Source organism: Verrucomicrobiales bacterium (genome assembly GCA_016793885.1).
Classification (GTDB): domain Bacteria; phylum Verrucomicrobiota; class Verrucomicrobiia; order Limisphaerales; family UBA11320; genus UBA11320.
Genome location: JAEUHE010000177.1, coordinates 1 through 57,671 on the forward strand (window position 1 = coordinate 1; position 57,671 = coordinate 57,671).

The following is a 57,671-nucleotide window of genomic DNA, read 5'->3' on the forward strand; positions in this document are numbered from 1 at the left end:
GCACCGCGGCCATCGCCGCGCTCTTCATTCCGTCCGCAGTCAGAAAGTTCTTCAGGCTTTTCATAATAGTCAGCGTCGCTTCGCGTTGGGTGGAACTTCCATCGCGTTGCTAGGGGGTCTACGCGCCGCCTTTTCCGGTTCTTTCACTTTTTTTGGGGGGAAGGGAACGATTACGAAGAAGATGGGGGACAGGTCCCGAACTCGGCAGGGTTCACAGAGATTAGCCGGCGATCGCAGCGCAGCGAAGATCCCCGGTCAACGATCCCCCCTTCCGCTGCACCCTGAAAGGCGTGCCACCCCTATGACTGCGGAGACACGTCTCCGCTTTTCTTGCACGCGACGGAGTGGCTAGGGGGGCGCGCTGAGGGGGATAGACTGGCGTTTTTCACCTTGGAGGCGTGGCCGGAACCCGCAGGGTTCGAAGAGAATAGCCGGGGGTGCAAGCACCCCCGGAACCGTAAAAAATGCGGAGCATCGCGCAGCGATGCCACCGGCTTTTCAGGCTTGTGTCACCGCTTCTCACGGAGCCTGATCCGTTCGTCGGTATATTGGCCGACGGTGGCACGCCTTTCAGGGTGCGGTAAAACAGGGGACCGGGAGACCGGGGGTGTCGTTGCACTCCAAGCCCCGGCTAATCTCTTTGAACCCTGCGGGTTCTGGACGAGACCCTACCACTGACCACCTACCACCTGGCACGGCACCTACCCCCACTCTACTGACTGGGCAGCTGAAGTTTCAGCCGCTCTCGAGCCTGCCCCCGGAGCACGGTCACCGGCATGGACTCTCCGACCTTTTTATTCTGGAGCACATAGGCCATCCATTGGCTTTCCGTCAGGCGGTCGGCCTTGCCCTCGAGCTCGACAATCACGTCGTCTTTCTGGAAACCCGCCTTCTTGCCGGCGGCGTGCTTCCCATACTGCCCTACAAAATCAACCCTCAAGGCGAGCCCCTCCGACGGAAGCCCGAGTTCCTTTCTATCTCCATCCGAAACCTCCTTCAAAAGCAGACCTCCGGTTGCCATCCCCCGCATGGACCAGGAGCCAACCCGCTGCGAGAGATCCGTCTTCGATCGCCAACTCTCCGGTAGCGAGAGTGTGACAACCTTCTGGGCGCCGTCCCGACGGATCCCAGCATCGAGTCGTCCTTGGGTGGGAGCGCGATGCAACACCCAGCTGACATCGGCGCTGGACACCAGGGCTTGTCCAGCCAAGGTCACCATTTCATCTCCCGGCAGGAGCCCAGCCATCGCTGCGACGGATCCCGGAATTACCGCTGCAATTCTCGCCGTCTGATCTTCCGCCAAAGTGAGGCCGATGGTCTCCGGCGCGGGCCAAGAGTAGATCCACTCTGTGGGAACCGGCTGGAGCTCCTTGCGGTAGACATTCCGCATAGCGTCCCCGATCTGATGGCAATGAACACAGCTGGGCACGACCTTGCCATTCCAGTCCAGTTCCAGCCGATATTTGCCGGTGAGGGTCGGAATATCGATCGGGGTCTTGAAACGCACCGGAACACCCTGTTTCCCCGTCAGTTGAGCTTTGTTGCCAGGGTAGCCTCGATGCAGATCAAGAACAGCTTCCAGAGTGCGCTTGTAACCCGAAGTGGTCTTGTCCTGGGCGTTCTTCTGGTGAGTCCAGGATCCGTAACGGCCGTAGACCGTTCCGTCACCATTGAAAAAGAGAGTCGAAAAGGAGAGGTCGTAATCGAATTGAAAGAGGGCGAGATCGAGGGCATTGGCGTTGATCAGGCGGACGCAAACAAACTGGTCCAGCAGAGGAGCCAGATCCGTCTCCTTCAGAAGGACGGCCGAATCAATCCCGGAACAAGCTATGCAGGGTACACAACGCAGCACCACCAGAACCGGCTTGCCCGTTCGCCGAGCTTCGGCAAACCCCGCCTCCACGTCGTTGTACTTCCACCGTGGATCCGCCTCCATCGCGGCGCGGTCGTTGCGTACCGCACCCTCTCGATCCTTCACCGCCTCGGCATTCAGTATCAGCGGGAGGAGACTGAGAAACACAAAAATGCTCAATTTAAAGGAGTTCACAACCCTTGGTGTGCCGAAACCGGAGGAGAAAGGCAAGACTGTTGGGCTCGCCTGAAGCTAAGAGGATCGAGCAAATCGAGGAGAGACTGGCTGCCCTATGGAGTGCGGCACCCCTGTCCCATCTTTACCTCCAAAAATGCGGACTAAACAAGTTGGAGAAGCTCCGTGCTTCGTCGGCTGAATTCCAGGATCCGCGGTTGAGAACCCGCAGGGTTCAAAGCGATAAGCCGGGGCGCGGAGCGCAGCGACACCCCCGGTCTGCCCGTTCCCAGTTTTGCAGCACCCTGAAAGGCGCGCCACCCGCCGTCGAGTGGACCGACCCACGATCAGGATCTTTGATCAGGGGGGATGCAAGCCTCCGAAAGCGGTGGCATCGCTGCGCGATGCTCCGTAACTTTTAACGTTTCCGGGGGTGCCGGCACCCCCGGCTATTCTCTTTGAACCCTGCGGGTCCAAGGCTTCGGCCTCAGGAACTCCTTGAGCCGAAGGCCCGCCTAATATCGAATCCCAAACAACCGAATCCCCTCGGCACGACCGGTATGCGGGTTCCTGGACAGGTGAGCTTCACCATTCCCCATCTCAGCCGGAGCCTTCGGGCTGATGAGGTCCTTGGGACGATCCATGCGCGACGCCCGAACGAACACCCCATCGTAGTCATAAGCCACCTTGCGCTTGGACTTGCGAGGCTTGGCCTCGGCATCCAATCGCAGGCCCGGTTTCCCCGGCACCGGGCGCAAGACCGGAGGCGTCGAGATAGAGGGCGCCGCCGCCACCGCTGAACCGGAGACCGCCGGGCTCGCACTCGAAGCAGCGCCAGCACCCGCCCCAGCAGACTGCTGGGCACTTGCCGTTGCCACCCACAAAAGAGACCCCAGACCCAGTGATAAAAGCGGCTTCATAGTGATACCAGAATTTCCCTGATCTGCGGGAAAAGTCAATCCCGCGGGGACCGGTCGAGGAGGGAAATTGAGAAGGGGAGCGAGGCGTGCCTCTGGCTCCACTCCACGGGGTAGGGCGAAACTCGGTTGAGCCCATGAATGCTCAACGTTGGGAAGGCCTAACGGAGCCACGGCGAGAAGCGCAGAAGGACAATCGACCTTGAATCAGCATCACTCCTTCCTACTCTCTCCCAATCACTTCACTTCCAACAGGGCCAGGTAAGCTTGAGCGGCCGATGGATCGTTCAACGGCAACGTCCCTCGTCGAATCCGGGGCACTGGCTCGCCTTCCAGCACCACTGGATCTGCTTCGGTCAGCCGACGGGCATAAGCCCAAAAGCTCTCGTCCCCCTCCGATCGCAGCTGCGACCGATTCACCAACCGGAATCGCCCGGTGCTCGCGTGATGAACCCGGGTCATCATTTCGAGCGTGAGGCGCCCCATGGTATAACGCGGGTTAATTTCCACCACGGGTTTCAGTCGGAGGTCTCCGGCGGAATTCCGATACAAGAACGCATCGATTCCCAAAGGTCCCCGATAGTCCGCCGCCCTCAACTCAGGCTGGAGTGCGATCCGCACTTCCTCAAAGATCGCCTGCAATCGTCGGGCCCCATCGCGCAGCGCTCGAAGCGCCATCACCACCTCGGCAGGCGGTCGCCGATCATGATGCGGCGTTGCCCAATTCGCCCGAAATTGACCTCCTGGATCATTCAGTAAACCTGTATAACCTACTAACCGCAGACCGCTGGCTTCGCTCTCCCACTGCACGGAAAAGTCGATCTCCCGTTCCAGCCAGGGTTCCACCACCAAGCGACCGCCCGACTCCAGCACGTTCCCCATCCAGCGGCGCTGACTTTCCAGGACGTCCGGCTCCCACAACCTCATCATCCCCTGCCCCGCCAGACCAAGGGCCTCTTTCACCACCACCCGGTGATGTCCGGCCGAACGAATCTCAGCGATCGCGGCCAAAGCATCGTTCAGGGTATCGACCGTTCGTCCGACTTCGAACTCCCCGCACACCCATCCCTCTCCTGACCACCGGCTCAGGTGCCGTCGCAGGAAATCGGCGCTCCAGGCTTTGGAGTATAAAGGAGCTATCCGCTCGGAGAATGAACCGGCCGCGGTGCGGGTTTCACCCGTCACTTGAGGAAAGAGCTGAGCCAGGGCCTCCACGCTGTCCGGCCCCCAAGCCCACGGACGCAGCCGCCCCAGCTTGCGCTCCAGAACCGGACTCCCCGGTCGCAACGAGCGTCCATCCCATTCGACGAATTCCGGGAGGGGGAAGCCGGCTAGCTTGATCTGACTGAGAAACGCAACCGACGGCCGTTGAGGCACCAAGACCACGTCATCCAGCCGCGCAAGAAACTGAGGCAGGTTGGCTAGGTCCGCCGCCAAACACTGCTGGGCTTTGACGGGGGTGAAGGACTTGCCGTGAGCGATGCGTCCTTCGGAAAATGGATTGAACCAAAAGACCGAGGGAGTGCGCCCCTTGGAACGGGAAAAGACATTCAGCTCATCGATGAACCGCAGATCGAACCCGGCCGCTTTTCGACCATCGACATTCAGCCGACCGCCTTTCGCACGATTGGGCGAAAGCGGAAACTTCAGCTGCCGACAGAATGCTTCCCAGTCGCTGTCGTTCGGATTCTTCCAGCGTCGGAACCATTTCAGTCCGTACGCAACATGCGCAATCTCATCACGGTAGATCCGGTCCAAAAGTCCGGCTGTTTCCGCATCGCCAACCGCCTGAAACCCCTGAGCGAAGTGGCGGCAAAAGTCCAAATTGGCCTGCTCGAACGTCAAACTGAGCCCGGCCACGTAATCCATCGGGCTCTCCATGCTGGATACCGAGCGCCAGAAGTAGCCGCTCACCGGCAGCTGGCCAAACTCAATGCCGCATGCCTTCATCCGCCGCAGATACATGCGGGTATGCTCCTGCTCATCCTTCAAAGTCTGAAACACGCCGCGACGAAAGGCAGCCGGCGCGTCCGGAAACCGGAGCAGGACCAAGGCCATCAGCTCAGTGGCCAACAGCTCGTGATTCGCAAAAAAATGAAGCAGCCGCCCACGCTCCTGCTCATGCTCCAGCCGATGCAGGCCAGGAAAATCTCCACCCCCTCCTCCCTGAGGTTTGAAGCCAAGCCCGGCAGGTCGACCAGGACTCACCGGCGCAACCATCGCGCTACCCGGATTTTCGTCCGTGACTGTCCCAGGGGTGTCCAGTTTCGCCTCCAAGGTGGTGGCGAACAGAACCTGCTCGGCAAACTCGCGCAGTTCCATGGCGGGTAGGCTCAGTCTTCCGGACGTTCCCCGTGAGGTGCCATCTTGACCAAGCGAGGGTCGAAGCGCCCGAGCACCTCGACCAAGTCCTGCTGGGCTGCCATCACGCTGTGAATGTCCTTGTAGACTCCCGGCACCTCGTCCAGTCCAGCCGAGATCAGGCGCACCCCGCGTTCCTTCAGGACTCGATTCACCTTCTCCCACTCAAAACTCTCAATCGCTTTGGTGCGGCTCATGATCCGTCCAGCCCCATGCGAAGCGGATCGCAGGCTCCGGGATTCCCCTTTTCCGCGCACCAGGAAGCCAGGTGTCGCCATCGATCCGGGGATGATCCCCAGAACTCCCTGCCCCGCCGGCGTGGCGCCCTTGCGATGCACGATGACTTCGCGGTCCACTCCTCCAATGTGGTGCCGTTCCTTCCAGGCGAAGTTATGGTGGTTCTCCACGTCCAGGAGGACACTCAGGCGCAAATGCTCTGCCAGATGACGATGGATCAACGAATGGTTCGCCGCCGCATACGCGCCCATCAACTCCATCGCAGCCCAGTATTCCTGTCCCGCCTCCGAATCCATCGAGAGCCAAGCCAGGTGCTTGTGCTCGCGAGGCAGCTCGGCGTGCTGCTCCATGGCGAGCTTGCTATAATGATCGCACACCGCGGCCCCCGTGCCACGACTCCCGCTATGGCTCAGCAAGGCCACATACTCCCCGGGCGGAAGCCCGCCCACCGCCTGCTCAACGGTGAAGACCCCGAACTCGACAAAATGATTGCCGCTGCCGCTGGTGCCCAACTGAGACCACGCCCGATCCTTGTTCTGCCGGGCGATCGGACTGACCGTCCAGTCGCGGTCCATGACCTCGTGCTGCCGTCGGTCTTTAAAGGTGGATCCCACGCCAAAACGGGTTTCGACCTCGATCGCCTTGGTCAGCTTCTCGCGGTGCTTGTCCAGATCGCGCACCGGGAGATCGAGGACTGTCATTTTCATTCGACACGCGATGTCCACCCCGACGGCGTAAGGAATCACCGCGTTCTCCGTGGCCAGCACACCACCGATCGGCAATCCGTAGCCCACATGAGCGTCCGGCATCAACGCTCCCGCCACCGAGATGGGCAGCTGACAGGCACGCGCAATCTGGTTGATCGCTTCAGGCTCAAGCCCCTCTCCCCACTGATGCCACTCCGCCTTGGATTCCTGGAGAACCCGATTCGAACGCAGGAGCGACTTGGCAAATTCACCACGCAGCGTATCCTTCACGAACTCCGCGGGATTACGAACGACCGCCTCAACCTCGCCCGCCAAAGCGGAGCGATCCAATCCCTTGAGAATGTACTTGGAGATAAACTCAATCCCCCGTCGCATCGATTCCCCAGGCGGCACCCCCAATCGGATGAGATCTTGGCTGTTCATGAATGAAACATCCCTTCGTTCATGGAGGTAGGATCACGCAACGACACAGGGAGATCAAGGATTCACGCTCACGAGTGAACTGCAATGGAGGATGTCATTACCTCTTCGAGCGAGTTTCTGAACTAGCCACCAAGAACCTGAAGGGTCCAAAGAGATTAGCCGGGGCGTGTGGCGCAGCCACACCCCCGGTCTATCGCCCCCAATTCAGCAGCACCCTGGAAGGCGTGCCACCACCCCCGCCATGGATTGACGAACCGACCAAGTTCCTTGAGCAGGGAATGACGCAGTGCCGCATTTCTGTGAACGGTCAGGGTGCCAACCGAGCGGGCAAGTCCTTCTCGGGAGTCCCGGAGGTTAGCCCACCGCGCGTCCCGATCGCTAGGGCCGGCCTCTCGACCACTTCCTGCGGGGCTGGCACAATCTCAGGAGCAGGGGCGGCGACGCGATCCCAACGAAACTGCGGCTTCAGGACCGAAAATTCCTGGCGTTGATCCGGGTGGGAGTGCGTATAGATGGAGTAATTGTAGGGAGGAGACGGCAGATAGTGGCCGGCGAACAGCCGACGCAGCCGATAGTGGGCCACAATCAAGGATCGCCCTGCCCTGGCCCAAGCCGGGGCTCGCTGCATCAGGTCGTCCTTCTCCGCTTGCAACTCTGGCCGAGTGTTCATGTTGCAGCCCGTGTCGGTGAACGCCGAGGTCAGCAGTGGTAAAACCGCCATCCGCACTTTTGCCTGGAGCAGTCGGAGCACCCACTCGGCATCACCTACGCTCTTCAAACGCGGATCGAACGCCAAACCACGGTCTGCGAAAACAGATTTTCTGAAGAAGGTAGCTGCCGTGAGTATCGAAAGATTGTTACTCACCAAGGTGTGCAAGGCTTGGGGAGTACTCGCACGTCTCTCACATAGGTAACGCCCCTGAGGATCCACCACCAGGGCATCGGCAAATACCATCTCAACCGAGGGATGTCGGGCAAAATAGTCGCCGACCTGCGCCAGCGCACCTGGGAGATACTGCTCGTCGCAGTTCAGATAGGCAAGGATCTCGCCCGAGGCACGGGCAAAACCCCGATTCACGGCGTCATACATGCCACGATCCTTCTCCACGACACCGACCAAATCTTGCCGTCCGCTCAGCCATTCGGGAGTGCCGTCGCGAGAACAGGAGTCCTGCACGATGTGCTCCAAGGAAACTCCTTGATCGCGGATGGACGCCGCGCAGAGCTTGAGCCAGTTGAGATTCTGGTAGCTCGGAGTGATGATTGAAAATGTTGGCATCGCTGCACTCTCTGGATTGCGATCGGGCCAGGCAGCCGGGACGCGTCGCTGTCCCTCCCGGCATCGGATGGCTCCGTTCCTGCATCCAACACTCTTATCGGCACCAGAAGAGCCTGCCTGAGCAGTAGTTCGTGACGCGTCTTGGAGTTGATCGGGAACCGATCCGACGACGTTTATAGTTCCATAGTCCGGTAGCCCTCCACGGCTTTTTATCACCCCACGGAGTCGGGAGTGCCCCAGCAACATGACACCCGCCCTTAGTCCTCCCGAAGGTTGGTCGTTGACAGCACTCAAGGGACATCGGTTGACTCAAGACAGCCATGTTTTCCTATTCCATCGCCGCTCCGAAATCGCGTCGGACCACCGTCACTTGGACCGCTCTCGCACTGGGCCTCGCCCTCGCAGGCCCTGATTTTTCGTCCCACGGACAACCCGCACTCAAGGCGGGACAACCGCCCGCTTCCGGGCGAGAACCCGGCACTCAACAGGAACGCGACTGGGTGGACAATCGGTGGAGTCGGACGGATGTGGGTCCTTTCCTCGCGTCCACGCTACCTCTCCCCGGCGGAAGTATTGCGAAGGGATTGTCCATCAAGGTGGGAGGTCAAAGCCAGGGAACGGTCGCTTACGACACCGCATCGTGTGCCCTGCGCGCGTTTTGGACTGGTGGTTTTCTCCAGTTTGACCCAGGTCGATTCGGACTGATCCAGGCACCGAAAGCGGCTGGAAAACCGGCCACGCTGGGTGCCAAGGGATCGGGGTGGGTGGCGCGGTCAGTTCGCTATGTCGGGTTACACCTCCATGGCACGCGAACCGTTCTGGAATATCTGGTGGACGATCTGAAGATCCAAGAATGTCCCGGACTCGAGGTCGTGGAGAACGTCCCCGTGTTTACCCGCACATTCGAGTTTCCGGCAACCCCTCGAGCACTCAAGCTACTGTTGGCCAGCGGAACGAAGGGCTCCGAGACAGGCCGGAAGCGATTCGACAATCAGGTTGCCTCACTCGAGCTGGAGACGGGTGCGCTCATGCTTGGGTTCGTCGGGTCGGGTGCTGAGTTCGAACGGACCGAGTCGGGGGACGTCTTTCTCCACTTCCCTCCCGCTTCCGAGGCCCGTCAGTTCACGGTCATCATTGTGTCGGGGATGAGTAACGAAGTGGCTGCCGCCTTGCCTCCCGTGCTTAAAGATGGACGCACGAACCTGGATCTTCAGAGTCTGATCAAGCCCGGTCCGGCCCGCTGGCTTCCCGAACTGATTACCGCCGGGCAACGCGGTGGGGAAACGGATGCCTTTGCGGTGGACACCTTGACGGTGCCCTACGAGAACCCCTGGAACGCGCTCTTCTTTAATGCCGGCGTTGACTTTACGCCCGATGGCACAGCCTACGTCTGCACGATCCATGGTGACGTCTGGCGCGTGCAAGGCATCGATGCAACGCTCAGCTCGCTGCGCTGGAAACGCTTCGCGACCGGACTCTTCCAACCTCTCGGGCTCAAGGTGAGAGACGGTCAGATTTACGTCCTCGGCCGCGACCAAATCACCCGCCTACACGACCTGAACGCCGACGGCGAGGCCGACTTCTACGAAAACTTTTCCAACCTGATCCAGACCTCGCCCGGTGGTCACGACTACGTCACGAGTCTCGAAAAGGACGATTCCGGAAACTTCTACTATGTGGATCCCAAAGGGGTGCACCGCATCAGCCCGGATGGGACGCGACAAGACACGCTGGCCACGGGATTCCGCAATCCGAATGGAATGGGCGTGAGTCCGGATGGATCCGTCATTAGCGCTGCCCCTCAGCAAGGGACTTGGACCCCTTCTTCCCAGCTCTGCGTGATCAAGCCGGGCGGTTATTATGGCTTCGGCGGACCCAAGATCACCTCGGATCGCCCCTTGGGTTACGATGCCCCCCTGTGTTGGATTCCTCACGGGGTGGACAACTCGAGCGGCAGCCAGGTCTGGGTTCCCAAGGGGAGCTGGGGATCGCTAGGCGGTCAGATGCTTCACCTACTTTGGGGCCGATGCGGCATGATGCTGGTCCTGCGTGATCAGGTCGGAGCGGCGACTCAGGGAGCCGTGGTGCCCCTTCCCGTGAAGTTCCTCTCGGGACCTAACCGCGGCTCCTTTCATCCCGTCGATGGACATCTGTACGTCGCCGGCAGCACCGGCTGGCAAACCAGCGCGGTCAAGGATGGTTCATTGCAACGCGTGCGCTTCCTCAACAAGCCGATCCGCCAGCCCGTGTCCTGGCACGCGCACCAAAACGGATTAGTGCTATCCTTCGCACTCCCGCTCGAACGTTCGGCGGCTGAAGACCCGGGAAGCTACGGTGTGAAGCAATGGAACTATCGGTACGCAGAGGCCTATGGATCGAAGGACTGGTCCGCCGCCGATCTCAGCAAAGAGGGACGCGACGACGTCACGGTCAGGGCAGCTCGATTGTTACCCGACGGGAGGAGCGTCTTTCTCGATCTCGGCGAACTCAAACCCGTGATGCAGATGGAGGTCAAATACAGCCTGAACAGCGAGCAAGGTGCCGCGCTGCGCAGCCAGCTCTGGTTGACCCTCAATCAACTCGATGCGAAGCGTTGACCGATGACCCAATCCGACCGGGGTGTGTTTATTTCCGGGTGAGGGAAGCCGAAATCCCCCTCCGGGGAGGGCGGGAAAGCGGACGGGGCCCCGCTGTTCCTTCACCCCGCCTCATCCCCACTAACGCCCCCATCCGCCAAGTACGTCCCTCAGCCACTCCGGCGCGCGCAGGAAAAGCGGAGACGTGTCTCCGCACTCCATAGAGCCTCCCCGCTACCCCACGCCATCGAAGAGTATGAGCGTCCTATGGACCGCGGTGGCACGACACCGCTGTTCCTTCACCCCGCCTCATCCCCACTAACGCACCCATCCACCAAGAACGTCCCTCCGCCACTCCGGCGCGCGCAGGAAAAGCGGAGACGTGTCTCCGCACTCCATAGAGCCTCCCCGCTACCCCACGCCATCGAAGAGTATGAGCGTCCTATGGACCGCGGTGGCACGACACCGCTGTTCCTTCACGCCGCCTCATCCCCACTAACGCACCCATCCACCAAGAACGTCCCTCAGCAACCCCTCGCAACCGCTGGACCCGGAACCAGAATGCCACCGATCGTTCGAACGTTATCGCCGACCCGATGTCGAACTGGGCGTAATGAAGTTTTCTTGGAAAGCCAGCGTCGATCGAGTGAAGGCAAGCACTCCGCTTAAGTCGATGAGCCGTCGAGGGTTCCTCGAAAGGCTGCAGCATGTCTCGCTGTTGGGCATCGGGACTGGAGCCTACACCTGGCTTTGGGAACCTCACTGGGTGGAAGTCGTCCAGCGCCCCTTGCCTATCGCATCCCTGCCGGATGACTTGATCGGGAAGCGCTTGGTTCAGCTCAGCGACCTGCATATCGGAGCCAAGGTGGACGATGGCTACTTGCGCGAAGCCTTCGACCGTGTTCGAGATCTAGCGCCCGAGATCGTGGTCTACACCGGCGACTTCACCACCTACGAGGAGGGGATTCTTGGGAGGGCCCAGGAAATGTTCCCCTTCCTGCCTCACGGTCGATCAGGAACCGCTGGCGTACTCGGCAATCATGACTACGGGCGATGGTATCGAAACAAGCAGGTGGCCAATGGCCTTGCACTGAGGGCGGAGGCAGCCGGAGTTCGCATCCTAAGAAATGAGAAACTTTCCATCAGGGGACTGCAGATCGTGGGGTTGGATGACCTGTGGTCCAAACGTTTCGACGCCCACAAAGGCCTGGGAACACTTCAGAGCGATCAGGCCGCGATCGTCCTCAGTCACAACCCGGACACGGTAGACCTGCCGGTCTGGGACGACTACTCGGGCTGGATCCTGTGCGGACATACCCACGGAGGCCAGTGTAAGGCTCCGTTCCTACCTCCGCCCATGCTGCCGGTGAAGAACCGCAACTACACCGCCGGAGAATTCAACCTGCCGGGCGGACGCAAGATGTACATCAACCGGGGCATCGGCCACCTGATGCGGGTCCGATTCAACGCCCGCCCCGAGATCACGTGCTTCACCCTAGAGCGAGCGTAAAGCCGGGCATGAACTAACCACGGATTTCTCGGATGACACGGATCGAAAACCTTCTTTAGCAGGAGATCGCAGCCGCTTCCAGATCAGTGAGGTGGTCTGTTCAAGTCTTTACCCATCCGTGGGATCCGCGAAATCCGTGGTTCATTCCCCTCTTTCGCTTTAGTTCCCCACCAGCACGAGTCGGAAGTAGCGAGCCGTCTCAGTTAACTCGATCGAGACCGTCAGGTTACCCTGAGGACCGGCTGCGACAATTTCGTTCCCGACGATCTGCCAGGGGGCAGCCCCCGAAAGTTCCGACTTGGACTCGATCCGATACGTCCTGCCCGCGGTCGCAGGCCAGGTCAGGTGCAATTGGGTCCCATCCAGGGCATAACCCAAACTGGTCCCGCCCACTACCAATAACCGCGCGGTATCACTGCGGACCGTGGCACCGGCATTGGCCACCTCAACGGCGTAAGATCCGGCATCGGCCGCCTGGATATTGGACAGGGAATAGGTGGCTAGGTTGGCGCCCAAGATCGGCGCTCCATCCCTCAGCCATTGATAGGACAGAGCCCCATCCCCCTGAGCTACCACCGAGAAGGATACGCTTCCGCCCGCATCCACCGTTTGCGATTGAGGGTGCGTCAGAATGGCCGGTCCCTTGACCACCGCCAGGGTGGAGGTCGTGCTGTTCAGCGGCACGGCAACCCCGGCGAGGTTGGTGATGGTCACGTAATAGCGGCCAGCGTCGTTGGTCCTGGCGCCCCTGATCGTAAACACGCAACTGGTGCTGTAGAGGGTGATGTTGGTGATCGAGGTGCTACTCCCCACCTTGCGCCACCGATAGGTCATGGGCAGAGAGCCGGAAACGTGGATCAGGAAAGTCGCATTGGAACCCACCGCGACCGTCTGCTGGGCAGGGTTCAAGGCCTGAGTGATCGCCGGCCGAACTTTGACCACCAGTCGAGCGGAGGCGCTGATCAGCGAGGCGACCGAGTCCTCAACCCGCACGGAATAGTCTCCCTCGTCGGCTAACTGAGCAGCCGGCACCACCAGAGAACTTCCCGTGGCACCCGGGATCTCGCTGCCCCCCATGAGCCACTGATAACGAAGGGGTGGGTTCGCGGAGACCGCGGTGACCGAGAAGGTGGCTGGTTTGCCCGGATCCACAATTTGTAGCTGCGGCGGCACCAGGATAGTGGGCGGGATCGGCACGGTCAGCCTCGCTACGGCGCTCCGAACGCAACCCGCACCATTGGAAACCAACGCCCGATAGTCTCCATTGTGCCAGGGACCGACGTCAGCCAACGTCAGCAGTGCCTGCGTCTCACCCGGCAAAGGGATTCCGTTACGAAGCCACTGATACTCCAGAACGGGACTGCCCGTCGCACTGACGCTCAGCTGAACTGTGCTACCCACTTGGGCCAACTGATCCGTGGGAGAGCTGACAATGGACGGAGCCGTCAGCAGGCTGGCATTCGATCGAGGATCGGTTTGGTCATAGAATTCCTCCTGGTTATTCCGTCCGTCTCCATCGGAATCCAGAAGCGCATCGGCCGGTACAGAGGGGCTCAAGCCGTGAGCAGTTTCCCAGGCGTCCGGCAGGCCATCGTGGTCGGCATCCAATTCACCAAAGCCAGAAACATTTCCTCGCCCCGGAGTCGGGGTCGCGATCATCCAACTCGAAGCCGCTGCACCTGAGTTCAAGGAGCGTCGCACAACGGAATCGCTCCCCGGCCACCGGCCAACGGTTCGGAACTCGTCGATGACTTCTCTAGCTGCCGGGAGGCTGTCCACCTGATCCACCACAATATCCCGTTCCAAACTGAGCGACTCGACTGCCGATCCTGCCAGTGATCCGGCATAGGGCCCAACCAAGGTAAGGCCCGAGGGAAGCCCATAGTGAGCGCGGAAACGAGACGCGACTGCTGGTTGAACGGACGGATCGAAAGGTACGAGCAGCAGGTAGCCACCCGCTGGAATTTCAAGTTCAACCGGGAACTCATAGCTCACCCCGCCTGCTAACCTCCATCTGAGGGCGGGGTTGGACGAGTTGGTAAAGGTAACGGGCTGAGCGGTCAGGTTGTGCAGCTCAATAAATTCCAAGGAGGAGTCCGACAAGCCGTCGGCTATCGGCGAGGGGCGGAACTCGTGAATGACCACTGGACCCACGCGAGCGCCCGAGTTGGCCGATCCCGGCGTCGGATCCCGCAACGCCACCAGCTCCGAACCCGCACATCCGGGGACGAATCCAAAGGCGGTGTTGGCAGAGCCGGCTCCGTACGAGACCTGCGCTTGCCGTCCCGTCAATCGCCCGGAGGCATCAGCCTCGCTCAGAACCACTCTTTCACCCCGGGCCGAGAGGCTAAACTGCCTCAGCAACCCCAAGGCACCCGCCACTCCAAAGTCCTCGTCTCGCACCACCAAATAGCCTCGGGCTGGAATGGATTTGGGAACCGCCAATCGGAGCTTCTGCGGCAGAGCCGGATCGTCGCTCAGAAACCAAGATGAGATGTCGGCAACGAGATTTCCTGGATTGTGAAGCTCGATGAAGTCCTGCTGCCCCGCGGGGGCGCTAGCCAGAATCTCATTGATTCGGACGTTCTCGATCGGCAGCCAGTTCATCGTTCCGGGGGAGGCCGAATCGGTGAAGTCCTTAATGTCAGAGGCACCCTCCGGCCACCGGCCCTGTGACACACCAGCCACCTGTGTTCCGAAGCTCAGCTCGTCAATCACGCTGACCAATAACCCCTCGGAGGAAACCTCATACAGGCGCAGATAGTCGCCATCGGAATCCAACTGAAACGCCAGGTGGTCCGCGCCTTGATGGCGTTGTCCATCTGCCACCAGCTTCAGATAGCCCGATCCCGCAATGAAGCTCAGGGGCTCAAACCGCCCGGCTGTCAGGGAAGCGGCCTGGGAGGGATCATCGAGGATTCCCACTTGGTCCAGTGCGACTGGCAAGGCCGAGCTATTGCGGAGTTCCACCCAATCATTACCCGAGGCCGGATTGGCCATCCATTCGTTGATGGACAAGCCAGCAACCGACCCGACGGTGGCCGCGCCCGAGTTGGCGGCGCCCCGCGTAGGCATGGCCATGAGCTTCCACGGCCCGCCAGGCCCGCCGACCACACCGATCGATTGGTCGGGTATTTGAGGACCGTAGCTCTGACGCAACAGACCGCCCGCGGGGCTGCGCAAGGTCAGAGCCGCCCCCTCACCAGGCAAGCTGAACCCTGCATCGATGAGACCGCTCGCCGATGTTGACGCGGGGATACCTCGATCGCACAGCACGACTAAGTAGCCATTCGCCGGGATGCTGATCCCGGAGGGGAAAACAAACGTGCCGTCGGCCCCATGATTCAGCTCCAGTCGATAGCCGTTGAGCGAAATGACGGTGGTTCCCGGATTGTGAAGTTCGACGAAATCCGCGAAGCCGCTCGCGGGGGTCAAACGTTCGAACGTAGACCGGGCCATGATCTCATTGAACCGAGGGCCTTGGTAAACCACAGGACCGGCGTTGGGGAGGCCCGGCGTGGAGTTGCCATCGAAGTTAAAGCGCGAAGGGGCACCATCCGGGTATCTTCCAAAGGAAACCCCTTCCGCCTCCTGACCATAGGCCTCGCTCTGAATCTGCTCCCCTCCGGGGGCAAACAGCCGCAGCTCCGGGCCCTCGGCGGGAAGTTTGAGTCCCAGATGCCGAGGGCCGGCCTTTCCATCGGCCACCAATTCTACAAACCCTTGGGGAGCCACGAACGCCGGAAAGCCATACGTTGCGGAAGCATTGGCCGTCCGAACCACGTAGCCTTCAAGCCGGGCTGGCAAGGAGGCATGGGCGTTGAAAAACTCGACCCAATCCTCCTGCCCCGGAGCCGGATTGGCCAGGATCTCGTTCATCTGCAACGCCGAGAGCGGAGCGAGGTCGATCGCGACATTCACAGCTCCGGGCGTGGGCTGAGTCAGGATCCACCCCGAACCATCGAGGCCGATGGATCGATCCGGAAGCTGATTGCCGAAACTAACGGTCGACACCCGATTCGATTGGGAGTCTTCAAGGAAGAGTGAGTCCCCTTCCCGATCCAAACCAAATTGCGCATGGAGCCCGGAGTTCACGGCCGAATCCATCCAAATCACGAGATAGCCTCCGGCAGCAATCTGCGTCCCCGCCGGGAAGACGAAGCGCTGTCCGGCGCCACGTCCCACCAAACTCCACCTGGCGAGGTCGACCGTTGCGGCACCGGTGTTGTGAAGTTCCACAAAGTCCGGAGCCGTCCCTTCATGAACGATTCCGCCCGCATTGTCAGCGAGCACCTCGTGGATCCGCACCTCCCGCTGCAGGGAAGGACCGGGTTGCCCCAGGGATCCGCCACTGACGGCACGCGCAGTCCAATTCGCTGGATCATTCCCATTGCGCAAGGGATCGATGATCTCCAATGAGGCGCCGGTTCCATCCGCCAGAACGGGCCACCCCGCTTCATCATCATAGTCAACCACGACCCCGAAACTGCCATCAGGAGAGGAAACACCCAGTCGCTCCCCCCCATTGGAAAGGCTCCCGTCAAACGTTCCGGCCATTCGCGCGCCCGGATAGCGAATTTTCCACGCGTTGGTATCGACGCCTGAAGCCACCACGAGATAGGCGCCGGGAGCGATGCGAGTGCCCGGCACGAACGTGAAGCTCACGCCCTCCATCGACCACCCCGTCAAGTCGAGATCCTGCGCTCCCACATTCTGGAACTCCACATACTCGTAGGCATCGCCGCCGGGAGGGTTATACATGATCTCCGTAAGACGGAGCGGCGACTCGAACGAACCCGATTCGAACTGAGCCTCATTGAGCGCGCTCCAATTGGTGCCATTCAAGGTCCGCGCCTTGACCAAGACACGACTGCTGATCAGCGGCGGGTTCAGCTCCTGATACTCGCGCGCCGAGGAGGACACTTCCCCGGACCGGAATACTCTCGGATCATTTCCATCCAGAGTGAAATACACCGTGCCCGCCCCCGGGTTGGTCATCGTAAGCGCATACCCAAACGGGACCCGACCGCCATGCTGCCGGAAGATGGGCGGAGTAGCGTTAGTGGGATAGAGTCCCCCACGGGCAAACGATCGGAAGACGTTCGAGGACCGCAGAGGGAAATAGCGAGTGGTGTTCCCAGAGGAGTTGGTCAGAAAGAGCAGCGACTGCAGTTCGCGCAGCCACTCGACGTTGCGGGTGTAGGGCTGGCCCGGACGCGCCACATCTCCCCATCGCGCCGACTCACAAACGATCGCCGGATCCACCTGGTCGATCACTTGCATGTAAAGCGCCGCCGGCCGGTTCCACTCCGGGTGCGCCGGATCCCATTCCCGATGCAGGGGATCCACGTAAAAGATTCCGTCGTTAAAGAAGTGCTTGTGCACCCGGTCCGCGAATCGGAGCCGAAACTCCGGACTGTTGCGGAGCGACGCCAAAATCCCACTACCGGCTCCCGTATTGCTGATAGCCAGGCGATCTTCCGTCACACTTTTCAGGACATGCTCCGCATCCCAGGAAATGAATCGCCATCCCGGCGCACCGGGCTTGCGACTGCGAACCGCATACCAATTGTGATGATCCCAGTCGTCGTTACCTACCCAAATGTTCACCATCATGTAGTCGATAAACCAATCGAGATCGAGATGGGAGATCGCGGCCACATAGTTGGTGATGTTCGCCATCGGTTTCCCGACCGCCGACAGCATCTGGGAGTAGGCCGCCCCGGAGCCTGAGATCACAGTTCCGCTGGTGTGCTTGATGATGTCGTAGTCCAACGGATCGCCACCAAAATGGCTGGCTGCCCATTTTTCCTCAGGACGCTCATGCAGATTCTTCATGCCCCAATAGAGGCCATTGATGTACACATGCACGAACCGCCCTCGGGGCGGTTGCGCGGTCGTGCGGATCATGAGTTCGTTGACGAACTGCTCGCGGGCATACTGTCCTCGATACCGCTGATCGTCCGCCGTCATGTGGTTCCACACCATGTTCAAGCCCGAATCAATGATGAGAGTGTCGAATTCATCAACGGGCGAACCCTCATACAAGGGAAACCTCAGCTTCTTATTGCCGTAATCACCACTGAAGATCAACCGCATGGAAAGATTCTTGTCCTTCCAGTCGGAACCCGAATCGTCGGGGCTGCTGCCCCCCTGGATCTCGAATCCCGCATCCAAGGCAAACCCAGGAGTCCCATCAGGAAAGATCATCTCCACGTGGACCGGCTGACGGTTCTTCGAATCCCGGCGGACGTAGACACCCTGGGCGGGTTCAAAGACCAGCTTTTCATCGGTGACCATGGAGAGGGTGGGAAGCTCCTTGAGGCCTTGGAGGATCAGGGGACGGTAGACCGGATTGGTGGTCACACGTGGGTCCATGGCATAGTCGCCCGAAGTGCTGTTCTTTCCGGGCGACACCCACGTGGCGGGAAAGCCCGCGGGAACAGCCGGTTGACTCAAGACCATCTCGGGAAAAATATAGGTGAGGGTGGTCACCGTCGAAGGGAGCAACCCCGGCGCAAACGCTTGAGCGCGGATGGTAACCACCCCCCGAGCCGGAGTGCCCTCCACCGGAATGGCCCCAGAATAGAGAAAGCTGTTTCGCGTGGGAACACTTCCATCAAGAGTGTAGTAGATGGTCACATGCGGCGTCTCCGTTCCCAACTGCAACACGAAGGGCCGCTCAAAGAATCCGCTCGCCACCGACGGACTGGGCGGTTGCACCACTCCACTATACGTTTTTCCGACCGAATTAGCTGCTCCCGGGGTGGCGGTCGCCAAATAGGCGAAGGTATCCGAGGCGATCCTCCCATAGGCCACATCCCCACGTTGAGAAGGATACTCCACGAGTAGGTCTGCGGGAATCGCCGGCAAGGATGGCCGATAGAGCCCGAGTTGACCTCCGCCGGCGGCTAAACGGAAATTGGCGTGCAAGCGCGCCCCCGCCGTCGTGGCCCGCCGATCCTTTCCTGAAGCGAACACGACCAAGTGCTGCCCCGGGCTTAAGTCGATAGCGGGAAAGACCCATTTAAAGGGATCAGCCAGATCGTCGGTCAACCCCCATCCCAACAGACTAACCGAGGCGTTCCCCTCATTGACGATCTCCAGCCAGTCTTCTGCCGCAGCATCTTCATCCAGCAGCCCATTCAGGTTGTCGGCCATGAACTCATTGAGTTTCACCTTCGCCTCGCTCGACTGCGGTGACACGGTGTAAGTCCAGCCGCTGCTGGCCAGGGGATTTTGGGCAGGGGAAAGATCCCTGATCCCATTTTCGGCTACCCAGGCCAAAGTCGCCGTTCCAGGTCCCAGCGGGCCAAATTGGAATCGATAGGGGCCCGCGCCCGATCCTGTGACTTCCCGGGCGGCGACGCCATTCACCAACAGATCAGCCGCATCAACCCCCTGCACTTCCTCGGTAAACCAGAGATCAAGAGAGGCCAACCCGGGCACAACGGCGCCTGGCAGCGGCAGGGAACGCAACACCCCCGGAGAGACGGCATCCGCCAGCACGTAGGACCACACGCTACCGGCAGCGGTCTCGTCGAGTCGATTCCCCGAAAGATCGGTCACCGTGTGGTTGATATCCCAACGAACACCGACCGCCCCCGCCAAGGGTTGCCCAAAGTAAAAAGTCCAAGTGTTGCTGGCGCCAGAAACACTTTGAGCCGGCGCATTGTTAATGAGAAAATCACCCGCTTGGAGTCCGGCTACCGGCTCGGTGAACACCACCTTGACCTGATCAAGCAGGGATACAGCGGAGCCTGCCGGCGGTTCGATGGAAAGAATCCGCGGCGGCTCGATGTCGGCGGCATCCAGGTGGAAGGAGGACAGCAGCAGGAGAAGACTGCGAAAGAAAAATCGTGCACTCATAACGGATAACGAGGGATGCCGATAGGTTTTTGGGTTCGCAGTCATCTTAGCCCGATCTTGGCTCCTGAAGCAATTTCATTCGCGACGGGCCAACCTTCCGATTCCAAGGGCTTCCGGTGTCTACCCCTCATCCCCATTGGATCGGCGCAACCGTGAGAGGACTATAGCCCCGCAAAGTGGTGATTCCTACCTCTTCGTGGACACGAGGTGACATTGGCAACCCTAGACAGGTAGGGAGAGACTAAGGGCTAAAGATGATAACCCTCTGCCGCTTTCCCGTTTCCCCGGAGGGGCCTCCCCCCTACGCCGGAAGGACAAAAGCGGCACCAAAGTGCACGCACTCCAAAACGCTTTGCGACGACCATGCCCTTCGTGCTACCACCGCCGTTTCGCCATCCGTTTTCTTTCTTGCCGAATCAGGAGAGGGTTCAGTAGCTTCTGTAGGTCGCTTGGGGCGAATGGGGTCGTAGCTCAGTTGGTAGAGCGTCTCGTTCGCAATGAGAAGGTCGCAGGTTCAATCCCTGTCGGCTCCACCACCCGCCTCAAAGCAGAACGAGTAGCAGGAGTTCGAGAGAAACTCAGAAGAGGCGTTCAATCCTCCTGCTACCCGAGACAGGTTCAACTTCAAGCACCCCCCTTACCATGGTAGACACCAGGTAGGACAAAAGGTTTCAAAGAAGTTGGTCGATTAACGGTCCCTGTGCGAGACAAGGTCAGGCTTCCCCAGTTTCTCACCAATCCGTAGGCACGTAATCCTTGAGGAATTTACCCCAGAGATGGGTGCCACTATTGAAACCGGCGATGATGGGATCCACGATACGGGCCGCACCATCGACGATGTCCAAGGGCGGATGGAACCGATGATCTTTCACCTTGCGGCTCGCAATTTGCACCGGATCCTCATCCGTCACCCAGCCGGTATCCACACTGTTCATATGGATCCCGTCGGCATGATAATCGGCAGCGGAGGTGCGAGTCATCATGTTCAAAGCCGCCTTCGCCATGTTGGTGTGCGGATGACGCGTGGTCTTGAACTTGCGATAAAACTGCCCCTCGACTGCCGAGACGTTCACGATGTGCTTGTCCCGTTCAGGACTCCGCATCATCAGTGGCTTCAACCGGGCATTCAGAACGAAGGGCGCCACCGCATTGACCAACTGAACTTCCAGCAGCTCCACCGAGGGCACCTCCGCCATGGTCAGCCTCCAGGAGTTCCGTTCGCGCAGATCCACTTGTTGCAGATCTTGATCCAACCGCCCTTCCGGAAACAGATCGCGCTGAGCCGCCAGTTCCTCCGGCAGCAGGGGCAGCTGCGAGAGCTCGGCTGAGTGGGTCAAACCCGTCACCTGCGTCAGCTTGGTTTGAAGCGCCGCGGAATTCCCATCGCCCTCGGGCAGCAGATGATACCCCCGTAGTCCCTCGTAAGCCCCCAACAACAAACGCGCCTTCTCAGGTAACGCCTCGAGGGAGGCGGTTTCCCGTTCCATCATGTGCTGGTAGAAATCGGGCGGGCGGCGCACCGTCTGGCAGGCATTGTTGACAATGAAGTCGAGCCGATCCCGGGTTTGGTGCAGATGCCGGCAGAAAGCCTCGACGCTCGGCGTGTGACGCAAGTCGAGGCCGAAGATCTCCAGCCGATGACCCCATTCCGCAAAATCTGGCTCCTGCGCATACCGCAGAGCGGAATCACGAGGGAAGCGAGTGGTAACGATCAGCGAAGCTCCCGCTCGAAGCAGCTTGATGCCGGTCTGGTAGCCAATCTTAACGCGACCGCCCGTCAACAACGCCACCCGTCCCCGCAGGTCCGCCAGTTCGGTCCGCTTTTTGAAGTTGAACTCGGCGCAGGTCGGACACAGCTGATCGTAAAAGTGGTGGATGACCGAGTAGTCCTTTTTGCAGATGTAACAATTCTGCGCCTGCAACACCTCCCGAAACTCCGGGTCGGACACCGTTTCGGGTTCGCCAAAATTCTCCGGCGGAAACGCATTGGGGGTAGTGAAGACCACCTCACGACGAAGCTTGCGAATGCCGGTCTCGGTCAACACCCGCTCATCTCGCTCCACCTTCTCCGCCTTATGGCGCCGCTGTTTGGCTTTGACCAAGCGACGTCGTTCCGCGATGTCAGGACTAAAGATATCTCCCGCCGCCTGAATGATACGGGATCGTTCCTCGGCCGTTAACTCCGCCAGAAGGGCACGATTCTTGGCGACGCGCTCCATCTCCTGCAACAAAGCCCGCGCCGAGAAGGCAGGCGGCTGGACAGCAGCAGGAGGAAGATCGTTCGGAACCGGATCCATAGAGTAGGGACTGGGATGATGCGGCCTCCGAGGGAACGCTTAGCCCTCCTCGTCAGGGCTTTGCTCCACGAACCGGGACAACTCATCTTCCACCGCAGCGATGAGGTCCGGGGTGCCGTAAAGGTACAACGTAGGAAACTCGACGTCATCCATCGCGTGCAGGCTCACCACCAATCGCGTTTCCTGCCCGACGTAGCGAATGGGAAAATCCAGGGTGGATTTGACACCCTTGCGCAACTTCTTCACCGCCTTGGTCACCTGATCCGCCTGCGTCTTGCCAAATCCACTCTCGATCAGGTTCGGCAAGCGCCGGACAAAACGCCCTAAATCCTCCTGATCAAAATCAAAGAGGAACTCTTCAAACATTTCATCCGGGTCGTGAGAGGGCTTAGGCATAAAAAGTCGTGTGAATCGACTCAAAGTAAGTTGGGGCAGCGAACCCGGGAGCGCAAGTAGGGAGTATGGAAGAAAAATGAGGACCTCCCCGTCGCACCCCGCCCCGCGTCATCGCGAACAGAGCCGGGAGGCAGGCCTGATTTTCCGACAAAAATCCGCCCCCCCGAAACCCGGAGCGGGCTCCTGAGGGGCGGATCAATGCAAAATGAAGCGGATCGCGGAGAGGACTTACTTGGCCGCCGACTTCTTGGAAGCGGCAGACGTGTCCTTCGCTTTTTCCTTCACCAAAGTGGCACCCTTGCCGACACGAGTTCGGAGGTAGGTCAATTTGGCGCGACGAACCTGGCCGTGGCGTTCGATTTCGATCTTGTCGATGCGGGGGGAGTTCACCGGGAACACGCGCTCCACGCCCTCACCGTAACTGATGCGGCGAACCGTGAACGTGCTGTTCAACCCGTGTCCACGACGAGCCATGACAACGCCCGCGAAAATCTGGATACGTTCCTTATCGCCTTCCACTACTTTGGTGTGAACCCGCACCGAATCGCCCACGTTGAACGGGGTGATATCCTTGCGGACCTGCTCGGCCTCAATCTTGTCTAATAACGCTTGGTTCATAAATTAATCTGGAGCCTTACGCTCCATTAGTCGTTTTGCTGCCTTCCAGCAGATCAGGGCGGTGCTTGGCTGTCCTCTGCCTAGCTTGCTCCGATCGCCACTTGGCAATCTCAGCGTGGTGTCCGGACAACAACACTTCCGGAACTTTCATCCCACGAAATTCCGCCGGCCGCGTGTAATGCGGGTACTCCAACAGCCCCTGCGCAAAGGACTCATCCTGCGCACTCGCCTCGTCGCCCAAGGCGCCAGGCAAAAGCCGCGTCACCGCATCCACCACCACCATCGCCGGCAATCCACCGTTCGTCAGCACGAAGTCGCCGATGCTCAGATCATCCTGAGCCAGGGCCTCGCGCACCCTCTCATCCACACCCTCGTAGCTCCCACAGATCAGCACCAAATGCTTTTCCGCCGAGAACTCGCGGGCAATAGCCTGCGTGAACGGCCTTCCCGCAGGCGAAAACAACACCACTCGAGCGCCCCCGCCAGGCTCCCTCAGGGCCTCAACCGCCTCAAACAGCGGCTCGGGCTTCAAGACCATCCCGGGGCCTCCCCCAAACGGACGATCATCCACCGTTTTGTGACGATCGTGCGTATAATCCCGAAGATTATGAATCCGCAGATCGAGCAAGCCCAACGTCCGAGCCCGCTGCACGATGCTCACGTCCAATGGCCCGACGAACATCGCCGGGAAGAGCGTTAACACATCGATTCGCATAGCTGGCGCCTAAGAGCGCAAGTAGTATCGCCCAACGTCGCCGATTTCAGAGGCCGAACGAAGCGACGCCCAACGCGTCAGCGACGGCGCGGATTCTCTTCCACAATGTCGAGCGAGCAACGCACACCCTTGCGAGCGCTTCCGGCAATCATCAGCGAGCGAATCGCGTTAATGGTTTTCCCACTGCGTCCCACCACTCGCCCAACATCGGTGGATTCCAAACGCAGCTCGTAAACCGTCGATCCGTTCCGTTCAACCGGAGTCACCGTCACCTGCTCCGGATGCTTCACCAGCCCCTTCACGACATATTCAATGAAGTTCTGCATAGGCGGGGCAGTGGCGCCGAATCAAGCGGCCGGCTTAGAGGCGCGCTTGATGAAGCTGGCGACAGTGGAGGACGGCTGCGCCCCCTTGCTGATCCAGTACTGGGCCCGTTCCAAGTTCACAGTGTAGTTCACCGTGGCACTCTTCTTAGGGTCATAAGTACCCAGCTCTTCGATGCACTTGCCATCGCGCGGGCTGCGATTGTCAGCCACCACAATACGATAGACGGGATCGTTGCGAGATCCGATACGCTTTAAGCGGATTCTAACTGCCATAAATTTCTAAATTGAGCCGCCTCTCATCACGTTCGACGAGTTGGGCGGTTCGTTTATCGTTTCAAAAAGAGCCGTGAAGTTACGCAGGGAACAAAGTCAAAGCAAGCCCTCTTTTGAGAGTCCTTTCCGGGATTTGCGAAATGACTCTTGAGTTGTATGTTAACACGCCGATAATTCAATTATATGGCTCTAGGATTACAACAGACACAACGGATGGGTTTGTCTCAGGTGCTGGCCCCCCAGCTCCAACAGTCCCTTGCTCTGCTCCAGGCCCCCACCTTAGAGCTGAAAGCTTTGGTAGAGCAGGAGATGCAGCAAAATATTGTTCTGGAGGAAGTCCAGGCTACTGAGGTCGAATTGAGCGAGAAACCGTCCTCCCAGGAGGATGACACACCCGCTGCAGCCGATCCCGCCGAGCCGCCTCGGGACGTCATCTACGATCCTGCCACCGAGAAGCCGACCAACGCTCCCGTGGACGATTTTGAGGCGGAATGGCAAAAATTGGTTCAGTTTGACACGGAGACTCGCGAGCACTACGCCCAAACGAATGTGCCCAACCGGGCGTCGGAGGAGGATGAAGAACGCCGCCAGTTCATGTTCGACTCCCTCGTATCGGGAGTTTCACTCCAAGAAAACCTTCTCGGTCAGGTCCGCCTCTCCGACATGACCCCCGAACAGCAGGAGATCGCCGAACTGATCGTCGGAAACATCGACGACTTCGGCTACCTCAAGTCCGCCGTCGAGGAACTAGCTCTGAACCACGGCAAACCGGTGGAGGACGTAGGCGAGGTGCTCAAAGCGATTCAAGGATTCCAACCCCCCGGCGTCGGCGCCCGCGACCTCCGCGAGTGCCTGATGCTGCAGTTGGAGCGCACCAACCAGCAAGACACCCTCCAGTATCAGATTGTCGACCGCTTCATGGATGCCCTTGGCAAACGACGCCTCCCAGAAATGGCTCGGGGGCTCGGCAAAACGGTCGATGAAATCCAGGATGCGGTCCAATCCATCGCCAAATTAGATCCGCGACCAGGCCGCGCTTTCCTGCCCGACAACGATCAATATGTCGTTCCCGAAGTCTTCGTCACCAAGGTGGGTGACGAGTTCGTGGTCAACACGAACAACGAACAGGTTCCCCAGCTCCGCATCAGCAACTACTACAAGGATCTGATGGCGAAGGCCGAAAGCTCCCCCGAAGTCCGCGAATATATTCGCGAAAAGATCCGGGCCGGCAAGTTCCTCATCAAAAGCATCCACCAAAGACAGCAGACCATCTCCAATATCGCGAAGGAGATCGTCGCCCGCCAACGCGACTTCATGGAGCAGGGAGTTTCCGCCTTACGCCCCATGACCATGGTTCAGGTGGCAGAGGTGGTCGGGGTCCACGAAACCACCGTCAGCCGGGCGGTGTCCGGCAAGTACATGCACACCCCGCAGGGTATCTTCGAGATGAAGTATTTCTTCACCTCCGGCATCGCCACTTCCGGCGGCGGGACCATGTCCAACACCAGTGTGAAGGACATCATCGCTGAGATCTTCTCCAACGAGGACCGAGCAAAACCGCTCTCCGATCAAGAGGTGGTGAAAATGCTGGCGGCACGCGAGATCGTCATCGCCCGCCGAACCGTGGCCAAGTACCGCGACGAGCTCAATATCCTCCCATCCAACCTCCGCAAGGTCTACTAGTCAGCCGTCTGCTCGGGTCCGCCCGACCCGGGACCCAAACGGTCCCGTCCGCGGAGAGCACAACAGATCAGATCTTGTGCCCGAGCTTGTCTCGCTTGGTCTTCAGGTATTTTTCGTTGTGCGGGTTGGGTTTGATTCGAATCGGCACCTGCTCCACAATCTCAAGCCCATAAGCATCCAGCCCGACCACCTTCTTGGGGTTATTGGTCAGTAAACGGATACTCTTCAATCCCAGGTCGGCCAAGATCTGCGCGCCTAGCCCGTATTCCCGCAAGTCCATCTTGAAGCCCAGTTTCAAGTTAGCCTCGACGGTGTCGTAGCCCTGCTCCTGGAGCTTGTACGCCCGGATCTTCGGAGCCAGCCCGATCCCCCGGCCCTCCTGCCGCATGTAGACAATCGCGCCGCACTCCTCCTGCGCAATCCGGCGCATCGCCTCGTGAAGCTGCGGCCCGCAATCGCAGCGACGCGACCCGAACACATCCCCGGTGAGACACTCGCTGTGGACGCGCACCAGGACTCGCTTGGCCTTGGTCACATCCCCCCGCACCAGGGCCAGGTGGTCCTGCCCATCTACTTTGGATCGGTAGAGGTGCAAGGTGAAATCGCCGTAATCGGTGGGCATCCGAATGGTCTCCACGCGCTCGATGAGCTTTTCCTGAGTCCGCCGAAACTTGATCAGGTCCTCGATGCTGCAGATGCTGAGCCGATGCTTGGTGGCGAACTTGAACAGCTCCGGCAGGCGCATCATCCCGCCCCGGTCGTTCATGATCTCACAGATCACCCCCACCGGACGGCACCCCGCCAGCCTCGCCAGATCAACCGCCGCCTCGGTATGCCCCGCGCGCTGCAGCACTCCGCCCGCCTTGGCTCTCAAGGGGAAGACATGCCCCGGCTGCACCAAGTCTTCCCGGCTGGAACGCGGGTCGGAAATGACCCGAATCGTGAGTGCGCGGTCGGCCGCGCTTGTCCCAGTGGTAATGCCTCGGGCCGCATCGACTGTGACCTGAAAATCGGTCTTAAAGGAATCCTGGTTCTGAGCCACCATTTGTTCCACACCCAGCTGGCTCAGCCGTTCCGAGGTGGTTGGAACGCAGATCAAGCCACGCCCAAAGCGCGCCATGAAATTGACCGTTTCGGGAGTCGCTTTCTCGGCGACCATCACCAAATCACCCTCGTTCTCCCGATCAGCGTCATCCACCACGATGACCAGCTTCCCGCGGGCGAGGTCTTGAATCACCGATTGAATCGAGTCCAACTTCCGTTTCATGCCCCCCCACACGCCGGTTTTTTCCCGGCGATGTCCAGTAAAATGTCGGGAATTTAAGGCGTTTTGAGAAAAAACCGCTTGCCAGAGACGGGACGGTTCTAATTCACTTTGTTCTGCTGGCGCTTTCATCAGTTCTGCCGATTCAGTTGATTCTACGGCAGGCAAGCGCTGAACCGATTTTCGAAATGAGCACCAAAAGCACATCATCCCGCAGGGGTGTCCTGGCAGGTGGAAACTGGATTATCGATCAGGTCAAAATGATCGACGTCTACCCCCAACGCGAATCTCTCGCGAATATCTCCAGCCAATCAACCGGCACTGGCGGATCCCCCTACAACGTGTTGGTGGACTTGGCGAAGCTCGGAGCGGAGTTCCCGCTCTCGGCGGCGGGTCTGGTCGGCAAGGACGCCCTGGGCGAAGCCATCCTGCAGGACTGCCAGAAGAACAAGATCGACACCCGTTTCCTCAAGATGACGTCCGAGGCTCCCACCTCGTACACCGACGTCATGACGGAAACGAAGGGTGGGAAGCGCACCTTCTTTCATCTCCGCGGAGCCAATGCTCTCTGGAAAGGCGCTGAACTCGATTTCTCCAAGACCAAGGCTCGGCTCTTCCACTTGGGATACCTCCTCCTCCTCGATGCGCTCGACGAGTCGGACGCCAAGTACGGCACGAAAGCAGCCCGCTTGCTTGCCGCCGCACAAGAAGCCGGATTGAAGACCAGCGTGGACGTCGTCAGCGAGGACAGCGACCGCTTCGCGAAGGTGGTGACTCCCGCTCTGAAGTATGTCGACTACTGCGTGCTGAACGAGATTGAAGCCGGCAAGACCGCCGGATTCAAAATTCGCCAGGCTGATGGCAAGCTCGATACTGTGTCCCTGCGGCATGCGGCCGGTGCCCTGCTGCAAAAGGGCGTGCGTGAGCTGGTCGTGATTCACTTCCCCGAGGGTGCCTTCGCCCGCACGCGCAAAGGTGAGGATGTCTGGCAACCATCCCTGAAGCTTCCTGCCAAAGCGATCGCGGGAACCGCCGGCGCCGGCGACGCCTTCTGCGCCGGAACTCTCATGGGATTCCATGAAGACTGGGAACTGAAGCGCTGTCTCGAGACCGGCGTGGCCGTCGCAGCCGCCAGCCTTTCGGATCCCACGTGCACCAACGGCGTCAAGCCGCTGGCCGCGTGTCTGGCTCTGGCCAAGAAATACGGGTATCAGACGGCGCTCAGCAAGGAAGAGTGACACCTTCGGATCCGGATGATTTCCGCCGTGATCCCAAGAAACGCACCCTTAACCTTCGGATGGCAGTCGGAATCGGCGAAACATTCCGAAGATCCAGGCGATCAAGCCGGCGATAAATGCGCCGGCCAAGGCCAACAACATCGAGTTCGAGAGCTGCCCCCGTGGGCTTCGGCTGGCTAGCAACACCAAGGCATGCAGCCCCGCGCAAAAGGCCACCCCCAGGATACTCAGCCAGGCCCCGTGACCGAACAGCCAATCGCAAGTAGGCCCGCGCCGTTCCGGGCTTAGCCAGTAATCTCGGTTCGGCATGTTCACCAGGCGTGGCGGGAGGAAGCGTATCGCGAAGAAGATGCCTAGGATGATCAGCGGGAACAGCCAGCCGAAGCTCAACATGAAACGCACGTGACCATCGCGGGACATCCAACCATCGGGATTCCCGTGAATGTCAAAGTGGGTCGCAACTCGTGACGGCAGATCCGCTGAGGATGTCATGACGTACGCGGAAAAGCTCAGCAAGCACACGAGAAGCAGAATCAAGCGAACCAGCGGGGGCTTCATGCGCAAGAATCTGCCCACAAGTCCCAGGCGGGCGCAACGGGAAAGCGCCACCGCCCCGAGCGCAGCGGGGTGGGATTGTGTCCGGGTGAGGGTTGGCGTGAGGCACGAGCCGCCCTATGGACTGCGGTGGCACGACACCGCTGTTCCTTCACGCCACCTTAGCCCCTCTCACGCCCCCCATTAACTTGGAGCGCTCCTCCAGCCACTCCGTCGCGTGCAGGAAAAGCGGAGACATGTCTCCGCACTCCATATTCGTTGCCCCCCATCGCCCGCTCACAACCCCGGCAGATCCAGCCTCGCTCGATAGAACCGACGCCCAGTTCCCACCCGCGGCACCACGAAGCGCACCGCACGCGAAACCAAGGCCGGCGGACTGTTCGCCGATTGCCAGGTTTTGAGATCGTCCGACAGCTCCAGCCGAACCGTTCCCAGGCCGCTCTGCACGAGCGCCAGATTGCCCTTCAGATCGGCAATCAAGGTCAGGTTGGACGAACTGCCACTCGAATTTCCCAAGGTCGCCGTAGCCACACTCAGAGTGGGTCCATTGAAGGTCTTGCCGACCGCCGGGAGCCGCATGAGAACAAACCCCTTGATGGCAGGATTCTCGGGCGGATTCGTGTTGCCCTTATCAAACAAGGTGAGATTGAAATTTCCATCCGTCACCTCGAAGGGAGCTGACACAATCTCCGTGGCTTTGAGGGTCGCTCCCTTGCCATCCAACAACCCGCCCAAGGCGCGATCCGCTGGATTGACATTGGCCATCCTGACTCCCTCGAACTCTAAGTCGAACACACGGCTGCAGGCGCTGCACCCCGTGCCCCCCATCGCTGGCCCGACACAGGGCAGGCAGGTCTCCGCGAAATACAGCACCGCTCGATAGCGTCCCGAAGGCACCGGCACCGCATAACGCAGGTTTGATCCGAACCAACGCTCTGAGCGAAGAACCTCGTTGGGAATGTAACGGTCGGTCAGCAGTGAATCGTCCACGGCCTGCGCTACCACGGCAAGCTGCGCGCTGGTGTCGACCAGATAGCGCGTGTCCGGAGTCCAGAGACGGTAAAGCGCATCGCGCTGCTCATTGGTCGAGCCACAGTTCACAAACCAGGCAGCCCCATTGTCAAAGACCAGATCGCCCAGGTGTGCTTCCCAGGCCGCAGGCGGCATCAACTTCTGCAGCGGAGCCAGGCGCAATAAAGCCTCCGTCTCCAAGGAGGTGTTCATGACCTGCGCGTTCAATTCCGCGCGCGCCTCCGCCAGAAGCCGCTCCAGCTTCACGGGGTCGTTCTGACCCGATTTCACCAGCCGATCCCCGAACTTCGGATCGCTCACATTGAGCAACGCATATTCTTCCACGCCGACATCGCGCATGAATCTCAGCCCGTTGGGACGCACCGAGGTGGGGCCCTTCCCATACTTCAGAAACGCCACCCCGCGCACCGCATCGCAACTCGGCCAGTTTAAGGCGCTGTAGATGAACTCCGGGAAGCCATCATGATTCACATCCCCGACAGCCGCAACCGCCGATCCCAAGCGAACATCCTCGCGGTCTCCCGCCTGCTCCCAGTCCGGAGTCAGGCTCAGCCCGGCTCGGGTCGCGCGCCCACGAAACATCGAAACCGTGCCCTCGCCCAGCCACATTCGGAAATCGAAGGGAGCGCCGACCACCACATCGCTCAACCCATCCCCGTCCAAATCACCCACCCCCGCCAGCGAGGCCCCAAAGTTGGCAAACCCGACCGAGCCATAGTGAACCCAGGACGGAGTCGACGAGAGACCCCCTGGTCCGCCCAAGAAAAGGTATGCCGCACCAAAGTGCCCTCCGACATCATCCTCACCCAAATCCGGAGCCCCCACCAGCAAGTCCCGGAAGCGATCCCCATTCACATCCCCAGCGGCGGCCACAGCCGCACCCAAGCGCGCTCCGCTCGAATCACTCTCGTACATCCGATGCACTGTCGCCACCAAACCGGTCGAGGAGCCCAAGTACACCAACACGGCTCCCTCACGAAAGCGCCCATTCTGGTAGTGCGGCGCGCCGACGGCCACATCACCAAAACCATCACCGTTGATGTCTCCCAGGCCGGCAACCGATTCTCCGAACCGAGGATCGCTTCCCGAGGTCGCGACGGGCAGCAACACCGTCGCAGCCGAACGCAATAACCCAGCCGCGGAGCCTCGATAGAGGAACACGCGACCACGAGGCTGATTGGCACCATTGCTATGTCCAGGAGCGCCCACCAACACATCGCCAAAACCGTCATGATCCACGTCGCCCGCGCTGGCGACGGAGAACCCAAACTCCGCGGCAGTCGCATTGGCCAAGGCCAGGGACCAATCGGTGTTCGTCAGAGTCAGCCGAACGGCGCTGAGGTTGCTTCGCCCCAGCCATAAATAGGCAGCCCCCGTATTGCTCCGGATTTGGATAGGACTCTGAAAATCGTAACTGGGCCCGCCCATAATGAGATCGGGTAGCCCATCCCCGTTGACATCGCCGGCATTCGCCATCGATCGGCCAAATCCAATCCCAGCCACCGGCCCGGTGGAAGTCCAAGTGGGCGACTGTGAGAGAAGGTTGATCTGACTGCGGAAAAAATGCAGCAGAGGGGTCGGCTGCCCCTCTCCGTTGCCAGGCTCCGTGATAAACAGATCACTCACGCCATCCCCATCGAAATCTCCTCCAGCCATGGCCGCGCCAAAGCGCCCGTTCGGTTGCCCCTGGGCCCGCCAGGAAGGTGCCTCAGCCACCCCAGTGCTTGCCATGGCGTTTACCGACATCGGGTCGTTCAGAAACGCCACTTCCGGACGCCGACCAAAGGCATTGGTGCAGGTGATTTGATATCGATTAAACAAAGCTCTCGCCTGAACCGAGAGCGCCGGAGTTGGGGGAGTAAGAGGTGTGACGGTGTAGTGGAGGGTGTAAGCTCCCTTCTCGCTCCGGGCGGAGTGAGACCCCGGGGTCAGAAAGAAAGCGGCTCTCCCGGGATTGTCGTGCAACACCCCATCGCTCTCGTACGCGGTCGACAACCCCATCATGCGATGCGGTTCGATGAAGTGAATGTCCGGACCCAGTCGCCGTCCGGGATCGACCTCACCTTCGTTTCGCCAGAACAACGAATCGCCGCTGCCGGTCTGCCAGGGCGGATTGAAGTTCATCCGTCCGTGGGCATTCTCCTCTCCATCCAGCAGCCGAGTCCATTCCTGATCGACCGTGGGTAGTTCTACCCAAAGGCCCCAATCGCCATCCGAATACGGATAAGTGTAGGCCGGATCGAGATCGTCATGCACATCCAGCTGAGTGATGCTGACTCGACGCTTCTGCAGGTTCCAGTTATTGGGAGAGGTATGCACCCAGCCCGCCCGGATCCGATGCGAATAGGTCGAGGCCGTATGCTGCGTGAGATCCAAGGTGACATTGAGATAGGTTGATCCTTTGTCATCCGTTGCCACCCGAACCTGAGGCGCAGGCCCCGCCGAATTCCAAGGATTGCTCACCTCTATGAACAGCGGAGGCTGTGGCACATCCAGTCCATGCTCGCAGGCGATCAGCCGGGGGTTTCGAGGGAGGTAAATATTGAAGCTGTAAAGTCGGTTGATCGGATGAGGCCCCTCGACACAATCGCCGTTGTTGAATCCAACGATCTGGCCCTGGGGATTCACAATACAGCGGGCGGGAGTATGCAGGCCGGTGGAGCTACAGTTGCCGGTGCATTCTCCCGCGTCCCCGTTAAACCAAAGGTCGGTGACGATGCCAGGGATCCAGACATTGTTCCCCACCGTAGAATCCACGAAACCGCTTGGAGTTTCGAAACGGAAACTACGATTCGAGGGCAGTTGAAGCGCGCGCGGGCGCATGACTGCCAAGCCAATGGCTGGATGGATCTCCGTGTAGAACGGCTCGTGTCCGCAATCATGAATCCACATGCCCCAGACCGACACCCGATCTCCTACGATGGGCCGAAAACGTTCAGGAATGCTATTGCGCTCCCACTCCACACCCAAAAGATACGGCTGTGCGAACTCCGACTGCTCGGCCACACGAAAGCGATAGGGCGGATCCACTTCCACACCCATGTTGATATCCATGCTGTCGTGGTTTGGGAAGGAGTCGCTCGTAGCGGTCCACGACTTAAACACCTGTCCCTCGATCTGGGCATATTGCCGATCCGGATCAAATCCCGCGGCCGTCACCCATTGGGGATCCACCGCTCCCCCGCCCGCAGCGCACATGCAATACAACTCTGTCGGATCAAAGGGTGTGCGGGAGGTGGCTTGCGCCACCACCGAGTCAGGCAGCTTTGGAAACACTTCCGGGGGAATGCTGATTCGTTCCACCGCGTTGATCACGGCCTCCACTGTGACACCCTGAGCAATCCGATAGTTGCGCCGAGCCGTCCCCAGTCCCAACGGCACCAGACAACCGCCATCGGAGCAGACCGTAAGCCGCACTCGGTAAGTACCCACCCGAGGCAAGGTGAGGTAGGCCAGCGTTCCGGACGCCGTCAACTGAGGCGGGGTACCCGCCGGATAGCTGATCAGCTGCCAGGAGATCGGCAGATCGGGAGGAGGCGTAAAAATTTCCTGATCGCACACGGAGTCGTAGGTAACCAGCCGCAAGCTACCGGCCTCAATTTTGACCCGACACCCCCGCAGCGGATGATCCGGCGTGGCCAGTTGAACCGTGACCTCGGCCACATCGGGTCCGGGGCAATCGAGAGGAGGAGGAGAGCCATCGTCATCCGTAGGCCTCAAAGCCTGGGCATCGGGAAGGGCAACGAACAGAAGCGCAAGAACGAGTAGCGACTCGAGCCTCGACCACAGGAGTTGAATCGCCTGGACAGCGAACGTCTGAGAAAAAGGGAGCGTGGTCATAAAGCTACTTCTATCTTAGAAAACAGAGTAACAGTCTTTCAGACGATGCCCAGAAGATTTAGGGCCACACTACATTGTAGCGTCGTCCGTCCTCGGACGATTCCCCCTACCCCGCCTTCACTCCTTCAAACATCGGCTTCACCGATTCCCGCATCAGAACGATGAGCGTGAAGACACCCAACACCGTTCCGAAGGGCAAGAACATGCATTCCACTGCAGCCACCACCAAGCAGAACAGATACTTCCTCCGTCTAGCCAGGCAGCGTCCCGCGGCGATCACGCAACCCGCGAAGCCCAATCCGACTGTCATCGCGATCACCGCCAAAACGATAAAGATCCATCCCACGAATGCCGGAGGCGGAGCGCCCTGATCGGAGAACACACGGGGAGCCACCAGGAAAGCGATCCCGAGCACCAAGTGAAACAGGGGGAACAGAGAAAACAGTGCGGCCAATCCACCCACCACGTAATGGAAAATGGAGAGCAATCTCAGGTGGTCGTCGTTCTGTGTCATGACGCGAGCCATTCAATCAGCCCCACCTCGGATTCACAACCGCGATTCGCTTTTCCCTCTATGGACTGCGCGTGGCATGCCACCGCCTTTCCTTCACGCCACAGACAACCCCTCGATCCATCCAAATAGAGGAGAACTGGTCTAAGCCAAACCAGGCGAACGAACCTGAAAACGGCAGTGGTAACCACGGATTTCTCGGATGACTCGGATGAAAGGCAACTTTTGGAGCTCATTACTCTCCGGGTGATTACCTCAGCACCTCCGAGAACCCGTCGGGTTCAAAGCTTGCGATCACTCTCCGGAACATCCCCGCCCACCCGCCTCATTTTCCCGAAGAGCCAGCACCTCTCCGCGGGAGAGGAATCGCGATCTTCCCACTCGCCACGACAACCGCAGGTCGCCCGGGATTCGCTTCCAGCACCCAGGAGTCGCGAGAGGTCTCCGGATTTCGGAGCCTCCAATGAATGCCAAACCCGCCAAAGTCCCCACCACTGATGACCGTAACTCGATCGTGCCCAACCTGAATGGTAGCCGGGCTCACAGCCCGCAGAGGTTCCGGAACCAGCCCATCGGAGCCGCGAATCGTGCAGAGAAGATTGGTGTCGGGCGTCGTCCGGTAGAGTTGCTCGCAGGCGGTTGCAAACTCCTGATGGTACGGAGCCGACATCCTGACGAAACGGCGAAGACCATGGAATTGAGCCGCTCCGACCCGGAGAGACTCAAAAACAAGAAACCAGGCACCTAAGCCAGCCGCAAGCAGGATGAACCCCCAAATGATGAACTTGGCGTTGCGCCGACAATAGAGCCGTGCGATTTCATAAGCACGACCCGTTATGGAGGAGGTTTCTTGCATAGCTCTTGGCCGCCGACCACATCAGTGAGGGTGAAGCTCCTGAAGGCTGCCCTCAAATTCCCTCGCTGCGATCTCCGTGGCCCCGGTGTGAAAATTCCCCGATTCTCGCTCGTTGAAGGACATGACCAAGTCCCTAGGCCTGCCCCCCAAAGCTGACAAAGTCATCCAGGTCCAAGACATCAAACCAGGTGGCGATATCCTCCCGTTCCGGGCCCACGCTTTGGTGATACTTGTGGAAGAACTCGCGCGATTCCACATCGGTCGGCACTCGACGCTCATGATACGCGCTCCAGGCCTCAATCTGCCACGGATTCAATGTCGTCTTCGAATTCGCGTGGATCCAGTCGAGGATCGCGCTATCCCCTTTACCCAAGGCCAACTGTTTGAGCATCGCCGCCGCGTCCACACCCGTAAAACGAAAGAAATGTTGGTCGAGCGGGCAGTTGTAGTTGTACTCCCCGTTTCGGCCCGCGAGCGAAGCGCGGCCTTTGTCCAAGATGCGTGGCAGGACGGCGAACCCACCCAAACGCACTCGAGCGCTGCGGGGCGCCCGCTGAGTGAGGTCCAGAGAAACGATCTTGGACTTGGACTTGGATCCCGGTTGAGAGGTCTTCTTCTTAGCAGCTGTCATGAAGCAAGGTGACACCCTCCACGCCTCTGAAGTCAAGCAGCGCGGCATAATTGCCCACGGATCCACGCTCACAACTCATCGCGAAGAAAGCTCTTCGATTCTCGGATCAAGCCATTGATTGAGCAGATCGACTAGAATATTAGAGCAAAAATCCGAGCTCAAAAGGTGCCAAACTCCGATTACCTAATGAAGCACGGGAACCCTAGGAAATTGAACCTGTGCCGCGTTCGTGGTGATCCCCTTCAAACGAACCGACATCCCCCGCAAGGTCGGTTCAAACTCGAACCCACGTCTTAGTCCAACCCACCCTCGCTTGATACTCAAGTCTCGCTGGATGTTAGGATCTGGGTCGAAGCGAACCTCGAAAAGGCACCGTTTCCCTTTCTCATCAATCTCGACAAGTCTAACCCATACGACCGCCCTCGGACCCGGACGAACCCACTTCCCCAAAGGAACCTCGATCACGGATGAGTAGTGAGTGAGCGTTCGTTTCTCGCCTGGTTTTAGCACTATCGTCCTCGAGACACGCTCCTTAAGCAGCATCGACCAAGCGTAGATCGAATGGGCTGCTTGAGGAGACAGCAGTACGAATGCACACACCACTCCGATGGAGGCAAATCCTGCGACGAAAATCTTCGGTTTCCCAAGGAGCCGCATAACTTTGGCCGATCTCAGTTGAGAGCTGAGCACTGACCATTTTTGTCGATCCATAGTGCGATCGCATCCGGGCGCAGACATATCTGACCCCGGCCCGAACCCACAGGGTTCGCAGACATGAGCCGGGGGTGCGCGCACCCCCGGGACTGTTAAAAGTACGCAGCATCGCGCATCGATGCCACCGGCTTCTGCGACCTGCGTCACCCGACTCAAGGAATCTAATCGGTTCCTCAGTCCGTTTGCCGACCGGTGGCACGCCTTTCAGGGTGCTGTTTAATAGGGGGCCGCCAGACCGGGGGTGTCGCTGCGCTCCACACCCCGGCTAATCTCTTTGAAGCCTGGGGTTCTCGGCTTCGGCCTCAGGAACTCATGCGAAGAATTGAGGATCCCCTAAAACTTGTCTAGTCCCTATTCTTGGAGGTAAAGATGAGAGGTGCTACCGCACTCCCACCGGCTTCAAAACCATCTCACGAACATCCATCACCGCGACACCCGGCTTTTTCTGCGGCTTGATCGCCAGGGTGTGGCGACCGGTGGGGAGATGAACTTTTCCTAAAGTTCGGCGCACAAAGTTCTGAAAATGTCCGGTATCCTGAACCACGAATCGCAATGTTTGGTTCGCGATGGAGACATCGACGTCACTGCCACCGCTGCCCTTGCCGCATCCCTGCAGGATCTCCACTTCATACTCACCCCCTTGTGTCACCTCCAACTCCCAGCTGACCCAATCCTCCACCTTGGTCCAATACCCAATGGTGTTCTTGTGCGCGGGAGGTTCGTAGCGCACGTTCACGCCATGGATAATCACCTCGTGGCCGGGCAGGCGGATCGTCCCGTCCAGTTCTGGTCGCAAGGGCACTTGAACATAGTTCGTATTGCGAACCGGCATCTGAGCCGACACGGACTTGCGCCACTCATTCAATTGCCGAGCCATCCCGTTCGCGCGATCCGGCATCTCCGTGGCCAGGTTCCGTGTCTCGCCCGGCGTCGCCGCCAAGTCGTAGAGTTCCAAATAGCCGCTCTCATAAAACTCGATCAGCTTATACTGGCCATCACGCATCACCCCACCCGGACGACCGCCCTGGTTGCTGTAGTGCGGATAGTGCCAAAAGAGCGGACGGGCAGCAGGGGCGACGTTCCCCTTAAGCGTCGATGCCAAGCTACGCCCATCGACTGCCAATGCCGTGGCATCCAATCCAGCCAACTCAAGCAAGGTGACATGCACGTCCATGGTGATGACGGGGGTGGATTCCGTGCGTCCTGAAGCAATGGTACCAGGCCACCAGGCGATCAACGGGACTCGAAGGCCACCTTCGTAGAGGTAACCCTTCCCGGCCCGCAGCGGCGCGTTGGACGTGGCCGGAGTATTGGGCCCTTCCTTAACGCTCAAACCTCCATTGTCGGACGTGAAGATCACCAGGGTGTTGCGGTCCAGCTTCCGTTCGCGCAGGTGAGCCATGATCTTCCCAACCCCCTCATCTAAACTCTCCAGCATAGCGGCGTAGATCGCATTGGTTTGCCCCCCCTCCAGGGACCCAGCACGCTTCCGATGCTTCTCCACCAAATCCGGGCGGCCGTGCAATGGAATATGGACCGAAACATGAGGAAGGTAGAGAAAGAAGGGTGCGTCCTTGGTCTCGTCGATAAAATGGATGGCACTACGGGTCAAAACCGACGAAAGCTCCTCTCCCTCCTCGGCTGGAAGCAGCCCCGGCACCGGTCCAGCCTGACTCCCGGGACGGAAAGGCGCCATCCGACGAAAACCGGCGATGTCGGGGGTCGCCAGCTCAAACCCTTGGTGGGTAGCTTCGAATCCCGCCCCTCCTAAATGCCACTTCCCCAAACATGCCGTTCGATAACCTTGGCCTCTCAATCGCTCGGCGAGCGTCTCCTCCTCCAAAGGAAGCTGCAGCCGAAAGTCAGGACGACGGAGCTTTTGATCCGACAGAATAGTGCGTCCGGGAATGAAATCGGTGAGGTGTAAGCGAGCGGGTGCTTTTCCCGTCATGAGCGCAGCCCGCGTCGGGGAGCATACGGTGCACGCGGCATAGGCGTCGGTGAACCGAATGCCTTCCCGAGCCATGCGATCCAAATGCGGTGTCTGATGGAACGAGCTGCCGTAACAGCCCAAATCAGCCCACCCTAGATCATCAGCCAGGATGACGATGATGTTGGGCCGGAGTTCCGCGGCCTGGGTCGGCATCGTGAAGGGCACTAGGAAGAACGATGCGATCAGACTCAGGATCGAACCAAGTCGGAGCAAGCGGGTTGTGAACATGGGCCGACTGTAACGGTGGGACCCTGTACTTTGCCAGCAGTTCTCTTTCGCCCGACCTGCTAAAGCAGGAACTCCATACCTCGGAGCAGTCTGTCCCCCGTACGGAGTTCCGCCTTCAGGCGGAGGCGGCCTCAACGTGAGATTGCGCGCCCAACCTGCTAAAGCAGGAACTCCGTACACCGAAGGGTGCAGATCAAGGATCGAAGGCCTTGAGCAACTGGCCGCTGCGACCGTCCCAGATCCGTAGAATGCTATCCTGGCCGCCTCCCACCACCCAACGGCCATCCGGTGTGACCGCCGCAGCCTGAACAAAGTCCTTCGCACCGCCAAAGGAGCGAACGGTCTTACCATCCTCGCTTACCAATCGCACCTGAGAGTCTCCGGAGGTCACCAGAGCTTCTCCGGTGGAGTCCACGTAACCGATGGAGGTCACTTCCTTCTCCGCACCGCCGATGGTCCGCTTCTGCTCGCCCGTCACATAGTTCCACAGCTTGATGACCTTGTCCGCCCCAGCGCTGGCCAGCGTTCGGGCATCGCGCTTCCAACTCACGCCCAACACATGATGAGTATGGCCCTCGAACGATCGGGCCATTTTGCCCGATTCCAGATTCCACACCTTCACGAAGCGATCCGAGGCCGAACTGGCGAGCAGTTTGCCGTCCTCCGAGAAATCGATGGAAAGCACGACGTCGCTGTGCGCGTTGGTGAAGTTGCGGAGGAGCTTGCCGCTGGCAACTTCCCACAGCAGAAGTTCGCCACTGCGGGATGGTTCCCCACTCCCGGTCGCCAGCGATTTGCCATCCGGACTGAACTGAAGGGCGTTAACCCGACCAAGCATCGGTGAATGGGTTTCGTCGGTCCCGAGCACACGCACCAGGGACCATGAGTCTGAGCGACTGACTTTTACCGGAAGCGCGTTGCTGGAAACCATCACCAGGGAACCGGGAGATCCGAACACGATTCCAGCAGGACCTCCGAGCGCTCCTGCATAGGAGTCGATGCCGGCGCCGGTTTCCGCCCCCCAGGTCTGCACTTTGTTAAGGATGCCCGCAGTGGCGAGCATGGCGCCGTCAGGAGAAAACGCTGCGCTCAGCAGGGGTTGAACCGCATCGGATGCCCATTTCCGCGCTGCTTGCAGATCGGCGTCGACCTTCTTCGCAGCCGTCTCGGCAGCCTGCAAAGCACCCGCGGCTTCCGGCACTGCATCGGCCGCTTTCTTGGCGGCGCGTTGATTGGCCAGCCATTGATCCTCCGAGGATCGCTTGGCGGCGAGCAAGGTCTCAGTCTCCTTCTCAACCGCTTCCAACGCCTTAACCGAGGCGGCCAGTTTCTCCGGAGCTTGCTTTAACTTCTCGGCGATCTCAGCAGCTTTCTTATCCGCGGGTCCCTTCGCCTCGTTGGCTGCTTTGCGCTTAGGCTCAGCGTCCTTGGCGAAACGCTCGGCCACTTTGCGGGCATCCTCCAGAAACCCAGTGGCGGCGGCGGCCAGCTTCTCGGCGGTCGACTGCGCGGCGGCCAGCGATGGCGTTTTTCCGGCATCAGCCTTCACCGCTTCGGCCAGTTCCTTGGCCGCCTTGCCCGCGGCGTCGGCGGTTGCCTTGGCCTGCTCGACACGCTGCTGGGCGGCAGCGGCCTCCGCCTCCGCCTGCTTCGCGGCCGTCTCGACCGCATCGCGGGCTTCATTGGACTTTTGCAGCTCGATCGCCAGCTCGGCCGGGGCTTTCTCAGCCGCCGCTCGCGCCTCGACGGCTGCGAGCACCGCCTTCTGTTTCTCAGTCAGAGCCTTTTCAGCATTCACCCGATTCTCCAATGCCTTCGCGGCAAAATCGGCCTCGGCCTTCTCCCGCTTCTTTGCTTCTTCCAACGCCCCTCGTCGGTAGGCCACTTCGCCTTGGGCAAAGGATACATTCCGCTCCAGCTTGTCCACCGCAGCGGAAGCTTCGCGATCCCCCTTGATCTCCACGACCATCTTGCCGTCCTCCTCGTTCCAAACGCGGGCCACGGAGTTGGATCCAGTCGAGGCGATGCGCTTTCCGTCGGGACGGAAAGCGACCGAGGTTACAGCGCCCCCCTGATCCATCTTTTTAACCAACTCACCTTTATCCAAATCCCAAACCCGGACCGAACCCTCGCCGCCACCCGAAACCAATCGCTGACCGTTTTCCGGATGCATCGCCAAGGCCAAAACCGCGCCCTCATGCGCCTTCCACTCCTTGACGAGCGTCGCGTTGGTTTCGCCCGCTTCGGGAAGTTTCCAAACGCGAAGTTGCGAATCCGCGTGCCCGGAAACCAGGCGCTTGCCATCACGGGTCCAAGCCACCGAATACACGAGGGAGGGGGTATTCAACCACTGCATCGAAGCCCCGTTGGTGGCATTCCATACCCCCACGCGCTGACTGCCAGAAGCAGTGGCCAACTGCTTGCCGTCTGGGGAAAAACGCAGGGTGCGAATCGAGTGCCCATGAGCCTGCCATTGAGTGCGAACCATTCCCGACTCCGCGGTCCAGAGCACCACACGCCCATCGGCATGTCCGGTGGCGAGGCGCCTGGCTTGATCCATGGCATCGATGCTCGTGGGAGCGGCCAGCCCATCCGCCTTGAAGTCCAGCTGATCCTCCGTGCGACTACGCTCCCAGAGTTTGACCAAGCGATAGTCTCCCGAAGCGAGCAACGATCCGTCCGCGTTGAAGGCCAGTGCATTGACCATGTCGCGATGGGCAATCCCGGGTTTGGAGTAGAGCCCCGATTTGACCAGCGCGGGATCGGTTAGGCGGTCGATGAAGCGTTGGGTGGGCACATGATAAATGGCGAGCTGGTTCGCTCGACCACACGCAGCCAACTGACCATCCGCCGTCAAAGCCACCGCCAGAATCGGATTGATGCCCGCCGGAAGCGGTTCCCACTGAACCGTCTGACCGGCGCGAACCTCTCCGGTGGCTCCTTGATCGATCCACAGTTTAATGAGGCCGAGTTGTTCCGGCTCAAAATCCACCGCTTCCACCTTGTTGTCTTTGGGAGGCATGAACGGCTTCTCCTGGTGCGCCGAGACCTTTAGCAAGAGACTCTCGGCACCCTTCTTCGGAATCACGGCCGGACCGGATTCTCCCCCCTTGAGGATGTCGGCCGGAGTCTCCAGAACCAGGTCCGCCTTGGCTTTGGTGCGATTGTGGCAAGCCAGGCAGTTGTTGCGGAGCAGCGGGAGAATCTCTTTTTCGAAATCCACCGGAGTCGTGCGCTGGAGCTGGGTCACCTGCAAAACCCGGGACGCCGGTGCAGCGGCGGCAGGCTCAGCGGCCGAGGCGGCTAGGGAGCACATCAGCCCCAAGGCTAGGGTTGAAACACCCGCGATCAAGGTCGGGGGCGACGACCTGCGCTCAAGCAGCCCCGCCGCCGCTGATCTCGCATGGTCAAGCGCACTCCGGGGGCGGAGCAATGAAAGGGGAAGAACACTCATGGTTTCGAAGGTTGCGTTTGAGCCGTTTTTGGAGCGCTGACTCGCAATGAGAGCGGCATGGAGTAAAAGGTGTCCGTGTAATCGCGCTTGGCGAACTGCTTCACCTGTTCCACAGACGCTGCCTTGACCTTCTCCGCTTGCTCCAGCGCCTTCGCAGACTCCTCCGCAAGCTTGGTAACCGCAGCCTTGGTATCCTGATAGGACTTCAGAGCCGCCTGCTTCTCCGGGGAAGCTTTGGCATCAGCCTCCGCTTTCTCCAAGGCCTTGGACGCTTCCACGAGAGCCGCCTTGGCTTTGTCGCTCGCTTCCTTGGCTCGGACGGCGGCCTTCTCGGCTTCAACCTTCGCCGCTTCGGCCTTTCGCGCCCCTTCGGCACTCCTCTCCGATTTGAAGGCTGTCTGCGTTTCCAGGTAAAGCCAGTGGTCGCCCTCAGGCATTTTTAGCTGAGCCAGATCCAAGTCAAACACCGCATTGGTGGCGGCTTTGTCCACCTCAATCTCCTTGCCGGCTCCGAGCGCCGGGTGGCCCACCAAGCGGAGTTTGCTATTGCCCGGAAACTCAGCCCGCCTCACCAGCTTGGCCGGAAGGCTTACCTTCGCGTTGACGGCCGCCTCGATGGATTTTTGATCGCCCAATACCAGTCCGAGAGGCGCGATGTCCTCGCCACTGACGGCCAGCGTGAGGGTTTCAGTCACACGTGTCTGAACGGCCTCCGTCTCATAGCTGCCCACACCCCAGATCACCGAAGCGGACCGCGCCGCACGAACCAATTCCCCCTGCTTGGTGGTCGCCTTGCCCACGATGCGTATCGGGCCAACCCAGGAGGCCGCATTCTCATCCGCCTGGAGCAGCAAAGTCGTGGAACGACCGTCCGCACCCAGGAGTCGAGCCCCCCGGCTGGTCACCCCCGCCGGAAGCCCTTCCACCGAAACCTGGATGTCCTGATCCATGCCATCGAAGCGGAAAGCCATGATCCGAAGGGCGAGCACACCGCCCTTGCGCAGGACGGAGGACCAGGTCTTGATTTCCTTGGAATCCTTGGCAACCGGAGGCGGAGTTTGGGGCATGGCCACCAACCGGTAATCAGGAGTCGACGGCCGGATCACCAACCGATAGGAACGAAACAAATCATCCCGCGGAACCCGCGCCTGATCGCGAACCATCAAACGATACCAGCCATCCTCCTTCACTTCAAACCGCAGAGTCGGATCCCCGCTCTGCGCCTTAAAGTCAACGCCGCCCAAGCCAGGGTCGGTGTCATAGGCCTCCCCCGCATCGGAAAGTTCCTCTCCACCCTTTTTATCCTTTCCTACCCTCAGCAGATGCAGCGCCGGGTCAGTCGGACTGCCCAGGCGCTGAGAGAGAATCTCCGCCACCCAGGTTTCTCCCTTCTTCGCCTGAAAGGAATACCAGTCCGCGTCCGTCCGCCCGCCAAACTCGGCGGAAAGTTCCGTTGGAATCGAGATGGTCTGGGCTTTCGACGCGGCATCGTTTGGCTCCTGCTCCAACTGGACCGGATACGCCGCCCGCGACAACAGCACTGGGTTCGACACGCCATTGGTGGAACCCAGCCGATAGTCGAACGCATCCACAGAGGCCGCTGCGGCTCCAAAACGCAGGCTGCTTGCCAGGCGCGGACCCATCCATTCCGGAGCATCCGGATTCACCGTGACCTCCAGCTTCTCCAAGGGCTTCCCGTCCACTTTCCGGTCGGCGACCGGGGATCCTCCCGGAAGGTTGCGCCCCAGGAGCGTGATCACCCGATTGGTCCCCGGCTCCAAGGAAGACGGAACGACGGAGTCAATGTAGGGGGCCTCGCTGAGCGAAAGCCGGTAGAAGAACTCACTCCCCCCCCGATTGATGGCATCGTGGACTCGAACGACGTAGTCACCCGAAAGTTTGGCCGTCCAATCCAGCACGCCCCGCCGCCGGTTGCGAGCCAGCTCCTTTCCATCCCCGGAGTAAAGCAGCAGCACTGGATCCAGCTTCGAATCCAAAACGCCGGAGGAACACTGGAGCAGCACGCGTTGCCCGGCTTGAAGCGCAAACCGGAAATAGTCGGATCGGGCTGCGGTCACCTGGCCATTGATGGTAGTCCCCAGAGTCACAGGGGCCGCTGCTGCCAGAGTGGAATTGGTGGCGGGATCGAGGTATTCCGCCAAATCCCCCACCGAGAACACGCGCGGGTTGGAAACTCCGAACAAGCCGCTCACGCGCACCTCATAGTTGCCCGGGGTGACGTTGGTGGAGATGCTCACGGCAAACCGAGGGGACCCAGGTCCTCCCACTTGCCTGGCCTCAATACCAGGATGCGAGAAATGCAGGCGGCGTATCTCGTCCAACTCGGCGCCCGCGGTGGCGACCTCGGTAGTGGAACCGATCCGCGCGCCGGGAGGAAAAATTGTATCCAGGCGAGCGACCGGAAGCTGGGCTCGAACCGGATTAGCCAACAGCAGGGCCGTCGCGAAGAGAGCAACATCGCGATACCGACGGGAGGCGGGTTTCATCAGAGCGCGTCCCTCAGTGGTTGAAGAGAAATTCCTTACTGCTCATCAGCGCCCACAGGATGTCCTCATACGCCTCGCGACGCTTGAGAAGCTTTTCCTTATCCTCTTTGGTCGCCGTGGATCGCTTCGAGACATGCTGAATGGCAGTGTTCACCTCGTCCGCCTTGGGAGCGCGCGAGAACACCGAATAATACAGCTCCTCGATCTTTCTTTCATCCGGCTGGGCGAGGTCCGTCGCCAGCTTGGCAGCACGCCCGCTTTCGGCGCTGAGCTTGGCCTGAATGTCCTTGGAGTTCAGCAGATGCAGGCTCTGCGCCAGGCTGGCATCCTGCGAGCGCTCGCACTCACAGGAACTGGTGGCGTCCGGCCGGCCAAAAACCGTCAGGAAGTAGGAGCTCGCGTTGTAGCTGTTGTCGGGAAGCTGAACGGCTTTGGTGCCTTCCTGAGTGCCAGCGAAAGCGGTCTGCGACTGGGATACCTCGTTGATCGCGTCGAGCAACACCTCAGCGGTCAACCGCTTCGGATAATACCGCGAGAAGAACTGCTTGTCCTGAGCGTTGAACTCGTTGGGGATGCTGCTGAGCTGATAGGCCGAGGAACGCGTGATGGTGCGGACCAGGTCCTTGAGGTCGAACCCACTCTCGACGAAGTGCCGAGCCAGAGCGTCAAAAAGCTCGGGGTTCGAAGGCGGATTGGTATCGCGAATATCGTCCTCCGGTTCCACCAAGGCCCGATTGAAGAAATGCTTCCAATACCGGTTGATCAACGCCTTGGCCAGGAAAGGATTGTTGCGGGCTCCCAGCCAATCAGCAAGGGCCTGACGGGGATCCTCCTCCGCCGCCAAATCCAGAGGCTTCCCCCCCAGCGGCGCCGGCTTGAGCTTCGCATTCGTCTTCGCGTTTTTCCCCATGGCCACGCCGCGTTTGTGATAAATGGATTCATCGCCGGGCTGATCACCCGGCTTGCGTCCCACCTGAGTGAAGAAAGCTCCCAGGCTAAAGTAATCGTCCTGGCTCCATTTTTCGAAGGGATGATGGTGGCACTGCGCGCATTTCATACGCGTCGCCATGAACAATTGCGCGGAATCCTCGAGCTGGCTCGTGGTATCCCTCACCTGTCGATACCAGGTCGCCGGAGGATTCTGAGTCATGTCACCGCTGGCGGTGAGAATCTCGCTGACGAACTCGTTGTAGGGCTTGTTTTCCAGGAAGCTGTCCCGAATCCAATTGTAAAAGCCGAAGTTGGCGCGGGCATGGGTGTCGGTCCCACGCTTGTTCCGAAGGAGCGCGCTCCACTTGTTGGCGAAATACTCGGCGTAGTCAGGACTCTCCAGCAGGCTGTCGATCAAATACTCGCGCTTGCTGGGATGCTTGTCAGCCAGGAATCGCTTCGTCTCGTCGGAAGAGGGCAGTCGACCGGCGATGTCGATGGTGGCTCGCCGAATGAACGTGGCGTCATCGCAAACGTCCGAGGGCGGCATCCCCACCGCCTTAAGCTTCTTAAACACCAGCTCGTCGACGAAATTGCGCACCGGAGGAAGCTTCGCCACCTCGGCTCCCAAGGGTATCGCCGCGCGGAAGACCGCGACCTGGCTTTGGTAGCGGATCATCACCGCCACATCCCCTGCCCGACCCACGATCTTGACCCGACCCGCAGCATCCACCTGGGCAATGTCCTTGTCGTTGGAATCATATTGGGCACCCGCCGTGACATCCTCGGTGCTGCCGTCGCTGTAACGAGCCGTCACGACCAGCTGTTGATCTCCCGAACGCTCCATGGTGCGTTCCTTCGGATACACCTCGATGCTGGTGACGGTCGGGTCTTCCGGCTTGCCATAGGGCATGCCCTGGGCGATCCAGCGACGGATCACCTGATAGTCACGCGAGTCGGGTTCGAGTCGCTTTCCACCACCATGAGGAAGAGTCCCTACCGCTTTGAGCAACAGAAGACTCTGATCAGGAGCGGCGGGAAACAAACGGCGACCACGGGACTCCTTAACCAGATGTTCCATGTCTTCGGCCGGCTCAAAGCCGAGCAGGGATAAACGGAATCCGTTCTGTCCTCCGGATTTCCCATGACAGCCACCCGCGTTGCAGCCGAGCTTGGTGAAAATGGGCACCACCTGGTTGGCGAAATTCATCGGGGCAGCGATCTTGGCATCCTGAACCTTCACCTGGAGTTGCGCGGCCACTCCGTCCGAAGTCCGCGCGGTAAGCACGGCCTCCCCGTCAGCGAGTGGCGTCACCAAACCTCCCGACGTGACCTTGACGATTTCACGCGGACTGGATTCCCAGATCACCGCATGCGTGAGATCGCGAATCAGCCCGTCAGCGCACTCCGCTGTCGCCAAGAGCTGCTGGCGCGAACCGGCTCCCTTCAGGCTCAAGGCGACGGACTCCCCGGGCGCATGGAGGCTGCCGTAGTCGATGGTCAGCTTCCGGACAGAGGGGCTCTTCGCCGCTTCGGCATACACCAAAGTAGGGATCACGCAGGCGGCGACAGCCAGGGCGTGTCGGAGTTTTTGCATCAGCATCATAATCGGTTTCAAATTCAGCCCACCAGCTCGCGCATCGGGACGCACCCGTCGGGAACCAGGAATTGAGGACGCCCGGTAAAGTCAGGAACGGTAACCTTGGAAACGTCCAAGCCCAGGTTCTGGTAAAGCGTGGCGAACACCTCGCCGAATTTCACTGGTCTCTCGACCGGCTCGCCTCCCAGTCGATCGGTGGCACCAATCACCTGGCCCGTCTTCATTCCGCCCCCGGCTAACAACGCGCAACTGGCGCGCGGCCAGTGGTCCCGTCCACCATCCTTGTTGATCACCGGCGAACGTCCAAACTCACCCCACACCACCACGCTGACATCCTTGTCCAGCCCGCGGTCATGGAGATCCTGAATCAACGCACTGAGGCCCTCATCCAGCATGGGCAGGTCCGCCTTGGCATGCTTGAAGTTGCTCCCATGATAGTCCCAGAACCCGTAGGCGACCGTCACTGCCCGTGCGCCCGCCTCCACCAGCCGCCGCGCCACCAGGAACTGCTCATTCAACATGGGTGCGGCGTCGCCGTGCACCTTGGAATCCCCCTTGCCATAACGTTGGATCAAGCGCGGATCTTCCTGGCTGAAGTCGAGGGCCTTGAGCAGCTTGCTCGAAGTCATCATTCCAAAAGCCTGCTCATTGAAGGTGTCGAGCCCGCTCATCAAACCGCTGGCATCCACGTCGCGGCGGAACTGATCGAAACTCTGAAGCAGCGCCTTGCGGTCGGCGAGGCGCTCCAACGTGAGGTTGTTCAGCACCATGTCGGTCTTGCAGTCGCCCTCCGGCCGGAACGAACGATGCGACACGCCCAGATAGCCGGGCCCTGAAGCGTTGTACGGCCGATGCTGCATCCGGGGCTCAAGCCCCATGAACGGAGGAACCGAGGGATCCACCCCGCCCTGTAGCTTGGAAATCAGGGAGCCAAACGAGGGCCAACCTCCGGGCGGCTCATTGGTCCGGGTCCGCCCGGTCAGACACATGAAATCGCTGTGATCGTCGCGAGCATCCGCCATCGAACGAATCACCGCCACCTTGTCCATCATCCGCGCTAGCCGAGGAAGATGCTCACAAATCTGAATGCCCGGCACATTGGTCGAGATCGGCTTAAACTCCCCGCGGATCTCCGAAGGAGCGTCCAGCTTGAGATCGAAGCTGTCCTGATGGGGCGGCCCGCCCGGCAGGTAGATCATGATAATCGACTTGTGACGCGGCCGGGAGCCGGGAGAGGCTTCCGCGCGAAGAATCTCGGGCAGCGCGATGCCGCCCATGCCCAGGGCGCCAATCTTGAGAAAGGTGCGACGCGTTACTCCGTCGCAGAACCGCTTTGGACTTCCAAGAATCTTTAACATGATCGGTAACTCTAAAACATTCGAACTTCGCCGCCTTCCCTCGTCGCACGAGTTTAGATCAGCTCCGGCATGGGCTGCAGCCCGTTGTCGACCAAGAACTGGGGCCGCCCCGTCAAATCCGTCAGCAACGGCTGGTTCACATCAATGCCCAAACGCTGGTAAAGCGTAGCGAAGACTTCACCAAACAACACCGGCCGAGCCACCGCTTCCCCGCCCAAGCGATCCGTGGCCCCGATAACCTGCCCGTGCCGCATCCCACCTCCCGCCACCATGGCGCAGGCCACCCGCGGCCAGTGGTCCCGTCCACCATCCTTATTGATCACCGGCGTTCGGCCGAACTCTCCCCACACCACCACGCTGACATCCTGATCCAGCCCACGGTCGTGAAGATCCTGAATCAACGCGCTGACGCCTTGATCCAAAAGCGGTAGATCCTGTCGCAGGGCGCCGAAGTTGTCGCCGTGATGGTCCCACCGACTGAAGGCCAAAGTCACACACCGACATCCCATCTCCACCAGTCGCCGCGCGACCAAGAAATGCTCCATGAGCTTGGGACCGCCGTCATCCCGATTGCGCGGATCACCCTTACCGTAACGGTCTCGGATGCGAGCCGGCTCCTTTTCCACATCCAGCGCATCCAGCAAACGGCTCGACGTTAAAATGCCGAAGGCCTGCTGGTTGAAGGCGTCGACCCCCTCCATCATGCCGCTGGCATCGGCATCCCGCCTCAGCTGGTCAAAGCTGCCGAGCAGCGCCTTGCGATCGGCCAACCGATCGAGCGTCACCCCGTTCAACACCATGTCGTCCTTGCCGCTGCCCTTGTTCGGTTCGAAGGGAGCGTGAGCGATGCCCAGAAAGCCGGCACGGCCATTATCCGACCAGGGCGCATGCCCCATCTTGGGAGACAGCCCCACAAAAGGTGGTACCGACTTGGTCACCGGCCCTTGCAACTTGGAAAGCACCGACCCTAAACAAGGCCAACCGCCCGGCGGTGCATTGCGCGCATGCCGACCCGTCAAACACTGAACCGCGTAATGGTTGTCCTCCGCCCCGACCATGGAACGGATAAGCGTATATTTATCGGCCATCCTGGCCAACCGCGGCATGTGCTCACAGATCTGCATGCCCGGCACGTTTGTCCCGATCGGGTTGAAGGCCCCCCGAACTTCGGAAGGGGCATCCGTCTTCAGGTCGAACATGTCCTGGTGAGAGGGCCCACCCGGGAGAAAAATCATGATTACCGCTTTGTGCGATCGCCCCACCCCGGCTCCCGCCTCAGCCCGCAACAACTGAGGTAGGGACAATCCCCCCAAACCAAGCCCGCCGATCTTCAGGAAATTCCTCCTGGAGAGACCGTCGCAGAAGCGCTGTTTGGGACCGTAAATTGTCAGCATAATCTTCTACAGAGAGATCGGCAGCTACGTGGTGATTGTGATGGATAGATTACGGTTATTTAGGGCATTTGAGTCAAGACTGATCGTGGTTTTTGACGGGCGAAAGAAAGGGTGTATTCATCAGGTTGCAAGGAACTTAACAATTCCCGACTTGACTGCTTGTTTTGGTTTTGATGAAGTTCCACCACCTTAGGCCTCCACTCCGCAAGGAGTCTCCAGCGGGGCCGTTAGGGGGCCGGGAGGCCCCCTTCCGTTTTTTTAGGGGGGGGGTGGAGTGAAGAGGCGAGCTCAGACGGGTCGGAATCACTCGGATTTCGGTCGACGCTGGGAGCGCCAATTTTTAGGCCGATACACGCAGAGACCGGTTCGCTCTGAGGGTGGCAGCCAGCGTGGTTTTGAGCACGAAACCACACGAGATTGGACCCAACCGCAGTCCCATACCCAACCCAATCGCTTGAGCGTACACAAACAGCCCAGCCAGCCTGAGCCCCATCAAGGCTCCGGCACCGAGACCGATCGCGGCTCCGTCGATCGGACCATTCTCCATGAGTTCAACAACGTGGTCGGCTCGATCATGGGAAACGCTGAAGTAGCTGATCTTGAACTAGATCCAGGCCACCCCGCCAAAACCGCCATCGCCGAAGTCATCAAAGCCAGCCGACGCGCCCGGGAACTGCTACGCCTGATCAAGGTCCGGGACGCCGAAACCGGGAAGCCTACATAAGCGGTTCAGCTGCCGCTTCGGAGCCGCGGGCCCGGTCCCCCGCTTGAGCCCTTCTGCTCAGGGCGAAGACGTCCGTCGGTGAATAAGCCCTGCGGACCCGGTCGATCACTTCCTCGAATTTCGAAACAACCGTCTTGCCTTGGTCGTTGCGCCTTCTAACGTGGGACTTTGATTTGATCGAGACATGAAGCTCACACCCACCTCCTCTGAAGGCATAAACCAGAATCCTTTCGCCTGGTCGGACCGGTTTGTTCGCCGCCACATCGGGCCTCAATCGAGCGCGACCGAAGCCATGCTGAAGGTATGCGGTTTCGACACCCTGGACCAACTCATCGGCACTGCCGTTCCCCAAACCATCCGGCTCGCGCAAGACCTCCATCTCCCCCCCTCCCGAAGCGAGCACGGGCTTCTGGCCGAGCTTCGCGTCATCGCCACTCAGAATCAGATCTTTAAGTCGTACCTTGGCTTGGGTTACCACGACACCATAACACCTCCGGTGATCCAGCGAAACATTCTGGAAAATCCAGGCTGGTACACCCAATACACGCCGTATCAGGCCGAGATTGCGCAAGGCCGCCTGGAAGCCTGTCTGAATTTCCAGACGTTGGTCACCGACCTAACCGGGCTCGAGATCGCCAACGCCTCCCTACTCGACGAGGGCACGGCGGCCGCAGAAGCAGTCGCCATGTGCCAAAGTGTCAAAGGCACTCCCCAAAACCAGGCCATTTTTATTTCCGAAGCCTGCCATCCTCAGACGGTGGAGGTCGTTAAAACTCGGGCTGAAGTGCTCGGAATCCGCGTCATCGTAGGCTCACACCACACCTTCGACTTCAGCACCCCTGTCTTTGCCATCCTGCTGCAATACCCCGCCACCGATGGCACGGTCTACGACTACTCTGCGATCATTGAACAAGCCCACACCCATCAGGCCATGGCGATCGTGGCTGCTGACCCTCTGAGCCTCACCCTGCTGAAGCCCCCGGGAGAGTTTGGAGCGGATGTCGCGGTAGGCAGCATGCAGCGGTTCGGCGTACCTCTCGGCTATGGTGGTCCGCACGCCGGCTATTTCGCAACACGGGACGCCTTTAAACGCCACATGCCCGGGCGCCTCGTCGGAGTTTCCAAGGACGCTCGGGGAAAAGCAGCGCTCCGACTCACCCTTCAAACCCGTGAGCAGCATATCCGACGCGACAAGGCCACCAGTAACATCTGCACCGCGCAAGTCCTGCTGGCAGTCATGGCGTCGATGTATGCCGTCTACCACGGACCCGAAGGTCTGAAGCTGATCGCTCAACGGATCCAGCGCATGACCCAGGCCTTCGCCCGTGGCGTTCAACGGCTCGGTCACGAAATCGCCAACGAAACCTACTTTGACACCGTCCGGGTGCGTCTCCAGGGAAGAAGTTCCAAGGAACTGGTCCAAGCCGCGGAGTCGCATCGCATTAACCTGCGTGTCTTCGACTCCGAATCCGTAGGGGTCTCCCTGGATGAAGCCACCTCAGCCGAGGATCTCGAGGCCTTGCTGCGAGTGTTCCATCAGGGCCGTCCGCTGCCATTCGCCCTAACCGAGCTGGCCCACGACACCACGCCTTCTTGGCCTGCGAACCTCAGCCGCACCTCCAGCTACCTAACTCATCCGGTCTTCAATCGCTTTCATTCGGAGACGGAGATGCTCCGCTACATCCGGCGTCTCGAGTCTCGAGATCTCTCCCTCACCACCTCGATGATCCCCCTCGGCTCCTGCACGATGAAGCTGAATGCCACGGCCGAGATGCTGCCCGTTACCTGGCCGGAGTTTGGTAAACTTCATCCCTTTGCTCCCGCGCACCAGGCTGTAGGCTACCAAACGCTGTTCAGCCAACTGGAAAGCTGGCTCTCTGAAATCACCGGGTTCGCGGCCACCTCACTTCAGCCCAATGCCGGGTCGCAGGGCGAGTACGCCGGTCTGCTCGTCATCCGCCGCTATCACCTCCAGCGTGGCGAAGGTCATCGGACCATCTGTCTGATTCCCAGCTCCGCTCATGGAACAAACCCGGCGAGCGCTGTCATGGCCGGGATGAAGGTGGTTGCAGTCGCCTGCGATGCTCAAGGCAATATCGACGTTGCGGACCTGAAGGCCAAAGCGGCAGCCTACTCTGCCAATCTGGCCGCGCTCATGATCACCTACCCCTCGACTCACGGGGTTTTCGAAAGCTCCATCCGAGACATCTGCGCTGCGGTTCACCAGCATGGAGGCCAGGTCTACATGGACGGCGCGAACATGAACGCCCAGGTCGGTCTGTGCCGACCCGGAGACATCGGTGCCGACGTCTGCCATCTCAACCTGCACAAAACCTTTTGCATCCCGCACGGAGGTGGTGGCCCTGGAGTCGGCCCTATCTGCGTCGCTCGCCACTTGGCCAATCTTCTGCCCAGGCACCCACTGGTGAGCACCGGCGGATCAGATGGCATCGGCCCCGTTTCAGCTGCTCCCTGGGGAAGCGCCAGCATCCTCGTCATTCCCTGGATGTACATCCGCCTGATGGGCGGGGACGGCCTGACACAAGCCACCAAGATGGCTATCCTCAACGCGAACTACATTGCACGTCGCCTCGATGCCTATTTCCCAGTGCTCTACCGAGGTCAGGGTTCCTTGGTTGCTCATGAATGCATCCTGGATTTGCGGAGCCTCAAGCAAGTGACCGTCGAGGACGTCGCTAAGCGATTGATGGACTATGGCTTCCACGCACCAACAGTCTCCTGGCCGGTGCCCAGCACCTTGATGATCGAACCCACTGAAAGCGAGTCCAAGGAGGAATTGGATCGCTTTTGCGACGCCATGATCTCCATCCATGGGGAAATCGTGCCCATCGAGTCGGGCGCCGTTGACCCCAAAAACAACCTTCTGAAGAATGCTCCGCACACCGCCGACGTACTCCTCACTGAAACCTGGACGCGTCCCTATTCACGCGAGCAGGCCGCCTTCCCAGCGCCCTGGTTGAAGGAGCACAAATTCTGGCCCGCCGTTGCCCGTATCGACAACGTGTTCGGCGACCGGAATCCAGTGTGCTCCTGCACCGGGATGGATGCTTACTCAGCTACCTGAGTCGGGACAAATCCGACAGGCTGCTAGCAGTTGCATTCGCCTGAATCGGCGTTTAAGCTTCCCTTGTTCTACCGGAAAAGCAAAGCGGAAGAAATGGACGTCTATGCATGTTTTGAAGCACTTAGGATTCGCGAAGGAACTCGCCGTTGGGATGATCGCGCTCATGATCGCAACGGAACCAGCGAGAGGGCAAACATCGAGCTGTAATCTCAGGGTTACCAGCACTCTGGACAGCGGGGAAGGCTCACTACGGGAAGCGATTGGCTGCGCCAACACGCAGGCCGGCGCAGACACCATCACCTTCGCCATACCCGGGACGGGTCCGCACGTGATCCAGCTTGCCTCGGCACTACCAGAGCTAAACGGTCCGGTCACGATCGACGGCTTCAGCCAACCGGACGCGGGGGCGAACACCAGCATTTCGACCCTCACCGACGCCCGAGTGCGAATCGAGCTGCGGGGCCAACCGGGCATCGAGTTCGGTTTGGTGGCAGCAGCCAATGACTGCGTGGTGCGCGGCCTGGCCCTGAACAGCTTCGACGTCGCAGGTCTGCGACTCAGCGCTCAACGGGCCGTGGTGCAGGGAAATTACCTCGGCTTGGATGCCGTCGGGGCCTTGGAACTGCCGAACCTGCGAACCGGCATTCTGGTCGAAGGAGCGGATCATCTCATCGGCGGCACTGCCCCAGCTGCCCGCAACGTGATTGCTGGGAACCGCGGTCCGGGCATCACGCTCGAAAATCCCGCCGCGCTGGCGGCCAACGGGAGCCGGGTGGTAGGCAATGTCATCGGGCTCAGCCCGAGCGGAGCCGTCGCATCCAACACTACCGGCATCCTTGTGAACGATGCCGCCCAGGTTCAGATCGGAGGCATCGAACCGGGAGCCGCCAACGTCATCTCCGGCAACCTGGGCGCGGGAGTCGTCGTGGTAGGACCCCGTGCTTGGGCAGCCATCGCCGGCAATGCGATCGATCTGAACGGCGGACTAGGGATCGACCTCCAAGCCCAGTCAGGTCCACTGCTTGGCGATGGAGTCACCAAAGACGATCCCATGGACTTGGATGAAGGGCCCAACACCCTACTCAATTCCCCCGTCCTGATCGACGACTTTAGCACGCCCAGTTCCACATTCATCGTCGGTTGCCTCCACAGCAAGGCCGGCGAGTCATTCTACATTGATTTCTACGCGGTCGATCAGTGCGATCCCTCGGGGCGAGGAGAGGGGCGGCGCCATCTGGGGCGAGTCCTCACCCAGGTAAACAAACTCTGGAACGCCGATTTCACCCTCCAGGTGAGCCCACCCTTGATGGCCGACACCTACGTTACCGCCACAGCGACCACCGTGGACGGACGCACTTCAGAATTCTCGCCCTGCCGTCGCATCACGGGTAGCTCAACTTCGACCTTGGGCAAACTGGCCGTCGGCCTCAACAGCTCGCCCAACCCGGTCACCGTCGGCACCCCCCTAACCTACACAATCTCGATCACCAATCTCGGGCCGGGCAAGGTGGACGAGGTGAGCCTGATCAACCAACTCCCCTCAGGCCTCAACAACGTCGTCGTCAAAGTAGGCTCTGAGCAGTGCCTGATCACCGACGGCAAACTCCTATGCGCCCTGGGCACCCTCACCAACGGACAGGTCGTGAGCGTGGTGTTCGAAGGAACCCCATCCAGGCCTGGAATCTATGTCGATACGGTGACTGTCCACGGCATCAGCAACGCCAAACCGCTCGAGCCAGTCACTGCCACCCATGAAACCCTGGCGGTCAACCAGCCGGTCCTGCAGATCAGCGACACCTCGGCTGTCGAAGGCCCAGGAGCCCAAGCCACCTTTACCGTCTCTCTTTCTCAGCCGTCGGCATTCCCGATCACGGTGGTGTGGGGCACGGTCGATGGCACCGCGAAAGCCGGCTCCGACTTCACGGGATCCACCGGCCAAACCCTGATTTTTGCTCCAGGCGAGACCACCAAGACGCTTTCGATCCCGATCTTGGATGATAGCGTGGCGGAATCACCGGAGCAGTTCACTGTCCACCTCTCAACTCCCACCAACGGGCAGATCGGTAAGGCCGATGGTGTGGCGCAACTCACCGATAACGACACCACACGAGCGCCCGTCCTTGCGATGGGGGTCATCAGCTCGCCCAATCCAGCCACGGTCGGCATCCCCCTCACCTACACGATCTCCATCACCAATCTAGGGCCGGGAACTCTCGATGCCGTCAGCTTGATCAATCAGTTGCCTGCCGGCCTCTCCAATGTCGTGATCAAGGTGGGCGGCAACACTTGCACTCTCGCCGACGGCAAGGTCAGTTGCGAGTTTGGCAGCCTACCCGAAGGCGGAGTTCTCACCGTCGTGATCGAGGGCATTCCCACCACACCCGGCGTCTACCTCGACACCGTGACGGCGAGTGGCGCAAGTGGCGGCAAGCCGGTGGCTCCCGTCACCGTCCTTCACGAAACTCAGGTGCTCGACCAACCGATCCTGACGATCAGCAACACCACGGCCACCGAAGGTCCAGGCGCTCAGGCCATCTTCACCGTCTCCCTCTCGCGACCCTCCACCACCCCCATCACGGTCACTTGGTCCACCGTCGACGGCACAGCGAAGGCCGGATCCGACTTCACCGGAGCCACCTCCCAGTCGCTGACCTTCGCACCTGGCGAAACCTCCAAGACGCTCTCGGTGGCGATTGTCGACGACACGCTGTCGGAATCCCCCGAGCAGTTCACCGTCCACCTTTCCGCTTCGGTCAACGCACAGATCGGTCGCGCGGACGGCACCGCCGAACTCACGGATAACGATGAGCCCACTCTCCCCGTCCTGGCCGTGGGTGTCACCAGTTCGCCCAACCCAGTGACGGTCGGCACCCCGGTTACATATACCATCTCCGTCACCAACCTCGGGCCAGGCACCCTGGATGCCGTCAGCTTGATCAACCAGTTGCCTCCAGGGCTCTCGAATGTGGTCATCAAGGTCGGAGGCAACACCTGCACGATAGTAGACGGTGTGATCAGCTGTGAGTTTGGCAGCCTACCCGAAGGCGGAGTTCTCACTGTCGTGATCGAGGGCATTCCCACCACACCCGGCGTCTACATCGACACCGTCACGGCGAGTGGCACCAGCGGTGGCAAGCCGGTGGTGCCGGTCACAGTCACTCAGGAAACCAGGGTCATCGACCAACCCGTGTTCACCATGAGCGACACCACCGTCACGGAAGGCCCGGTAGCGCAGGCCACGTTCACCATCACCCTCTCCCGCCCCTCAACCTTGCCCGCTCTCGTCACCTGGAGAACCATCGATGGCTCGGCCAAGGCCGGAACCGATTTCACCGGCATGACCGGCCAATTGCTCACCTTCGCTCCGGGACAAACCAGCAAGACCGTCTCGATCACGATCCTGGACGACGACGTGGCGGAGTCCCCCGAGCAGTTTACAGTGCGCCTGTCCAGCGCGATCAATGCGCAGATTGGCAAGGCAGAAGGGGTAGCTGAACTGCTCGACAATGATTCGGCACCCTTGCCGATCCTCGCCGTCGGGATC

General features: G+C 60.0%; 31 protein-coding genes and 1 tRNA gene (1 of these 32 running past the window's edge). 8 read left to right on the top strand and 24 right to left on the bottom strand.

Features of this window, described 5'->3' with window-relative positions; genetic code table 11:
- Positions 1–712: 712 nt before the first annotated feature.
- From JNN07_19560 to JNN07_19580, 5 genes are all read right to left on the bottom strand, one after another.
- A complete protein-coding gene (locus tag JNN07_19560; protein MBL9169942.1) occupies positions 713–2,047 on the bottom strand; it encodes a thioredoxin family protein in 1,335 nt (444 codons plus the stop codon).
- A gap of 494 nt (positions 2,048–2,541) precedes the next feature.
- Entirely contained in the window at positions 2,542–2,946 is a 405-nt protein-coding gene (locus tag JNN07_19565) for a hypothetical protein (protein ID MBL9169943.1), read from the bottom strand.
- 234 nt (positions 2,947–3,180) lie between these two features.
- Positions 3,181–5,265, bottom strand: coding sequence for a DUF455 family protein (locus JNN07_19570; protein MBL9169944.1), 2,085 nt, complete (start codon positions 5,263–5,265; stop codon positions 3,181–3,183).
- Positions 5,266–5,276: 11 nt separating this feature from the next.
- On the bottom strand, positions 5,277–6,671 hold the full coding sequence (locus JNN07_19575; protein MBL9169945.1) for an RtcB family protein: 1,395 nt from the start codon (positions 6,669–6,671) through the stop codon (positions 5,277–5,279).
- 307 nt (positions 6,672–6,978) lie between these two features.
- The gene (locus tag JNN07_19580; GenBank protein ID MBL9169946.1) at positions 6,979–7,950 is read right to left on the bottom strand and encodes a glycosyltransferase; all 972 of its coding nucleotides are present in this window, start codon (positions 7,948–7,950) and stop codon (positions 6,979–6,981) included.
- Positions 7,951–8,270: 320 nt separating this feature from the next.
- Between JNN07_19580 and JNN07_19585 the strand changes: the two genes are divergently transcribed.
- Positions 8,271–10,547 carry a hypothetical protein gene (locus tag JNN07_19585; GenBank protein MBL9169947.1) on the top strand — a complete coding sequence of 759 codons (2,277 nt, stop codon included), beginning with the start codon at positions 8,271–8,273 and terminating at the stop codon, positions 10,545–10,547.
- A 592-nt stretch (positions 10,548–11,139) separates the two neighbouring features.
- Entirely contained in the window at positions 11,140–12,036 is an 897-nt protein-coding gene (locus JNN07_19590) for a metallophosphoesterase (GenBank protein MBL9169948.1), read from the top strand.
- Positions 12,037–12,195: 159 nt separating this feature from the next.
- Here the strand turns inward: JNN07_19590 and JNN07_19595 are convergent, their stop codons facing one another.
- The gene (locus tag JNN07_19595) at positions 12,196–19,905 is read right to left on the bottom strand and encodes a lamin tail domain-containing protein (protein ID MBL9169949.1); all 7,710 of its coding nucleotides are present in this window, start codon (positions 19,903–19,905) and stop codon (positions 12,196–12,198) included.
- Between the two features lie 460 nt (positions 19,906–20,365).
- Between JNN07_19595 and JNN07_19600 the strand changes: the two genes are divergently transcribed.
- Positions 20,366–20,441: transfer RNA gene (locus tag JNN07_19600), tRNA-Ala, on the top strand.
- Positions 20,442–20,636: 195 nt separating this feature from the next.
- On the opposite strand, the gene JNN07_19605 is transcribed toward JNN07_19600, so the two are convergent.
- The 6 genes from JNN07_19605 to rpsP all read right to left on the bottom strand — a co-directional run bounded on the left by JNN07_19605 (position 20,637) and on the right by rpsP (position 24,530).
- On the bottom strand, positions 20,637–22,202 hold the full coding sequence (locus JNN07_19605) for an SDR family oxidoreductase (GenBank protein MBL9169950.1): 1,566 nt from the start codon (positions 22,200–22,202) through the stop codon (positions 20,637–20,639).
- A gap of 39 nt (positions 22,203–22,241) precedes the next feature.
- The gene (locus JNN07_19610; GenBank protein MBL9169951.1) at positions 22,242–22,598 is read right to left on the bottom strand and encodes a hypothetical protein; all 357 of its coding nucleotides are present in this window, start codon (positions 22,596–22,598) and stop codon (positions 22,242–22,244) included.
- A 228-nt stretch (positions 22,599–22,826) separates the two neighbouring features.
- Positions 22,827–23,216 (bottom strand): 50S ribosomal protein L19, encoded by a 390-nt coding sequence (gene rplS, locus JNN07_19615; protein MBL9169952.1) that lies wholly within the window; start codon positions 23,214–23,216, stop codon positions 22,827–22,829.
- A gap of 16 nt (positions 23,217–23,232) precedes the next feature.
- Positions 23,233–23,931, bottom strand: a complete 699-nt coding sequence (gene trmD / locus JNN07_19620; protein ID MBL9169953.1) for a tRNA (guanosine(37)-N1)-methyltransferase TrmD — start codon at positions 23,929–23,931, stop codon at positions 23,233–23,235.
- Positions 23,932–24,008: 77 nt separating this feature from the next.
- The gene (locus JNN07_19625; GenBank protein ID MBL9169954.1) at positions 24,009–24,257 is read right to left on the bottom strand and encodes a KH domain-containing protein; all 249 of its coding nucleotides are present in this window, start codon (positions 24,255–24,257) and stop codon (positions 24,009–24,011) included.
- A gap of 21 nt (positions 24,258–24,278) precedes the next feature.
- Complete coding sequence (gene rpsP / locus JNN07_19630; GenBank protein MBL9169955.1) at positions 24,279–24,530, bottom strand: 30S ribosomal protein S16; 252 nt, start codon at positions 24,528–24,530, stop codon at positions 24,279–24,281.
- A 183-nt stretch (positions 24,531–24,713) separates the two neighbouring features.
- Between rpsP and rpoN the strand changes: the two genes are divergently transcribed.
- The gene (gene rpoN / locus JNN07_19635; protein ID MBL9169956.1) at positions 24,714–26,213 is read left to right on the top strand and encodes an RNA polymerase factor sigma-54; all 1,500 of its coding nucleotides are present in this window, start codon (positions 24,714–24,716) and stop codon (positions 26,211–26,213) included.
- Between the two features lie 67 nt (positions 26,214–26,280).
- Here rpoN and JNN07_19640 read toward each other — a convergent pair whose 3' ends face one another.
- Positions 26,281–27,480, bottom strand: a complete 1,200-nt coding sequence (locus tag JNN07_19640; protein MBL9169957.1) for a bifunctional 3,4-dihydroxy-2-butanone-4-phosphate synthase/GTP cyclohydrolase II — start codon at positions 27,478–27,480, stop codon at positions 26,281–26,283.
- A gap of 185 nt (positions 27,481–27,665) precedes the next feature.
- On the opposite strand from JNN07_19640, the gene JNN07_19645 reads away from it, so the two are divergent.
- On the top strand, positions 27,666–28,715 hold the full coding sequence (locus JNN07_19645) for a carbohydrate kinase family protein (GenBank protein ID MBL9169958.1): 1,050 nt from the start codon (positions 27,666–27,668) through the stop codon (positions 28,713–28,715).
- A 48-nt stretch (positions 28,716–28,763) separates the two neighbouring features.
- Here JNN07_19645 and JNN07_19650 read toward each other — a convergent pair whose 3' ends face one another.
- From JNN07_19650 to JNN07_19700, 11 genes are all read right to left on the bottom strand, one after another.
- Entirely contained in the window at positions 28,764–29,273 is a 510-nt protein-coding gene (locus JNN07_19650; GenBank protein MBL9169959.1) for a DUF1648 domain-containing protein, read from the bottom strand.
- Positions 29,274–29,546: 273 nt separating this feature from the next.
- Positions 29,547–34,142: an FG-GAP repeat protein gene (locus JNN07_19655; protein ID MBL9169960.1), complete on the bottom strand. Its 4,596-nt coding sequence runs from the start codon at positions 34,140–34,142 to the stop codon at positions 29,547–29,549.
- Positions 34,143–34,248: 106 nt separating this feature from the next.
- Entirely contained in the window at positions 34,249–34,656 is a 408-nt protein-coding gene (locus JNN07_19660; protein MBL9169961.1) for a hypothetical protein, read from the bottom strand.
- A gap of 322 nt (positions 34,657–34,978) precedes the next feature.
- Positions 34,979–35,509, bottom strand: a complete 531-nt coding sequence (locus tag JNN07_19665) for a hypothetical protein (GenBank protein ID MBL9169962.1) — start codon at positions 35,507–35,509, stop codon at positions 34,979–34,981.
- Positions 35,510–35,642: 133 nt separating this feature from the next.
- On the bottom strand, positions 35,643–36,140 hold the full coding sequence (locus tag JNN07_19670; protein MBL9169963.1) for a DUF5069 domain-containing protein: 498 nt from the start codon (positions 36,138–36,140) through the stop codon (positions 35,643–35,645).
- Positions 36,141–37,233: 1,093 nt separating this feature from the next.
- Positions 37,234–39,075 carry a sulfatase-like hydrolase/transferase gene (locus JNN07_19675; protein ID MBL9169964.1) on the bottom strand — a complete coding sequence of 614 codons (1,842 nt, stop codon included), beginning with the start codon at positions 39,073–39,075 and terminating at the stop codon, positions 37,234–37,236.
- Between the two features lie 193 nt (positions 39,076–39,268).
- Positions 39,269–42,529, bottom strand: a complete 3,261-nt coding sequence (locus JNN07_19680) for a hypothetical protein (GenBank protein ID MBL9169965.1) — start codon at positions 42,527–42,529, stop codon at positions 39,269–39,271.
- On the bottom strand, positions 42,526–45,036 hold the full coding sequence (locus JNN07_19685; protein MBL9169966.1) for a hypothetical protein: 2,511 nt from the start codon (positions 45,034–45,036) through the stop codon (positions 42,526–42,528). Before JNN07_19685 ends, JNN07_19680 begins: the two co-directional genes overlap by 4 nt.
- A gap of 13 nt (positions 45,037–45,049) precedes the next feature.
- Positions 45,050–47,572 carry a DUF1553 domain-containing protein gene (locus JNN07_19690; GenBank protein MBL9169967.1) on the bottom strand — a complete coding sequence of 841 codons (2,523 nt, stop codon included), beginning with the start codon at positions 47,570–47,572 and terminating at the stop codon, positions 45,050–45,052.
- Between the two features lie 14 nt (positions 47,573–47,586).
- A complete protein-coding gene (locus JNN07_19695) occupies positions 47,587–48,924 on the bottom strand; it encodes a DUF1501 domain-containing protein (protein ID MBL9169968.1) in 1,338 nt (445 codons plus the stop codon).
- A gap of 53 nt (positions 48,925–48,977) precedes the next feature.
- Positions 48,978–50,318, bottom strand: a complete 1,341-nt coding sequence (locus JNN07_19700) for a DUF1501 domain-containing protein (GenBank protein ID MBL9169969.1) — start codon at positions 50,316–50,318, stop codon at positions 48,978–48,980.
- 454 nt (positions 50,319–50,772) lie between these two features.
- Here JNN07_19700 and JNN07_19705 point away from each other — a divergent pair, with 454 nt between their 5' ends.
- The 3 genes from JNN07_19705 to JNN07_19715 form a co-directional block, all read left to right on the top strand.
- Complete coding sequence (locus tag JNN07_19705; protein ID MBL9169970.1) at positions 50,773–51,042, top strand: hypothetical protein; 270 nt, start codon at positions 50,773–50,775, stop codon at positions 51,040–51,042.
- A 184-nt stretch (positions 51,043–51,226) separates the two neighbouring features.
- Complete coding sequence (gene gcvP, locus JNN07_19710) at positions 51,227–54,127, top strand: aminomethyl-transferring glycine dehydrogenase (protein ID MBL9169971.1); 2,901 nt, start codon at positions 51,227–51,229, stop codon at positions 54,125–54,127.
- 103 nt (positions 54,128–54,230) lie between these two features.
- On the top strand, positions 54,231–57,671 hold the 5' portion of the coding sequence (locus tag JNN07_19715) for a DUF11 domain-containing protein (protein MBL9169972.1). It continues 2,358 nt past the right edge of the window; 3,441 of the gene's 5,799 nt are visible here — the first part of the coding sequence; its start codon is at positions 54,231–54,233; its stop codon lies off the right edge, out of view.

What these genes read in the sequence shown, in the direction of transcription:
- JNN07_19590 (MBL9169948.1), top strand. Translation starts at nt 11,140, where the DNA reads ATGAAGTTTTCTTGGAAAGCCAGCGTCGATCGAGTGAAGGCAAGCACT.
- gcvP (MBL9169971.1), top strand. Translation starts at nt 51,227, where the DNA reads ATGAAGCTCACACCCACCTCCTCTGAAGGCATAAACCAGAATCCTTTC.
- rplS (MBL9169952.1), bottom strand. Translation starts at nt 23,216, where the DNA reads ATGAACCAAGCGTTATTAGACAAGATTGAGGCCGAGCAGGTCCGCAAG.
- JNN07_19585 (MBL9169947.1), top strand. Translation starts at nt 8,271, where the DNA reads ATGTTTTCCTATTCCATCGCCGCTCCGAAATCGCGTCGGACCACCGTC.
- JNN07_19665 (MBL9169962.1), bottom strand. Translation starts at nt 35,509, where the DNA reads ATGCAAGAAACCTCCTCCATAACGGGTCGTGCTTATGAAATCGCACGG.
- JNN07_19655 (MBL9169960.1), bottom strand. Translation starts at nt 34,142, where the DNA reads ATGACCACGCTCCCTTTTTCTCAGACGTTCGCTGTCCAGGCGATTCAA.
- JNN07_19675 (MBL9169964.1), bottom strand. Translation starts at nt 39,075, where the DNA reads ATGTTCACAACCCGCTTGCTCCGACTTGGTTCGATCCTGAGTCTGATC.
- JNN07_19660 (MBL9169961.1), bottom strand. Translation starts at nt 34,656, where the DNA reads ATGACACAGAACGACGACCACCTGAGATTGCTCTCCATTTTCCATTAC.
- JNN07_19640 (MBL9169957.1), bottom strand. Translation starts at nt 27,480, where the DNA reads ATGAAACGGAAGTTGGACTCGATTCAATCGGTGATTCAAGACCTCGCC.
- JNN07_19565 (MBL9169943.1), bottom strand. Translation starts at nt 2,946, where the DNA reads ATGAAGCCGCTTTTATCACTGGGTCTGGGGTCTCTTTTGTGGGTGGCA.
- JNN07_19575 (MBL9169945.1), bottom strand. Translation starts at nt 6,671, where the DNA reads ATGAACAGCCAAGATCTCATCCGATTGGGGGTGCCGCCTGGGGAATCG.
- rpoN (MBL9169956.1), top strand. Translation starts at nt 24,714, where the DNA reads ATGGCTCTAGGATTACAACAGACACAACGGATGGGTTTGTCTCAGGTG.
- JNN07_19610 (MBL9169951.1), bottom strand. Translation starts at nt 22,598, where the DNA reads ATGCCTAAGCCCTCTCACGACCCGGATGAAATGTTTGAAGAGTTCCTC.
- JNN07_19625 (MBL9169954.1), bottom strand. Translation starts at nt 24,257, where the DNA reads ATGCAGAACTTCATTGAATATGTCGTGAAGGGGCTGGTGAAGCATCCG.
- JNN07_19645 (MBL9169958.1), top strand. Translation starts at nt 27,666, where the DNA reads ATGAGCACCAAAAGCACATCATCCCGCAGGGGTGTCCTGGCAGGTGGA.
- JNN07_19670 (MBL9169963.1), bottom strand. Translation starts at nt 36,140, where the DNA reads ATGACAGCTGCTAAGAAGAAGACCTCTCAACCGGGATCCAAGTCCAAG.
- JNN07_19695 (MBL9169968.1), bottom strand. Translation starts at nt 48,924, where the DNA reads ATGTTAAAGATTCTTGGAAGTCCAAAGCGGTTCTGCGACGGAGTAACG.
- JNN07_19700 (MBL9169969.1), bottom strand. Translation starts at nt 50,318, where the DNA reads ATGCTGACAATTTACGGTCCCAAACAGCGCTTCTGCGACGGTCTCTCC.
- JNN07_19605 (MBL9169950.1), bottom strand. Translation starts at nt 22,202, where the DNA reads ATGGATCCGGTTCCGAACGATCTTCCTCCTGCTGCTGTCCAGCCGCCT.
- JNN07_19680 (MBL9169965.1), bottom strand. Translation starts at nt 42,529, where the DNA reads ATGAGTGTTCTTCCCCTTTCATTGCTCCGCCCCCGGAGTGCGCTTGAC.
- JNN07_19685 (MBL9169966.1), bottom strand. Translation starts at nt 45,036, where the DNA reads ATGAAACCCGCCTCCCGTCGGTATCGCGATGTTGCTCTCTTCGCGACG.
- JNN07_19570 (MBL9169944.1), bottom strand. Translation starts at nt 5,265, where the DNA reads ATGGAACTGCGCGAGTTTGCCGAGCAGGTTCTGTTCGCCACCACCTTG.
- JNN07_19690 (MBL9169967.1), bottom strand. Translation starts at nt 47,572, where the DNA reads ATGATGCTGATGCAAAAACTCCGACACGCCCTGGCTGTCGCCGCCTGC.
- trmD (MBL9169953.1), bottom strand. Translation starts at nt 23,931, where the DNA reads ATGCGAATCGATGTGTTAACGCTCTTCCCGGCGATGTTCGTCGGGCCA.
- JNN07_19595 (MBL9169949.1), bottom strand. Translation starts at nt 19,905, where the DNA reads ATGAGTGCACGATTTTTCTTTCGCAGTCTTCTCCTGCTGCTGTCCTCC.
- rpsP (MBL9169955.1), bottom strand. Translation starts at nt 24,530, where the DNA reads ATGGCAGTTAGAATCCGCTTAAAGCGTATCGGATCTCGCAACGATCCC.
- JNN07_19580 (MBL9169946.1), bottom strand. Translation starts at nt 7,950, where the DNA reads ATGCCAACATTTTCAATCATCACTCCGAGCTACCAGAATCTCAACTGG.
- JNN07_19650 (MBL9169959.1), bottom strand. Translation starts at nt 29,273, where the DNA reads ATGAAGCCCCCGCTGGTTCGCTTGATTCTGCTTCTCGTGTGCTTGCTG.